Source organism: Lachnospiraceae bacterium, from assembly GCA_025758065.1.
GTDB lineage: Bacteria > Bacillota > Clostridia > Lachnospirales > Lachnospiraceae > Enterocloster.
In genome coordinates this window covers 2,880,243-2,937,913 of record CP107199.1, presented here as the reverse complement: position 1 = coordinate 2,937,913, position 57,671 = coordinate 2,880,243, and the positions used below count along the sequence as shown (strand labels likewise).

Here is a 57,671-nt window from a genome sequence, read left to right as displayed (position 1 = left end):
AAAGCCGGCTGCATCATCACTTGCCAAAAACAGGGCTGCACCGATCAGCTCCTCCGGATTTCCAAAACGTCCCATAGGAGTTCCGGCAATGATATCTCCGGCTCTGTCTGTGTAGGAACCGTCTTTGTTAAATAACAGATCATGGTTCTGCTCTGCTGCATAAAATCCTGGTACAATGGCATTGCAGCGGATGCCGCTCTGTCCAAAATGGATGGCCAGCCACTGAGTCAGGCTCTGGACAGCGCTTTTTGCATTGGAATAAGCCATGACCTTGGAAAGAGGAAGGATGGAAGAAACAGAAGCGATATTGATAATGCTTCCCTTTCTCTTTTCAACCATGTCTCTGGTAAATACCTGGATAGGCAGTAAAGTTCCCATGTAATTCAGATCCATCACATTTCTGATATTTTCTTCCTTCAGATCCCAGAAAGAATAATCGTCCTCCTGTTTTTCCTTCTTTAACATCTTTACAGAAGCAATGGCTCCCGGCTGGTTGCCGCCTGCACCGTTGATCAGGATACCACAGCTTCCCAGCTCTGCCTTGATCTGTTCATAGGTCTTTACCAGTTCTTCCTTGTCCAGTACATTGCAGCTGTAGCCTTTTACTGTTACGTCTTTGCCATATTCGTTTTTGGCATTTTCTGTCAGTGTTTCAGACATTTTCGCCAGTTTTTCCTTATTGCGCCCGATAATGGCAACTTTCGCTCCATTTACAGCCAGGCCGTAAGCCATAGCAGAACAAAGCACGCCGCTTCCTCCTGTTACAATGGCAGTTTTTCCTGTAAGATCCACATTAAAAGGTACTTTCATAGCTTCTCCTCTTTCCGCACCCTTTAAGGCACTATTTTATTTACTGATACATGAAACTCATAAAAGAGTCATGTATGATCACAGCAAATCAAGTATACCGGTATACCGGTCTTATGTGTCAATATATAATACAAAATACGATTCCCGTCAACTGGTATCCTAAACTTTATTTTACCAAATATTTCCCTTCCTGGGCAATGCAAAAATCCTGGAAGCGGCCTGTATTTTTCAGACCATCTTCCGGGACCTTAATTTTATTATTTATTTAAAGTACTTCACACCAGATTCAAAGATCTTCATATCCTGCTCACCATAAATATTCATGGCAACAGCCTCTCCTCTTCTTTCGGAATGAGCCATCTTGCCAAGGATACGTCCATCCGGGCTTGTGATGCCTTCGATGGCCATATAAGAGCCATTTGGATTCCAGTATTCGTCCATGGTCACATTGCCCTTGTCGTCTACATACTGGGTAGCTACCTGACCATTTGCAATAAGTCTGTGGAGCCATGCTTCATCTGCTACGAAACGTCCTTCGCCGTGGGAAGCTGGGTTACAGTACACACCGCCCAGTTTTGCCTCTGCCAGCCATGGGGATTTGTTAGTCATGACCTTGGTATAGACCATCTTGGAAATATGACGTCCAATGGTGTTCATAGCCAATGTAGGAGAATCCGGCTTCTGCTCAGTGATCTTACCTTCCGGAACAAGGCCTAACTTGATCAGGGCCTGGAAGCCGTTGCATATACCAAGCATAAGTCCGTCACGTTCATTTAACAGCTTTTCTACCTCTTCTTTGATCACTGCATTGCGGAATACTGTTGCAAAGAATTTAGCAGAACCGTCCGGCTCATCACCGGCAGAGAAACCGCCTGGGAACATGATGATCTGTGCCTTTGCGATCTCTTTCTTATATTCTTCTACAGACTCACGGATGTCCTGGGCGCTTAAATTCTTAAATACCTTTGTTACTACCTTTGCGCCTGCACGCTCAAAGGCCTTTGTACTGTCATATTCGCAGTTGGTACCTGGGAATACAGGGATAAATACTTCCGGCTGTGCCAGCTTGTGATCGCAGATGTAAATAGTATCTGTATCGTAAAGCTTCTCTTCTACCCTTGCAGCTTCTCCTGTCTTTTCTTTGCCTGTAACAGTTGGGAATACATCCTCTAAGGTCTTTATCCAGCCTGCCAAGGCTTCATCCATTGTAATAACGGTATTTCCGTATTCAAATACGCCCTTGTCTGTTACTTCGCCAAGTACAGTATATGGAATAGAAAGTTCTCCCACTTTTCCTTCTGCTACTTCGCATACGATATTGCCCCAGCCTGCGCCAAAGAAATCTCTTGGATCTACATTATGCTCGATCTTAACACCCATCTTGTTGCCGAATGCCATCTTGCTCACAGCCTCAGCAGCACCTCTGCCTTCTACTGCATAAGCAGAAAGGATCTTTCCTGCTTTGATATCTTCAAACAGCTTGCCGTAGCCATCCATGATCTGGGCATAATCCGGCAGATCATAGTTATCACGGTTGATCTTGAATTCTACGATCTTACTTCCTGCTTTCTTAAATTCAGGAGTGATGATGTTCTTGCAGCTGTTTACATCTACTGCAAATGAAACCAGTGTAGGAGGTACATTGATCTCACCGTGTTCATCATCAAAGGTACCGGACATACTGTCCTTACCGCCGATAGAAGGAAGTCCAAAGCCCATCTGTGCATTGTAAGCACCAAGGAGTGCTGCAAACGGCTGGCTCCATCTGGTTGGATCACTGCTCATTCTGCGGAAGTATTCCTGGAAGGTAAAACGGATCTTTCTATAATCACCACCTGCTGCCACGATCTTTGCCACAGAAGAGATAACTGCGTAAACAGCACCATGGTATGGGCTCCAGCTGGAAAGATATGGATCAAAGCCATAGCTCATCATGGTAACAGTATCGGTATGTCCTTCCAATACAGGAAGCTTTGCTACCATGGACTGTGTTTCTGTCAGCTGATATTTACCGCCAAATGGCATAAATACAGAGCCTGCACCGATAGAACCGTCAAAACGCTCTACCAGCCCCTTCTGTGAGCATACATTTAAGTCAGACAGCATGTTCAGCCATTTTTCTTTTACATTTCCTACCTCTTTCTTATCAAAGAGATTTCCCTCATGCCCCGGAACCTCTAAGATAACATCTGCTTCCTGATGAGCGCCGTTTGTATCAAGGAAAGCACGGCTGATATCTACAATGGTCTTTCCTCTCCAGTTCATCACCAGTCTTGGATCTTCGGTCACAACTGCAACGGTAACTGCTTCCAGATTCTCTTCAGCTGCATAGCCTAAGAATTTCTCTACATCTGCCGGATCAACAACCACTGCCATACGTTCCTGTGACTCGGAAATCGCGATCTCAGTGCCGTCAAGTCCTGCATATTTTTTAGGCACCTTGTCAAGGTCGATCTGAAGACCTGCAGCCAGTTCGCCAATGGCAACAGATACACCGCCTGCACCAAAGTCATTACATTTTTTAATAATAGAGCTTACTTCCGGGCGGCGGAACATTCTCTGGATCTTACGCTCAGTAGGTGCATTTCCCTTCTGTACCTCTGCACCACACACCTCAATAGAAGCCGTGGTGTGTACCTTGGAAGAGCCGGTAGCACCGCCGATACCATCACGACCGGTACGTCCGCCTAAAAGGATAATGATATCTCCCGGATCAGAGGTTAAGCGCTTTACGTATTTTCTTGGAGCAGCGCCCATAACAGCACCGATCTCCATTCTCTTAGCCACATAACCTGGATGATATAATTCTTTTACATAACCGGTTGCCAGACCGATCTGGTTTCCATAAGAAGAATATCCGGCAGCTGCGCTGGTAACGATCTTTCTCTGAGGCAATTTACCCTTTAATGTCTCATTTAATGGCTTTGTAGGATCATCTGCACCGGTAATACGCATTGCCTGGTATACATAAGTACGACCGGATAACGGGTCGCGGATCGCACCGCCAAGACAGGTAGCTGCACCACCGAAAGGCTCGATCTCAGTTGGATGGTTGTGGGTCTCATTTTTAAAGTTTACCAGCCACTCTTCTGTTTTTCCGTCGATTTCTACAGGAACTACGATGCTGCAGGCATTGATCTCATCAGACTCTTCCTGATCTTCCAGTTTGCCTTCGCTGCGCAGCTTTTTCATTGCCATAAGAGCCAGATCCATAAGGCATACATATTTATCCTTGCGGTCCTTATAGATCACTGCACGGTCAGCCAGATATTTTTTATAAGTATCTTCAATGGGCTTTCTGTATTCGCCTTCTGTGAAAGCCACATTTTTAAGCTCTGTAGAGAAGGTGGTGTGACGGCAGTGGTCAGACCAGTAAGTATCCAGCACGCGGATCTCTGTTACAGTTGGATCTCTGTGTTCTTCTCCTGCATAATACTGCTGTATATATAGGAAGTCTTTGAATGTCATTGCAAGATTTAAGGTGTCATATAATGCCTTTAATTCTTCTTCTGAAGCCTTTGCAAAGCCTTCAAAGCTCTTAATATCTTCCGGAACATCAAATTCAGTCACCAGAGTCTTTGGCTTGTCTTCTTCTGCCTGACGGCTGTCTACCGGGTTGATACAGAAATGACGGATAGCGTCCTCCTGTGCCAGAGTCAGCGGTGCTGTGATCACATAGGTGGTTGCTGTGCGGATCACCGGCTCCTCATCTTCTTTTAAAAGCTTTACACACTGCATGGCAGAATCAGCTCTCTGGTCAAACTGTCCCGGAAGATACTCAACAGAGAACACCAGATCTCCCGGATTCTTTGGAAATTCTTCCTCATAGACTTCATCTACAGGCGGCTCTGAGAAAATGGTTCCCAGTGCCTTCGTATAGGTATCTTCTGAAAGATTTTCAATATCATAACGGATCAGTACCCGTACACTCTTCACTCCGGTAATACCAAGATAACTTACTAATTCTTCTCTTAACTCTCCTGCTTTTACCGCATAATCAGGCTTTTTCTCTACAAAAATTCGTCTTACGCTCATTACAGACCTCCTGTGATTTATAGCTTTTAGCTTCTTCTGTGCAGGCCACCTTGTAAATGGCCTTATTTGCCTGTTTAACTTTAACTTTTGCCTTTATAATAGCACATGTTATATAAATTAGTAAAATTAATATATTTAATTATTATTATATTTGTTTCTTATAAGTATGTTGTGAATGTCTATGGCTCCCCTTGGACAGACACGCATTCTCCATAACCGCCTGTCAACACTTTCATAGTAAAAGTTCTGGTATGGAATGTAAAATTATGATATACTAAAACAAATGCGCAAACGTACGTGTTTAAATAAGAGAAATCATAGCAGGAGATACAAGAACATGAAAATCGGATTCGACAATGACAAATACCTTTCCATGCAGTCAGAGCATATTAAAGAGCGGATCGGACAATTCGGTGACAAACTGTATCTGGAGTTCGGCGGCAAACTTTTTGACGATTACCATGCCTCCAGAGTCCTTCCCGGATTTGCACCAGATAGTAAGCTGCGTATGCTGCTTCAGTTAGCTGACCAGGCCGAAGTAGTCATCGTTATCAGCGCTGCTGATATTGAAAAAAGCAAGGTGCGCCACGACCTTGGCATCACCTACGACGTAGATGTACTCCGCCTGATCCAGGAATTTCAGGGAAAAGGCCTTTATGTAGGAAGTGTAGTTATTACCCAGTACAGCGGTCAAAGCGGCGCTGACCAGTTTAAGATGAAGCTGGAGCACATGGGCATCCGTGTATACCGCCACTACTGTATTGAAGGATATCCAAGTAATATCCCGCTGATCGTAAGCGATGAAGGTTACGGCAAAAATGACTATATTGAAACCTCCAGACCATTAGTTGTCATTACAGCTCCCGGACCGGGAAGCGGCAAAATGGCTACCTGCTTATCCCAGCTTTACCATGAAAACAAACGTGGAATCAAAGCCGGATATGCAAAATTTGAGACCTTCCCTATCTGGAACCTTCCTTTAAAGCATCCGGTAAACCTGGCTTACGAGGCTGCTACTGCTGACTTAAATGACGTAAATATGATCGACCCGTTCCACCTGGAAGCTTATGGAAAGACTACTGTCAACTACAACCGTGATGTGGATATTTTTCCTGTATTAAATGCTATTTTTGAAGGCATCTATGGATCCAGCCCTTACAAGTCTCCTACTGACATGGGCGTAAATATGGCCGGTTTCTGTATCTGTGATGATGAGGTATGCTGCGAGGCTTCCAAGCAGGAGATCATCCGCCGCTACTATCAGGCATTAAACCGCCTTGCAAAAGAAGATGACAACTCTGATGAAGTTTACAAGTTAAAGCTGTTAATGAACCAGGCAAAGATCACTCCTGAAATGAGAAAAGTGGTTGGACCATGTTTAAAGCGTGCAGAAGAGCTCTCCTGTCCTGCAGCTGCCATGGAATTAGAAGATGGAAGGATCGTCACCGGAAAAACCAGCGACCTGTTAGGCGCTTCTGCTGCTGTTCTTTTAAATGCCATCAAGGTCTTAGGAGATATTCCTGATGATGCACACCTGATCGCACCTTCTGCTATCGAACCGATCCAGGTATTAAAAACCGGTTATCTTGGCAGCAAGAACCCTCGTCTTCATACAGATGAAGTCCTAATCGCCCTGTCCATGAGTGCTGCTACAGACGAGACTGCAAAGAAAGCTCTTGCCCAGCTTCCAAAACTGCGTGGCTGCCAGGTACATACTTCCGTTATGCTTTCTAATGTAGATATCAAGATTTTTAAGAAACTGGGTGTTCAGCTGACAAGCGAGCCGGTTTATGAGCACAAAAAACTTTATTATTAAAATAACCAGGAACCCGACATCAAAAGCCCCGGTGGGTACTGCCTCTGGGGTTTTTGTGTTCTTTATAATGAGCTGCTTTAGCTGAAAAAAAAGATCCAGGAACTGAACAATAAAAACAGTACATTTGATATTGGCGTAATGATGTTTGATCTAAACGGATTAAAGCATGTAAATAACACCTTTGGCCATGAAAAGGGCGATGAATTTATCCAGTCTTTTGCTTATTGTCTGACCCGCATTTTAGATGACAACTGTTTTTTAGCCCGTTACGGAGGTGAGGAATTTATCATCATCAAGGAACATACTGATCCAGATGACATGAAGCAGATGAACGAACGGTTGAAATGTCTGGTACAAGACTACAATAACCGGTCCTCCCTTCCATTAAGCTATGCAGCAGGTTATGAGGTCAGCTACCGGAATCATTATTTTATGATAAATGATCTGATACAGGCAGCTGATAAAAACATGTACCAGGACAAATTCTACAAGAAAATGTGTATCTCAAAAAGTAAACTCCCTGCTTCTTCCCAGCCGGCTTCTGTGATTCCTTAAATATTTCACCGATCCATTTTGAACAGCCTCAGGTGTTTATCCAGAAAGTATGGGAACTGATCAATACCTATCATATATCCCCTTCTCTTCTTACCTTTGAAATCACAGAATCTGCCTACATAAATAACCGTGAAGCTGTTAATCAAGTCATTCGCAGTTTTAAACAGCATCAGATACAGATTTCTATGGACGATTTTGGTTCTGGCTATTCTTCTTTAAACATATTAAAAGATCTGCTTTTTGATGAAGTAAAAATCGACAGGAAATTCTTAGGCGACTCCCTGATAGAAAGTACCCAGATCGTGTTGCAGGAGATCTTTCATATGTTAAAAAGGATGAATAAACTGATCGTATGCGAAGGTGTGGAAACAAAAGAAATTGCAGATTTTCTGAAAGAAGAAGGCTGCTCCGAGATACAGGGATTTCTGTACTACCGGCCTATGTGCTGTGATGATTTTGAAAAACTGATACAACAAAGTTTTTCAGTGTAACCGGCGCTGCAAAGTCAGGCAAAAACCTTCCCCACAAATAAAAATGTACTTTTCTTCACACGCAAAAATCCCCTGCCATCTGGCGGAGGATTTTTGCTATGCGTAACTGAAATGCCCACTAACGCAGCTTCAGCTTTTACACTCTTACTTCTTCTCTATATCTGTGTAATACAAATGTCTTGGAAGTCCATCTGTCATGATCGGGGTTAATTCTGCCTGGATCAGCGGACGGATATAATTTACAAATTCTTCTGTTACATAATCTCCTGCTTCATTGATCCAGTTTCTTGGAACTTTCTTCTCTACATTTGCGATCTTGTGTACATCGTAAATATCAGTAACGCAGATATATGGATCATCAGAAACTCTCTTTAAGATGATCATCTTGCCTGTTTCACCTTCAAATGCTTCCTTTACAGCAGCTCCACCTACCTGATAAGCCTCTGTAATATCCACTCTGGATACAATATGGGAAGCACATCTTTGAAGAGAGTTAAATTCGATCGCTCTGGTCTTGCAGCCAACTTCACGATTTATCTTTTCAGCCAGGAAACGGGCAGTTCCTGTCAACTGCTTATGACCAAATGCATCTACAAAATCAATACCATCAGTCAGTTCGCATACATATCTGCCATCAGCTGTTTTTACCCCCTCTGATACTGCCACTACTACAGATTTTTTCTTCTTATGCAGCTCTGCTACCTTCTTCATAAACTCATCTACATCGAAAGTAACCTCTGGCAAGAAGATCATATCAGGTCCTTCACAGTCTTCGCATTTTGCCAAAGCTGCTGCACCGGTGAGCCAGCCTGCATTTCGTCCCATGATCTCTAAGATGGTCACATTCTGCTGGTCATATACCAGACCATCCCGGATCACTTCTTTTGTAATAGAGCCAATATATTTTGCGGCACTTCCATAACCAGGTGTATGGTCTGTAGCTGCCAGGTCATTATCAATGGTCTTTGGTACACCCATGAAACGGATATCGCTTCCGTTTAACAGGGAATAATCGGAAAGTTTTTTAATGGTATCCATAGAGTCATTTCCTCCAATATAGAAGAAATACTTGATCTCCATTTTATTTAAAATATCAAATATCTTGTCGTAGATCTCTCTGTCCTTTGAAATATCCGGCAGCTTAAAACGGCAGGAACCTAAGTAAGCAGAAGGTGTTCTCTTTAAAAGCTCAATGTCCAGGTCGTTTTTAATATGGTCATCTAAGTCCACATATCGCTCCTGCAAAAGCCCCTGGATACCGTGAAGCATGCCATATACCTTATTTGCACCTCTGTCCTTTGCTGTTTTAAATACACCCGCAAGACTTGAATTGATCACTGCTGTAGGGCCGCCGGACTGTCCTACGATCACATTTCCTCTTATACCATTCATAGTATAAAATACCTCCCATGTTTTAATAGGTTCTCTCGGAATCTTTTGTGACTGATTTTGCGGCCAATTTAACGAGAGTATGATTGTAAGCGCTTACACCTATATTTTTAATTGTAATACAGGAGCAGGCAATTAGCAAGTAATTTTTATTTACAAATTTTTTTAGGTTTTTGCAATTTTTTTGTTGATAATTTTTGCTATATTTGTTACAATATTTTCAGGTTAATAACTACATTTTTAACAAACGTATGTGTATTAGGAGGGTATTATGAAAGAACTATTATTTTTAGTCCCGGTAGTAGGACTGGCAGGTTTACTGTTTGCCATTTTCCTGAAATCTTATGTGATCAAACAGGATCCGGGAAATGACAAAATGCGTGAGATCGCAGACGCTATCGCAGAAGGAGCAAGAGCATTTCTGGCTTCCGAATACCGTATTCTGGTTATTTTTATTGCTGTATTATTTGTTGTCATCGGTGTTGGTACACACAACTGGGTAACAGCTGTATGTTTTCTTACCGGAAGCATCTTCTCTACCGCTGCCGGATATCTTGGAATGAGCGCTGCTATCCGCGCAAACTGCCGTACCGCCAATGCAGCCCGCACCCAGGGTATGAAACATGCTCTGGCACTGGCATTTTCCGGCGGAAGTGTTATGGGTATGGCAGTTGTTGGTCTTGGGCTTTTAGGTGTAGGAGCCCTTTATCTTATCACCGGTGATGTTTCTGTTCTGTCCGGTTTCAGCTTAGGCGCTTCTTCTATCGCATTGTTTGCCCGTGTAGGCGGCGGTATTTACACCAAGGCTGCTGACGTTGGTGCTGACCTGGTTGGTAAAGTAGAAGCCGGCATCCCGGAAGATGATCCCCGCAACCCAGCTGTTATCGCAGATAATGTTGGTGATAACGTTGGTGACGTTGCAGGTATGGGGGCTGACCTGTTTGAGTCTTATGTTGGTTCCCTGATCTCCGCCCTGACTCTTGGTATTGTATTTTATCAGGAAGCAGGCGTCCTCTTTCCTCTTTTACTTTCCGCAGCAGGCATCATCGCTTCTATGATCGGCTCTGCTTTAGTAAAGGCCATTGGAAATGCAGATCCACACAAAGCTTTAAAAACCGGCGAATACAGTGCCACTGCCCTGGTCGTGATCAGTGCCCTGGTATTAAGCCGTACTTTCTTTGGCAACTTCCTAGCTGCCTTCACTGTGATCGCAGGACTTTTCGTAGGGGTTCTTATTGGTGCGATCACTGAAGTTTATACTTCCGGTGATTACCGTTTTGTAAAGAAGATCGCAAAGCAGTCTGAAACCGGTTCTGCTACTACTATTATCAGCGGTCTTGCAGTAGGTATGGAATCCACTGCTGTTCCGATTCTGTTAGTTTCCGCCGGTATTCTGATCGCCAACCATTTAATGGGACTTTACGGTATAGCCCTTGCAGCTGTTGGTATGCTTTCTACTACAGGCATCACAGTTGCTATTGACGCATATGGCCCAATCGCTGACAATGCAGGCGGTATCGCTGAAATGTCCGGTCTGGATGAATCTGTCCGTGAGATCACTGACAAATTAGACTCTGTGGGCAACACCACTGCTGCTATTGGCAAAGGATTTGCTATTGGTTCTGCTGCTTTAACTGCCCTGGCTCTCTTCGTATCCTATGCAGAAGCTGTTCAGTTAAAGACCATTGATATTTTAAATGCACATGTTATTGTAGGTTTATTTATTGGCGGTATGCTTACTTTCCTCTTCTCAGCCATGACCATGGAATCTGTATCCAAGGCAGCCCATGAGATGATCGAGGAGGTACGCCGTCAGTTCCACGAAGATGCCGGTATCTTAAAAGGCACTTCCCGTCCGGATTATGCTTCCTGTGTTTCCATTTCCACCAACGCAGCCTTAAAAGAAATGTTTCTTCCAGGACTTATGGCTGTCCTTGCTCCGATCACAGTAGGTCTTATCCTGGGTCCGGATGCTTTAGGCGGACTTTTGACCGGTGCTCTTTTAACCGGTGTACTCATGGCTATCTTCATGTCCAACTCCGGTGGCGCATGGGATAACGCAAAGAAGTATATCGAAGAAGGTAATCATGGCGGCAAGGGAAGTACAGCTCATAAAGCTGCTGTTGTAGGCGATACAGTAGGTGACCCGTTTAAGGATACCTCCGGTCCGTCTATTAACATCCTGATCAAGCTGATGACTATCGTATCTTTAGTTTTTGCTCCTCTCTTCCTTCAGTTTGGAGGACTGATCTAGTACATTGTTTCGTAAATAACTGTACTGATCGCGTAGGATGCGAATTTGAGTGTGCAGGTCTAAAAACGCAGGCGTAGCGGGCTACGCTGAGGCTTTTAGACCTGTGCAATCAGATTCGCAGACAAGTGAGTGGTATAGTTATTTCGAAAACGATGTACTAGTACATAAATTGATTGAAAATGTTTATAACAGCCAAACCCATTTTCGAAAAAAAGAACCCTGCAGCGTGATCACTGTGGGGTTCTTTTTCGGTATATACTATTGCTGCTTGCTTTGCACTCCCGCAATTCTAAAAACATGAGTAAAAAGGTCATAATAAATGCCTGTAATCATCAAATTCCACCAGCGTAAATCTTTCTGTTTCCGGCTCATATTCAATGGTTGTAATACTTGCATTGTGAGCTACGGTAGATGCAGCTACACTTTCACTGCCTAAAAGCTGCTCCATAAAATGAGCCAGCAAACCGCCATGGGCTACAATTGCTGCATCCCCTGTAAGCTGGGGCTTTATCTCTTTCCATGCCTTTTGGCAGCGCTCATTGACCTGGCTGATGCTTTCGCCTCCCGGAGGTGCTGTTTCTGCCGGGTGTGACCACCAGGCTTCATACAATGCCCTGTCCTCCTGTAAAAGCTCCTCTTCTGTTTTTCCTTCCCAGGAACCATAGTTGATCTCCATAAGATCTTTTACCGGGATCACCACAGAACCGGAAGACGAGGCCACTGCTTTGGCTGTTTCCATTGCCCGGATCTGAGGGCTGGTAAATACATCTGTAACAGGGCGGTTTTCCATTGCTTTTTTGAGACAGCCCGCCTGGTATCTTCCCCGTTCATTTAAGGGGATATCCTGTCTGCCCTGGATCTTTTTAGCTATATTCCAATCCGTCTGCCCATGGCGTATAATATATAATTTCATTTGTTTATTCTTCCTCTTTCTGTTCCCCTGATACTGCGCCTTCTCCGTTTACTGTAATCGCATCCAGAGCCAGCTTCATAATATCCTTTACTTCATCTTCGGTCATTTTCATCTTTTCAGCCAGTTCTGTCACCGTTGCCTCTCTCCCCAGCTCTTTTGCCATTACCTGGGATACTGTCTGGAGTACATTTACCCTGGCTGCCATATTCTCTTCTATTTCAGCCTCTGTTTTCTGTTCTTCTAAGGCTGCTTCTACTGCCTGACGGACCTCCTGCTCAAAAAAATCCTCCCACTTCTGGCTTCCGTCATAAGCAGCAGCCGCTGCTGTAAGGGCCACATTCGCCTCCTGGACTACGTCTGACATTGGAAGCTCTCTTCCTTCATATTCTTTTACCATCTGGGCTGCTTTTGCCAGATAACCTTCAACCAGGCGCTTTTTTGCCTCTTTATCTCCTTCTGCAGCAAGAGCCAGTACCTTTTTTTCTTCTTCTGCCTCTAATACAGGAATCAGGGCCATTTCTTCTAAATACATTTCGTAAAAATTTACTTCCATAATAATACTTCTCTCCTTTGTTCACTGTTATAAAGATAAGTCATTCCCCATTATTAGTCAAGTACAACAGCTCTTTACAAACTTAAGTCTCCCGTGATAAAATAAAGATAATTATAAGGAGGGCTTAATAATGGATATTAATTATGAATTATATAAGGTTTTTTATCATGTAGCAGTCACTCTCAGTTTCTCGGAAGCTTCCAAGCAGCTTTTTATTTCCCAGTCTGCAGTAAGCCAGTCAATTAAGGTACTTGAAAAGAAGCTGAACCAGCCACTGTTTATCCGCAGTACAAAAAAAGTACAGCTGACACCAGAGGGAGAAATCTTATTAAAACACATTGAGCCGGCTATGAACCTGATCCAGAAGGGCGAAAACCAGCTTTTAGAGGCCCATACCTTAAATGGCGGCCAGCTGCGCATCGGGGCCAGCGATACTATCTGCCGCTACTATCTGGTACCTTATTTAAACCGGTTCCACAAGGACTACCCCAACATTCATATTAAAGTTATAAACCACACTTCCATCGAATGTGCAAAAGCCCTGGAAAATGGCCAGACTGACTTTATCATCGCCAATTATCCAAACTCTGCATTGGTGGGAAACCTGCATACACGGGTCATCAATGACTTCCATGATGTATTCGTAGCCAGCCGTCAGGCCTTTGACTTAGAAGGAAAGGAACTGACTTTAGAAGAACTGTTAAAATACCCTATCATGATGCTGGACCGCAAAAGCACCACCAGTGAATTCCTGCACCAGATCTTCCAGAAAAGCCATTTAGACCTGGTACCGGAAATTGAACTTTCCAGTAATGATCTGCTCATTGACCTGGCCCGTATTGGTCTTGGCATTGCTTTTGTACCGGACTTCTGTATCCCTGCCAATGATAAAGACCTTTTTATCCTGGATCTTGCCGAAGAGCTTCCTACCCGCCAGATGGTAGTTGCCTATAACGAAAGTCTTCCTGTGTCCCAGGCTGCTAAACAATTTATGGATATGTTATAATTTTGGAGACAAAAGGTATTCTAAAAACATCCCTAATCCGCTCACAGCCAGATCACTATACAAATTGTTCCCAGAATCCATCCACTGCCTGTTTTACATTAAAGCGGTTCACTACTGTATAACTTTCCCATTCCCTTGGAAATAATGCCACATATTCAGGCAGCAGAAAACGGTCATCTAAAAGGGCGATCACCCCTTTATCCTTTACGGTACGGATGACCCGGCCTGCTGCCTGCATTACTTTATTCATTCCAGGATATTGGTAGGCATAGTTGAAGCCTCCCTCTCCTCTTTCATCAAAATATTCCTTTAAGATCTCCTGTTCCGGATTTACCTGAGGAAGTCCTGTTCCAATGATAATGGCTCCGATCAGCCGCTCCTCTTTCAGGTCTATCCCTTCTGAAAAAATACCACCCATAACGCACAGACCTGCAAAAGACTCTTTTGGTTCTTCTTCAAACCTTAAAAGAAATCTCTCCCGGTCTTCTTCACTCATATGAGAAGCCTGTGCCATAAAACGAAAGCCCAGTCCGCCTTCTGCCTGCCTTTTCTCAAGAATATCCTGCACAGCTTCCAGAAACTGATATGATGGAAAAAACAGGATATAATTCCCGGTTTTTCCCCTGATCACAGCCTCTATGTAATCGCTGATGCGCTCATACTGGTCTTTTCCCCGTCTGCTGTAGCGGCTGCTTACATCGGAAGCTGCCAGAACTAACCTGTTCTCCGCTTTAAAAGGAGATTTTGCGTAAACTGCATATTCCTCCTGGCTGCCGCTTAAAAGTTCTTTATAATAGCGGATGGGTAGCAGGGTAGCAGAAAAAAACACAGTGCCAACACCCTTTCCCAGACATTCCCTTAAACAAACTGACGGGTTAACGCACATAAGCTTTACCATAAAGGAACCATCTGGCAACAGGCGGCTGTATATCTTATAATTTTCATCCAGCCTGTCACTGACATAAAGAAAATCACGTATTTTAAAATACAGGTCAAGAACCATTTCCCTGTCTTCAAATTCATTATTTTCATTTAAAAAGATTTCCATTTCCCCAAAAAGGCTCATAAGCTCCAGTGAAAGTAATTTTACATCTGAAAGCATACGGTAGGATTCACCAAGTACACTGCGAAAACCGGCATCGTAAGCCAGTTCTTCTTTTTCCTCCAAAAGGGTATCCCAATCCCCTACCCGCTTGACATCTAACAGACGACGGTTGCATCTATCTAACAGACGGATCACGTTTCCAGCCTGAGGCACTGCTTTTAAGCTCTTCTTCACGTTCAGAAATTCTTCTTTTATAAGAGCTGCGCTGTACATCTCCCTGGCCCTTGATACAAGATTGTGTGCTTCATCTACCAGAAAAATATAATCCCCATTTTCCTCACCTTCTGCAAAGTACCGCTTCAGGCGTACATTAGGATCAAATACATAATTATAATCACAGATGATCCCATCCACCCAGCTGCTGATATCCAGACACAGTTCAAAAGGACATACCTGGTATTTATCTGCATATTCCAGTATCTTTTCCCTGGTGATTCCCTGTTCCTTCTGTATCACCTCATACACCGCGTCATTGACCCGGTCAAAATGGCCTTTGGCTCTCGGACAGCTTTCCGGGTTACAATCGGCTTTCTCTAATACGCACAGTTTTTCTTTTGCTGTAATGGTCACTGTACTAAAATACAGGTGTTCCCTCTCACGAAGCAGACTGAACGTTTCCTCTGCTACGCTTCGGGTAATAGTCTTAGCTGTAAGATAAAACAGTTTATCACCCAGACCTTCTCCTATAGCTTTTAAGCTGGGGAATATACAGGATAATGTCTTTCCTATCCCAGTAGGAGCCTGGATATAAAGATTTCTGCCCCTTGAAATGCTCTTGTATACAGATACAGCCAGTTCTTTCTGCCCCTCTCTGTATTCATAAGGAAATTCCAGTTCTTTTAAACATTCTGTTCTGCGCAGACTATGGTGATAAAGATACCGGGCCCATTTAATATATTCATGGATAAGCCCCTGAAACCAGTTTTCCAGATCTTCAAAGGATTTTACCTCTCTAAAACGGCGTATCTGCTCATTTTCTATATTACAATAGGTAAGCTGTATTCCTATATTGTCCAGGCCTCTGTCAAAAGCATAAATATATCCATAGCACATAGCCTGGGCCAGATGGACCGGATCCGGCCCTTCTAAGCGTTCTACATCCATATAGATACATTTGATCTCATCAATAGTAACTCCTGCGGCCTCAGTGATAATACCGTCTGCCCGGCCCTCTAAAAGGATGGAAAAAACATCTTCCTTTACCAGATGTTTTAAGGCTGCTTCTGCCCGGTAATCAGCTCCCATACGCTTTTGTATCTTTCTGTGCAGTCTGCTTCCCGCCTGCATTGCCTCTTTCTTCGCCCCCTGGCTCCTGCGGTTGTCCAGATTCCCGGACCGCATAACAAATTCCACCAGATTCCGGACAGAAATACGGATCGTTTCCAACTGTGCTTCCTCCTATTTACAGTGTCCCTTGTTTTTCCCTGCGCTCATCTTATACTCAGATCCTCGCACTGGCGTGCTTTACTACCTGCTTTCGCAGGCGGGATCCTCGTTAATAACCCTAGAAAAACAAATGTCTGCTGCGCAGCCGCTTGTTTTTCCCTGCGCTCATTATATCTTATACTCAGGTTCCCCGCGCATTCGCGCTCTACTGCCTGCTTTCGCAGGCGGAACCTTCGTTAATGGTCCAAGAAAAACAAATGCCACCTTCGGTGTCGCTTGTTTTTCTTTTGGACTCATTATAACATGAAAAAGGCAGATGAGCAAACTTATGTTCGCTTTTCTGCCTTTCTACCATTCTTCCTAAGAAGCTTTACATTTTAAGTTTACATTTTTCCTGTTAAGCTGCTGTTACAGCTCCAGCTGGCACTAAAGTATCCAGATATTCTTCAAATTCTGCATTATCGCCGTTCATCTGGACTGTCAGAACCCGTGCAAGGTCAAGGCTTAATACACCCAGGATAGATTTTGCATCAATGGTGACACGGTTATAGAATACGTCGATATCAAAGTCACACTTTGATGCCTCTGCTACAAAATGTTTTGCCTCCTCTGCAGATGGCAGCATGATCTTTTTTTCTTTCATTATTCAAAACTCCTTTTTTAAGGTTTTCCAGACTTGTTCAGCTGGATTTTTCCCGATTAAAATGCTTACCGTTCAGGTTTTTCTGAACGTTGAAATATATATATCACTATTATTTTTTAATGTCAAATTTTATTCCATAACCCTTATTATGCCCATTTTTCTGTTTTTTTATGTAAACTGCTGTGATTTGTTTCTGTAATATATCTGTTTTTGTGCATAAAAGAAAGGCGGTTTCCAGATTTTTGGAAAACCACCTAGATTGTTCTTGCTGCGGACAAGTATATTTTACTTTAATTTTGCACGATTTTATCGCAATTTTTTTCTTTATTTTCAGGCCTTTTCTTCCTGTTCTTCCTTTGTTTCCTTTTCAACCCACCTGTATCCGCCGGCTGTCTTCTGGGCTCCTGTAATAGCACAGGAAATACTTCTGCGGCTGATATTAAGGGTGCGGCTGGCATGCGCGATAGACAGATACTCTGCCACCACCTCACCGTCCAATGTCAGCTGGATCAACGGTCTCTTGTCATGATATCCGATCTTGCTGCTTAAGTCCACCTGAATCTGTTCCCATGGAAGATTTTCCGGGACTACTCTCCACAGATATCCCCCTCCTGTTTTCCGTTCACCATGAGCTGCTCTGGCAATAGAACCTAAAGAAACTCCCGTTGCTTCGTGGGCCAGTCTTGAACTTTTATAATCTGCGATCGGCATTCCGTCTTTAGAATACTGACGATATACATGCCCTGCTTTAATTGTCCGACTCATTTGTACTCTCTTCCTTCCACTCGTATGATTTTTTCTTCTAGTCAATGAAGTAGTCGCCATTATTTGTCCTGTTTTATTTTTCACAGAACATTATAGTCATTATAACAACTATTGGTAATTTTGTCCAGATTATATCCGAAACTTATGGAAGTTAATGTCCAAACTAACAAGGACTCCCCTGCTTCATGGCGATACATGTAAAAATGTTTCTTTTTATTACATGTCTTTCACAGAACAGATGCCTGTAGCTACCGGGCGGATCTCATCTGTATCATCTGCAGGCTTCTTTACTGGCTTTTCCTCTTCTCCCCAGGGAGTGCCTTCCTCCTGAACATCCCCGTTGTTTTTAACTTCCCCTTTTCTGTCTTTTAATGGCACAGGAAGCACAGAAATACCGTTGATCTCTACGTGTTCGTTAATCGCGATCACAAGACAGGGGCGGCCATCGATCATGCGGTTTTCCACCAGGTCAGTTTTATCAGGAGCCACCTTAATGATCACATCCGGAGTTTTGATTTCAAAGCTCCGGGTATTTACCACATTAGAAACTGTAAAACTGGTCTCAGGACCATCTTCTACGTCTGTGTAACGGCTGTCAAATTCCTGCAGCTTTTCCGGATCTGCTCCATTATTTTCCAGCAGCTGTTTTAGCTGTGTTTTATTTAATACAGGCTGAACCGGCTCGTCTTTTGTTTCTTCTGCCAGTTCACTTAAGTTTTCATGGATGCTTTTTATCGTCTCAAAATCACAGTTATCGCCCAGAGTCTCTTCTACTATAGCCTGGAAAGTCTCCTTCTGGCTCTTAGCAGACATAGGAGTATGGCAGCCCAGAACTTCATCGATCAGGGTATCTGGCAGCTGTTCTCCGTTTTTTGCGTAAAAAAGAAGGCTGTGAAGATCTGTATTACGGTCATTAAAAGCAGGAAATAAGAAGCTGGTCACAGGCGCCTCTACCAGCCAGTCACGGATCCTGTTTTCAATGGCATTTGTCATGGAATTATAGCACAGACCAGCCTTAGAAAGCTTTACAGGGCAGATAGTACACTGGATAAACTCATAAACATAGTCAGATGCATCAAACATCTCAGAACCATCTGTGGCTTTTGCAGGAATGTCATAGGCACAATGGATCAGGATAATATAATAATTCTCCCCATAATCAAAATTGGCGATGATGCGGTCATAAAATTCTTCAATCAGGCCATCGTCTTTTAACTCACTGTCACGCAGCTTTAAAAGGAAATTCTGGGTACCGCCCTCTTCCTCTGCATGAAGGGGAAACTCCATATTTAAAAGATTCTTTCCAATAGTACCGGAAAGCCCGTTTCTGAAAATAGTAAAATATTTAAAAGCCTCTTCCTCCGGAAGGGACAGAAACGCTTCTTTTAACTCTGTTTTTTTATTCTTTTCTGCATCCACATAGCAGCCACAGATCCGGCTGATGGCACAATTTGCCGGAGTGAAAAGTTTTTTTATCTCGTTACATTCTTTTTTGTTCATATGTGTATCTCCCTTGTGCAAGCTTGCGTCAGATTTTAGACCTTTGGTACATGTATCACACAAAAAGAAAAGCCCAAAAGCCATACGACTTCTGAACTTCTTTCGGGTTGGGCTATTCTTTCAAATAGTCAGCAGGGGAAGAGGGGCTCGAACCCCCATCTACGGTTTTGGAGACCGCTGCTCTACCATTGAACTATTCCCCTATGTTTTGTTTTTTCTTTCCTGTTCCCTCGAACAGATATTATAATATCACAACCTGCAATCAGTGTCAACAACTATTTTAATTTTTTTCAAAGTTTTTTCAAAAAAAGTAATTGTATGTTTTTTTCTGTTTTTTTATACAGTAATGACCCCTGAAAAACAAATCACTGCCTGTACATACTGCTCAAAAAAGAATGTGCCTTGGCACATTCTCGCGCCGAGCGCGGTCGCTTGCGACATGTTTCTTCTTCACGCGAGTGCGCATCATTGGCACGTTAGTGCCTTTTTGCGTAATAGGAAATTTCAAGGAATTTCCTATTACAAAAAAAACACCTGCACCGGATATCCTGACCCGGCGCAGGTATTTTTATCACAGCAGCCCAATAGCTTCCCGTACATTGGACACGCCGATCATGCGGATCCCATCTATGGGCTTTATCTTTTCCATATTTACTTTTGGCAGTACACAGGTAGTAAATCCTAGTTTAGCTGCTTCTGCTACTCTCTGGGCCGCCTGGGAGATCCCACGTACTTCCCCGGAAAGTCCTACCTCCCCGAAAATAAGCATGCCCGGATCCACCGGTCTGTCTTTGTAACTGGACATTAAAGCCATAACAATGGCAAGATCCAGCGCCGGTTCGCTCATGCGCATACCGCCGGTAATGTTTACATAGGCATCCAGACGGGACAGTTCATACCGGCACCTTTTTTCCAGCACTGCCATTAAAAGGTTTACACGGTTGTAATCTGTACCTGCAGCGGTTCTTCTTGGCATACCAAAACTGGTCTCTGCCACCAAAGCCTGCACTTCCAGCAATATAGGCCTGGTTCCTTCAAAGGAACAGGAAACCACTGCCCCTGAAGCTTCCTTTGGCCGGCCGTCTAACATATATTCCGAAGGATTTTCTACTTCTGCCAGTCCTTCTTCTCCCATTTCAAACACACCGATCTCATTGGTAGATCCAAAACGGTTTTTTACGCTGCGAAGGATACGATACACAGCATTTCTGTCCCCTTCAAAATAAAGGACTGTATCTACCATATGTTCCAGCACCCTTGGACCTGCTACAACTCCTTCTTTTGTCACATGTCCTACCACGAAAATAGCGATCCCCCGGCTTTTTGCGATCTGCATAAGAATACCGGTGGATTCACGCACCTGACTTACACTTCCCGGTGCAGAAGTAATCTCTTCCCGATACATGGTCTGGATAGAGTCGATCACTACGATCTGAGGCTTTTCCTGGTCGATCACAGCCTCAATGCGCTCTAAATTAGTCTCACTTAAAAAGCGCAGCTCTCCCGTCACAGTCCCGATACGGTTTGCACGCATTTTTATCTGCTTTAAGGATTCCTCACCAGAGATATAAAGCACTCTCTGACCTGCAGCTGCCAGATGGCGGCATACCTGCAGCAGCAGCGTAGATTTTCCAATACCCGGATCACCGCCTACTAGTACCAGGGATCCTGCTACAATGCCATCTCCCAGTACCCGGTCCAGTTCTTTAAAGCCAGTGCTGATCCTGTCTTCCTTTTCCAGACGTATCTCTGAAAGAAGAGCGGGTTTAGCCGCAGCCATACCCGCTCCTCTCTCAGCAGACATCCGTCCTTTTCCTGCAGCCGGTGCCATCTTTGCCACTGGTTCTTCCACCAGTGTATTCCAGGCCCGGCAGGCGGGACACTGTCCCAGCCATTTGGATGATTCATATCCGCATTCTTTACAGAAAAATGCAGTTGTCTTTGCTTTTGCCATAATTTATGCTCTCTTTACTGCTTTAACCTTTACGGAAGTTCCCTCTTCTAATTCTACGCTGACGCTTAACTTGCCGCTCATATTGGTCTTCATGCTTCCTACAGCAACATCGTCTACATATACCTCATAATCGGTATCATTTTCCAGCTGTACGGTGATCTGGGCATCCTTATCACCCTCTACTGCAAACTCTACGCTGTCATCTGTTACTTTAAAATGTTCAGCCACTGTGCCTGGAACAGACTCATAAACAAACATCTCATTGCGCTCCAGCTTTGTGATCTCATTGTAAGTCTTAACTTTATAGATATCGCCCTGATATTCAAAATCGGACTTCTTTGACTTCTGTCCTAACTTATAATCTCCAAAACTGATGGTGCCATCCTGCTCTGCGCGGATCAATTCTTCAACGACTGGCATCTTTTTATCCTCCTGCTTCTTATGTGTAAAATAAGGTATTTTTAATTATACAACAACTTCTGTAAAATAACCAGTGGATTTTATACCTTTGCACGACAAACGCACGAACAATCATCTGGCATCAATTCTGCTTTCTGTTATTTTTTAAGCTTCTAAAAGTTCTTCTAGATACTGAATTGGGCGTAAGCTAAGTACAAACCTTTTCTTTCGCATCGACAACTTATGTCTTGTTATTTGTGCCGGTTTCAAAATACTTAGGCTCCATTTCCTTATGATATTCAAATTTTGTGCCGCCAGCTTATCTATGGTTGTATTCGCATCTTCCCGGAATGTTACATCCAGATACCAGTGCATGCTTTCTATACTCCAGTGTCCTCTCACTGCACGGCTGACCTGTTCAATGTCTCCTTTTAAACTGCTGATGAAATAACGGTTCTCTATTCTTGTATTTCCTTCTTTCTTCAGCGTTTTCTTCTCCATTACTATACTGGACAGTCCTTTCCAGTTCTTTTTCTGGCTTAACCACTTTATATCCTCTGTCTGATAATACTCCCTTATCTCGATCTGACCATGTGCTTTTTCCTGGGTTTTTTTGTAATTACCTCTTTCACGGATCTCTTTTTGGAACTCTTCGTCTGAAAAGTATTCTTGTACATCTTCATACAGACTGTTTTGATTTCTCTTCAATGCCAGCACATAGTCTGCCCGTTTTTTCTTTATTTTCTCCGCTATTGCAGTCTGCGTTCCCATTGCATCGATTGTTACGATCTGGCCTTTTATCTGGATCTTGTCCAGCAATTCCGGGATTGCTACGATCTCATTGCTTTTTTCTTCAACTGCTTTTTGACCAAGGCAAAAACCATCCTCCTTACTCCATGCTGATACAATGTGGGCCGCCTTCCCATCTCCTCTTTTATTGGAACGCATGGTTTTTCCATCGATACAGATGATCTTCTTCAGCAGTTCCCCATCGTCCTGATTTAAACGATCCTGCTATTTTCCATAGAGCTGCTGCAGGATTTCTGGTGATATCATTCCCATTACGCGTCTTATTGTATCATGAGATGGTATTCCGTTTTTTAACTCTATATATTTGCGAAGATAATCCTGATAATTTTCTGCAAATAATACCATTTCTACCCAGTCATCTGCATTTGCTAATGTTGCAAACAACACAATAACAAGAATGTCCTTTAATGTATGACGAACTTTTCTTTGCTGGCGATCATCTTCAATATATTCCATCCAATCTAATAATTCTTGCATATACTAACACCCCTTTTCTTTTAATTTTAACAAAAAAGGGGCGTGTTCACAATTTATTTACTCATGCGTTTGTCGTGCTCCTGTATAGCTTCCGCTCTCCAGCAATGCTCCGGCGATTACCTCCAGGTCATTTTTTCTGGCCTGTGCATCCGTCTGCTGTTCCTCCAGCTCCTCATAAAACCGGTAACTGTTCTTACCATTCTGTTTGACATAATACAATGCCTTGTCCGCTCTTATATAATATTCTTCAAAGCTTCCTCCCTGCCTGCACATGCACAGACCGCAGGACAGGGATGCCGGTGAAGTCTCCGCCGTGACATTTTTTGCCGCACCAAAGCTATCAAACAGCTTTCTCATCCGCATGTTCATCTCTTCTTCTGATGCCTCCGGCAGATAGAACAGGAATTCATCTCCTCCCAGCCGACAAACCACTGCGTTCTCCATGCACTCTGTGAGCATTGCTCCTACCAGCCTGAGAGCACGATCCCCCGCTTTATGTCCATAAACATCGTTGATCTTCTTCAGATTATCCATATCGACAAATCCCAGACAGCCATCATGCTTCTGCATTTTCTCAAGCATCAGCTTTTCACCCTTATGACGCATAGGAAGACCAGTCAGATAATCCAGGCTTTCCCTTGCCTCTCTCTGCCTAGCCAGCTCCAGCTCGCGGATGCGGTCCATTGTCTGGATCAGCGTAACGACCAGCAGGACCACCAGTCCGGTTGCGATAAAGATCCCTGACAGTGACACCACTCGATACACCGCTATCACCTCCAGCATGACTGCAATCATGGCAGCTACCAGTCCGATCAGCGGAAGCTTGTAATGTTTCGCCGTTCCCTTAATGAGATCCCGGCAAATGGTGATAAATATTGTCAGGAACGTTCCTGCGATCACTAGGTGGGACAAGAACATTGTCGAGATAAAATCTGCGATATTCAGTAGCTGTAAGGCCGTGCATATCACAAAATTCACACAGGTGATACACTCTGCCACATGATATACCTTCCGGTACCTTCCCTGCTGCACACTGTCAATATAGAACATGATCGGAACCGGGCAGAGCATCACAACGAAGAAGCACATATTCGACAGAATAGAAGCATTGGAAACAAACAGCTGGCGCAGCTTCGATTCTCCCAGCATCCACACTGCTCCCAAGAGCATGCACCATCCCAGGTACTCCAGATCAAATCTCGTCTTATATATAATATCAAGCACCAGACTAATGATCAGCACGACCAGTCCGGCAAACAGCATGGCGCAGGCGATCAGAGTTACCATAAAATAGCGGTGGAACATATATGCCCAGATATCTGATTTATCCCCGCAATATACCTTGTTGACAACACCTGAATACTTTTTCGTAAAGCATTGCAGATCTATCCGCACTTCCTGTCCCGCATCCTCGCTGGATGTCTCGCAGAACACATACCCACTGGCAGAATTTTTCCCAAAAGGTCTGGTATTCTCCGTATCATACACCGTCCTCAGTTCCCCACTGATGTAAATGCGCACATTCTGTATGGAGGACCTGATGGCGATCGTATTTTCATGATAATCCTGTGGGAGCACTGACCGGATGACCAGAGACTCTCCGGCAGGCACATTATACCGACCCGGAATCCGAAGCTCTTCTTCCGTTCCGTCTGCCAGCACCCGGTAAAAGGTTCCGGTATAAGTAATGCTTTCCTCCGTGACCAGTTCCCTCTCACTTGGGTAAATATATTGTCCCAAAAGGAATGCCGCAAGCAACACACATATCACCACATAAAATAAAATTCTCTTATACTTTTGGATCGTATATTTTGCTTCTGTCAACTTTTCTACCTCATTAAATGATACCGGGGCTGCCCCCGCTTTTATTCCCTTATCGGGATTCTGTCCATGATCTTTCACACACTTATCAACAAGTTTATCACAAGTAGCAGGAAAAGCAACTATCCATTTCGCTCTGTAAAATGTTTATGGAAATTTCATTCGACAAATCATGCTTTCCGAAACTAAAATAGGAATGCGATACGATAATTTCATGATCCTATGAAAGGAGACAACATGATAAGAAGAATAAAAAATATTCCATCGTTTATAGCAGCTTAACAGGTAATGCCAAGGTGCTGGCTGATGCTATCCACGAGACATTACCTCAGGATGAATGTGAGTATTTCGATGTCCTTTAATGTATGACGAACTTTTCTTTGCTGGCGATCATCTTCAATATATTCCATCCAATCTAATAATTCTTGCATATACTAACACCCCTTTTCTTTTAATTTTAACAAAAAAGGGGCGTGTTCACAATTTATTTACTCATGCGTTTGTCGTGATACCTTTGCCAAAGCTTTTGGGGCTGCTGTTTTCCTTCTGGCAGCTGCTTTCTTTTTCACCGTAAAAACGAGTCTGCCATCTTCACAGCCTGCTTCCACACCGGCACTCTTTTTGATCTTTCCATCTAAAATCTCTTCTGCCATCTTGTCCTCTAACAGGCTCTGGATGGTGCGACGCAGTGGTCTTGCGCCATATTTTTCATCATAACCTTTATCAATGAGCAGTTCTTTTGCAGCCTCATTTACAGTAAGGGTAATGCCTAACTGCTCTTTGCATCTCTTTTCAATGCCCTTTAACATGATGTCAGCAATGCCCTTCATATGCTCCTTGGTCAGCTGGTGGAAGACGATGATCTCATCAATACGGTTTAAGAATTCCGGCTTAAACAGACGTTTTACCTCTTCCATCACACGGCCTTTCATAAATTCGTGGTCTGCCTTTGCATCTGTGGCAACCCCGAATCCCAGACGTTTTGGCGCAATGATATTTTCTGCACCTGCATTGGAGGTCATAATGATAATGGTATTCTTAAAATCGATCTTTCGTCCCTGGGCATCAGTGATATGGCCGTCATCTAACACCTGCAGAAGGATATTAAACACATCCGGATGAGCCTTTTCGATCTCATCAAAAAGGATCACACTATAAGGATTCCTGCGGACCTTTTCACTAAGCTGGCCGCCCTCTTCATAGCCAACATATCCTGGCGGAGAACCGATCATCTTGGAAACACTGTGTTTTTCCATATATTCTGACATATCCACCCGGATCAGGGAAGTTTCTGTGCCAAACATAGCCTCTGCAAGAGCCTTTGAAAGTTCTGTTTTTCCTACACCTGTAGGTCCTAAGAACAAAAAGGATCCAATAGGGCGTTTGGGATCTTTTAATCCGATGCGGCCTCTGCGGATCGCCTTGGATACAGCTGTAATAGCTTCCTCCTGGCCCACAACTCTCTCATGAAGGATATTTTCCAGATTTTTAAGCCGCTCTGATTCTTCCTCTGCCAGCTTTTTTACCGGTATCTTTGTCCATCCGGCTACTACATCTGCCACTTCATTTTCCCCTACTGTCAGTTTCCGGGTTTCTTTTTCTTTTTCCCATTTTTCCAGAGTCTGACGGATCTTTTCTTTTAACTTTTCCTGTTTTTTCTTAATATCCCCCGCCTTTTCATAGGCTTCTTCCCGGATGGCTGTCTCTTTTTCCTCTTCCAGCTCATCGATCTGTTCCTCGTAAGTCCTGACCTTAGCTGGTTTTGTATAATTTAACAGGCGCACCTTAGAAGATGCCTCATCAATCAGGTCAATAGCCTTATCTGGCAGAAAACGGTCATTGATATAGCGGGCAGAAAGCTTTACAGCTGCCTCTAAAGCATCATCTGTGATCTCTACCTTATGATGTTCCTCATAACGGCTGCGAAGTCCCTTTAAAATGGCAATGGATTCTTCTTCTGAAGGTTCATCTACAGTAACCGGCTGGAATCTCCGCTCTAAGGCTGCATCCTTTTCAATATACTTTCTGTACTCATCAATCGTAGTTGCACCGATCAGCTGCAGTTCCCCTCTTGCAAGGGATGGCTTTAAAATATTGGAAGCATCTAAGGCTCCTTCTGCACCGCCTGCCCCGATAATGGTGTGTATCTCATCAATAAACAGCAGCACATCTTTAGACTCTACTACTTCTGCAATGACTTTCTTAATACGTTCTTCAAATTCACCTCTGTACTTGGAACCTGCTACCATACCAGAAAGATCCAACGTCATAACCCTCTTATCAGCGATGGTATCCGGCACATCTCCTGCTGCAATACGCTGTGCCAGTCCCTCTACTACCGCTGTTTTTCCTACTCCCGGCTCACCAATAAGGCATGGATTATTTTTGGTACGCCGGCTTAAGATCTGGATCACTCTCTGGATCTCATGTTCTCTTCCGATCACAGGATCCAGCTTTCCATCTAATGCCATCTGGGTGAGATTGCGGCTGTAGCTGTCAAGAGCCGGTGTTGAACTGCCCCGCTTTCCATAGCTGCCCCGTTGCATCTCATCTTTGACGGACGGTGCATCTTCACCCATAGCTGCCAGAAGATCAATATAAAGCTTCTGGACACTGATGCCTATGGTATTTAACAGGCGGCTGGCTACACAGTCTCCTTCTCTTAAAATAGCAATAAGGATGTGCTCTGTGCCGATCTGGGCTGCTTTAAAACGCACTGCCTCTCTGTAACTGTTTTCTATAACACGGCGGGCTCTTGGGGTATAAGCAGCATTTTCTGCCATCTGCACAGAATTATCCGGAGTGATCAGCTGGCTGACCAACTCTACTACTTTTGCTTCTTCAACCCCGTTTTCCTCTAAAACCTTGGCTGCCACGCCGGTTCCTTCCTGTAAAAGGCCAATGAGCAGATGTTCTGTTCCCACGTAGCCATGGTTTAAGCTTTCTGCCATTTCCACTGCCAGGCTTAAGGCCTCCTTCGCCTGTGGTGTATATCGTTCCATTGTTGTCCTCCTTTATGTCTGTCAACCCCTAAGACCAGCTGCATATCTGTGGAAGATGTTCCCTGATATAAGCTGCTCTTACACAGTCCGTCTCATCTTTATCTAACGGCCTGCTGGCCCACAGATTTAAATTAGCCGGTTTTATGCCCACTAAAAGGCTGTATAGGCTGTTCTCCTTTTCAAAAGCAATAAGACCATCTGTTTCTCCTGCGATCAGCTGTCCGATAAAGACTCTGGCATCTTTTTCTGCCATTTTCCGGGCATATTTTAAAACTCCGTAGGATTTATAGGTTTCATCTTCTCGTTCCAGCCTTCTGGCATTTAAAGCCGCCTTTCTTACCTTAAATTCCTGGGCATTTAACTGGACTGCCGCTTTATTTACCAGCTCAATAATCTCTTTTTCGGAAAGACCTAAGGTTCTCTGGTTTGACAGCTCATACATGTTTCCGGCATTTTCACTGCCTTCTCCAAAAATCCCCCTTATAGAGGTTCCCAGTCTTCCCATATCCGCTACTATGCTCTGGAATTTCTTCAACTGGGACAGCATAGGCAGATGGACTACAGCACAGGCCTTAAGTCCCGTTCCCATATTGGTGGGAAATGTAGTCAGATAACCATATTTTTCATCATAAGCATAAGGAAAATGCTCATTGATGGCATCATCTATCTCATCTGCCTTCTGCCACAGCTTTTCCAGACAGAGCCCGGAAGACAGAAACTGCAGGCGGATATGGTCATCTGCCCCCAATAATATGCTTTCCGACTCATCTTCTGACAGATACAGGCCCTGGGCACAGGTCTTTTCCACTGCGCAGCGGTTTAAGATCCGGCGTTCCCGCAAAGCCTTCTTTTCTGCCTGTGCCATAGTCTCTAAAGGCCGGTAAAAAAGAGGCGTTCCTGTCTTTTCTCCTATATCCTTTAAACCGTCCCGCAGGCCATCTACCAGTTCCCTGCTTCCAGCCTCATCCAGACGGGAGGGAAATACATATTCATTCCAGTTTCTGGCAAGACGGATCCTGCTGTATATGATATTGGACGGCTCTTCTGATATAGCTTCATACCATTTACTCATGTACCTGACCGTCCTTTCCTGCTTTTAATGCCCTGATCTTATCTCTGCATACAGCTGCCATTTCATAATCTTCTGTTTTCAGGGCTTCTTTCAGCTGTTTTTCAAGGTCCGCAGCCTCTTTCCACCAGTCCGGTCTGGCTGTATCCATATCATTTACCGTTTTTTCTCCTGCTTCCAGCAAAACATCCTGAGGCACTTCTTTCCTGTTTCCAGCAGCACTTTTTTCTTTTCCTGCCATGATCTTAGGTATCTTGCCACGATGGCTCTCGCTTCCCTGAAGCTGTTTGATCTTATCGCTGATAAACAGATCAAACACACCATAGCAGTCCGGACAGCCGAAACGACTGTTCTGGACAAAATCATCAAAACTGGTACCGCAGGTAGGACAAACCACCCGGAAACGTTCATCGGTTTCCTCTTCATCTTCCTCCAATCCCAGAAGTCCGGACAAAAGCTTTCCTAAAGGAAATTCCCCGTCCAGCAAAGCTGTATACTGTCCAAAATCCATTTCTTTTGCACAGTGGGAACAGAGATTATGCTCTGTTTTCACTCCATTGATGATCTCAGTATATTTAATATTTGCTTCCCGAACCTTACATTTTTCACATAACATATTAATCCTCCCGGGTTTCTATATCACGCTTGGTATATCTGTCGTAGATCTCGTCAACCAGCTGATGCGCCTCGTCTCTTGAAACATCGCGGCAGATACCACAGGCCAGCACTACATCCAGATTCTGGCGCATCTCCTCAATAGCCTGGATCTTATCTATATCCAGAGAAACTACTGCACCTCTTCTCCGGTCCAGTTTTACAAAACCTTCCTGGCGGAGAACGGAATATGCCTTATTTACTGTATGCATGTTGATGCCGATATGGTCTGCCATCTGCCGTACAGAGGGAAGTGTATCTCCTTCCCGTATCATATCCGTTGCTATTCCCATAATGATCTGGTTTCGAAGCTGGATATAAATGGCTTCATCACTGTTAAAATCAATTTTTAGTACCATAAACACCCCAACTTTCAGGGGCTGCCGCTACAATAAAACCTTGTTTGCGGCAGCCCCATGTTCTTTTTATCTTTTAAGTTACATCTGTTCTACTGATAATATAACAGTATTTCTTCTCTCCGTCAAGAGTTTTTATATTTCCTCTTCTTTTGCCCAGCCATAAGCATATTTCACAGCCTTATTCCAGCCACGGATCCGCTTTTCTCTTTCTTCATCCCCAATCTGAGGCTTAAATATCTTATCGATTGCCCAGTTTTGGATCACTTCTTCCCTGCTGCCCCAGTAACCAACTGCCAGACCTGCAAGATAAGCTGCACCCATAGCGGTTGTCTCCACACATTCCGGGCGGTTCACCGGAGCATTGATAATATCTGCCTGTGTCTGCATCAGAAAATCATTGGCGCTTGCGCCGCCATCTACCTTTAAAGCTGCAAGTTTGATCCCCGAATCTGCTTTCATTGCTTCCAGGACATCGTTTACCTGATATGCAATGGATTCCAACGTGGCGCGGATGATATGGTATTTATTAACACCACGGGTGATTCCAACAATAGTCCCCCTTGCGTACTGATCCCAGTGAGGCGCCCCCAATCCTGTAAACGCAGGTACAACATAGCATCCATTGGTATTTTCTACCTTTTTAGCCATATATTCCGAATCCGGGGCTGAATCGATCAGCTTTAGCTCATCCCTGAGCCACTGGATGGCAGCCCCTGCAACGAAAATAGAGCCTTCCAGCGCATAATTGACCTTTCCATCCATTCCCCAGGCAATCGTAGTCACAAGGCCGTTTTCTGAAAAAATAGGCTTCTCTCCTGTATTCATCAGCAGAAAGCAGCCGGTTCCATATGTATTTTTCGCCTCCCCCGGTTTAAAACAGGTCTGTCCGAATAATGCTGACTGCTGATCACCTGCAGCACCTGCAATGGGAATGGGCCCACCAAGATAAGAAGGATCTGTTTCACCGTACACACAGCTGGATGGCTTCGGCTTCGGAAGGATACATTTTGGAATATCCAGTTCTGCCAGGATCTCATCATCCCACTGCAGTGTGTTAATATTAAAAAGCATGGTCCGAGATGCATTGGAGTAATCTGTTACATGGACTCTGCCTCTGGTAAGTTTCCAGATCAGCCACGTTTCCACCGTACCAAATAATAATTCCCCGTTTTCAGCTTTTTCTCTTGCTCCCGGCACATTATCAAGGATCCATTTTACCTTTGTTCCGGAAAAATAAGCATCGATCACAAGACCTGTCTTTTTCCTGAATATATCTGTCAGGCCTTTTTCTTTTAAAGTGTCACAATACTCTGATGTTCTGCGGCACTGCCATACAATAGCGTGATAAACAGGTTCTCCCGTATTCTTATCCCAGACAATGGTAGTTTCCCGCTGATTTGTGATCCCGATAGCTGTAATATCTGCCGCCACAGCACTGATCTTGTTCATTGCCTCTACTGCAACTCCCAGCATGCTGGCCCAGATCTCATCTGCGTCATGTTCCACCCAGCCTGGTTTTGGAAAATACTGGGTAAATTCCCTTTGTGCCGCACTGCACATTTCACCTTTTTCATTAAAGAGGATACAGCGGTTGCTGGTCGTCCCCGCGTCCAGTGCCATTATATACTTTGCCATATTATTTTTCCTCTTTCTTATCCTTCTTTATCAGCCTTGCAATGGCATCTACAGCTACTTTCACAGACTGCTCTGTATCATGGCACTGAATATCTTCCAGTCCTAAAGCCCGTCTGGTCTGATTTCCCAGAACTAAAAGCACAGTTCCAATACGGACTTTGCGCACTGCTGCCACAATATACAATGTAGCCGATTCCATTTCACTGGCAAGAGCGCCGCAGGCACACCAGGCATCCCATTTGCTTTTCAGTTCATCTTTTACAGGCATACTGTCCGGATCCAGCTGTCCATAAAATGAGTCTTTGCAATGGACTACACCTACATGGTACTTACAGCCATCTGCCCTTGCTGCTTCACAGAGGGCATTTATCACACCTGTGTCTGCTACTGCCGGAAACTCAATAGGAGCATACTGGAGTCCTGTTCCTTCCATGCGGATAGCCCCGTTTGCAATGACCAGATCACCGCCTAATACGTCCTTTCCCATGCCTCCGCAGGTTCCTGTACGCACAAAACACTCTGCACCACAGTGGATCAGCTCTTCCATGGCAATAGCTGCTGAAGGGCCGCCAATGCCGGTACTGCACACACTTACCATTTCTCCTTCCAGTTCCCCTGTATAAATGGTATATTCCCGGTTGGAAACAACAAAACGGGGATGATCCAGATATTTTGCGATCTTTTCACATCTTCCCGGATCTCCCGGCAGGATCACATAGCGGCCTACATCTCCCGGACGTATCTTTAAATGATATTCTTCATTTTCTGTACTATATGCAACTGGCATAAAATACCCCTTTCTTTTTTTATGTTCTCTCAGATTCTTTCTGTAATACCCTATTTTCTGTCTTTATTGTACCATATCCCCATATCGTCCGTCAAAACATAAGTAAAAAGCTATTTTTTGGAAGGGCCAGAACAGTCTCCAGAATCTCGTCCAGATCATTAAAATCATATACCGGGCAGTCTGCAAGACTTTCTTTTTCAAATCCCGGTATTTCTCCCGGTAAAAAGTCTGTTACATAGGCCTTTACAGTCTCTTTTTTGCACACACTTCTTTTAGATACCTCCCGGCGCATAACTTCAATTTTAGGATAAGCAGAATCTTTCATCCCTTCAAGAAGGATAAGGTCTGCATCATTAAAATACCCAAAAAAATCTGCTGCCTGATGCCCTGTTTCCTCTTTTACAAGGCAGAACCGTTTTTCTGAATACACCACTGTTCCATAAGCCCCAGCCGCTTTGTGACGGTAACTGTCCGTTCCCGGCACATCCGGGATAAAATCATGGCCATCGTGTTTGATCACTGCCACCGCCAGCCCCCGGTGGGACAATTCCCTTACCAGTGTTTGGGTCAATGTAGTTTTTCCTGTATTTTTCTTTCCGCTGACTGCAAATACAGGTGGTCTTTTATCTGCAAGTTCACTTAAAGCCATAGGTGTGTTTACATTGGTAAACCATGTATCGGGTACATGTTCCTTTTCTGTTTCCAGGATCTTTACCCGCAGTTTTCCTAACAGATCCCTTACTCTTCCATTTTTTTCCAGAAGCTGCTTTTCAAGGACAGGTATACACCCCGATGAATACCAGCCGCACACAGGATGGATCCTGCCGTCCCTTGTTTTCCAGATCACCGCATCCACATCTATATTCTTTTCTGCTTCTTCCAATGCCCGTTTCCCAAGATAAAAATGAAATAATGGCATATCACAGGAAACAAAAAACAGACCTGCCATCCCCACCTGTTTCAGACAGGAATAAATCCCCCCTAATGGCCCTGCATCAGGGATCAGATCTGGTATTACCTGGGGATCCCCGCTTTTTTGGGCCTCTGACAAAAAAAGGGGCAGATCTGACTGCTCCAGTTCTTTTCTGATCCTCTCTTTAAAACTTATTCCCCTGTAAAGAAGCTCTGCTTTGTCATTGCCGCCCATGCGGCTGGATCTGCCCCCTTTAAGCAGGACACAGCCAAATTTCTTCATATCCAACACTTTCTCCCTATAGCCCCTTTCTGATGCACTGCAACGCAAAAAGAGCCATGAACGGCTCTTTTTTGCGGATCATATGATCATTCAGGATCATAAAGAAGCTGCGATGGCATCTGCCAGTGCTTCTAACTGTGGATCCTGTTCATCCTTTAAAGCAGATTTTACAGTGACAGTCTGCTCTAAAATATTCATGTTCTTCATTCCGGAAAGTATCTCTTTCATCTGCTTTCCTGCTACAACACCCCAGGTACCATTTTCAATTACTGCTACGGTACGGTTCTGCAGTCCATGTGCCTTTAAATCATTTAAAACATGTTCCATATTAGTAAAGATCCCGCCGTTATAGGTAGCTGCTGCAAATACCAGATGGCTGCAGCGGAAGGATTCACTTACGATCTGGGATGGATGAGTTGCTGATACATCATAAACAGCAATGTTTTTTACTCCCTTGTCAGCCAGCTTGCATGCCAGGATATTGGCTGCATTTTCTGTATTTCCATAAATAGAACCATATGCGATCATAACTGACTTTTCTTCTGGTACGTAGCTGCTCCAGGTAAGATATTTATTTACGTACCAGCTGATGTTCTCACGCCATACTGGTCCGTGAAGCGGGCAGATGGTTGCAATTTCCAGACCTGCTGCTTTCTTCAGGAGAGTCTGTACAGAAGCGCCGTACTTGCCTACGATATTAGTATAATATCTTCTCGCATCATCTAACCAGTCACGTTCAAAATTCACTTCGTCTGCAAACAGGTTGCCGTTCATAGCGCCAAAGGTGCCAAAAGCATCTGCGGAAAATAATGTCTTATCTGTGGTATCATAAGTAACCATAACCTCTGGCCAATGGACCATAGGCGCCATTACAAAAGTAAGGTTATGCTTTCCTGTACTTAATGTATCTCCTTCTTTTACGATCACTGCCCTGGAATCAATATCAAAATCAAAGAACTGTTTGATGATGCCCACAGTCTTTGCATTGCATACTATCTTTGCTTCTGGATACTTTTCTGCAACCTGGCCTAAAGTTGCTGCATGGTCTGGTTCCATATGGTCTACTACGATATAGTCCAGAGAGCGGTCTCCTAATACCTTTGCCAGATTCTCATACAGCTGTCCTGCTACTGCCCAGTCTACAGTATCAAAAAGAACGGTCTTTTCGTCTAACAGCACATAGGCATTATAGGAAACACCTCTTGGGATCGGATAAGCATTCTCAAACATGGCCAGACGTCTGTCTGTACCTCCTACCCAGAATAAATCTTCTTTCACTTTCTTTACACAATACATAGCTCTTCTTCCTTTCTGCACATTGTAAGTCTCATTTTCAGGTTATTTTAAAGGTCAAATATCTCAAAGTCATCGTCTTTGTCTTTGTCCTCTGAGGTCTCTTCTGGTACTGCCGGCTCCTCATATACTACATTATCGTCCATTTCACCATTTTCATCCACATCTGCTTCCTCATCCAGATCTTCAAACTCTATTTCTTCGATGTCATCCTTTGCTTCTTCATCTGATACAGCTTCTGTCTCTTCTGGTTCTGCAGTTTCCGGCTCTTCCTGTACAGCTTCTGGTTCTTCCTCGTCTGCAGCTTCAGATCCGTCCTCAGACTCGTCTAAATCTTCAAGATCAAGATCCTCATATTCTTCTGTATCGTCATCATCCTCATCTATCAGGTCATCTTCCTGCTCTTCTGCTTCGTCTTCATAAAGCTCTTCTTTCGCTTCATCATTCTCTTTTACAGACTTCTTTCCAGAACGGGATGTCTTTCTTTTTTCTGTTTTCTGCTTCTTGCCTGCAACAGATACCACCAGAAGCACCATAAAGATAAGAGCTACAACAATAGCCGCGATCAGCAGCGTCCTGAACAGGCTGTAATCCTTTCTCAGGGAATCATATTGGTCTGCCAGCTGTGTATAAACATCTTCACTTACTGCTCCCTGTGCATTTGGATCTTCAAAGTAACGCTGGATGGTACGCTCATTGTTATTTAAGTCATAGCGGTAGAAGTTCTTCTCACCGGCTTCATTCATAGCATAAATGACACAATACTGATGCTCTGTCTCATTGCCCCATACCCAGCCTTTAACAGCATGTCCATCAATGGTGATCTTTGTTTCTGTCAGTCCTTCCGGTATCTGTACAGAAGCATCTGGTTCCATTACAGTAAAGCTGCGCCTGGATACAGTCATCTGGAACTGTTCAAAGCTTCCTTCTCCATCCACATTCTGTGTACCCTCATTTGGACCGCCTTCCTGTTTGGTAACAACGATCACATATTCCCTGGTAGTTTCCCCATCCTGGGCAGTAACCTTTAAAGTCACCCTGTTTTCACCCATCTGCAGGTTTTCATTGCCGCTTACTACCTTAGAAGCACCTTCGTCTGTAGTATCCGCGCTGATGATCAGTTTATCTACGTCTGTTCCTACTGTCACTGCATAGGAATCTACATCAGAAGAAAACTCCGGTGTCAGGCTTCCCGGTGATACCTGCAGGGACTTTAAGGTTGCATCCTTGGAAGCACTTGCCAGTGCGCTGACCGTTACCTGGGATTCTCCCTGCTTCTCAACTGTTACGATCTTGGAAGAAGAATCATAGATCTCCTGGCTTGTAACCGTGATCTTGCTGGTACCTGCTGCTGATGCCTTAAATTTCAGGTCATAAGCAAGGGTCGTTGTATTTCCGGCACCGCCGTCACCATGGACACGGACTGCCCCGTTTCCGCCTTCTGCATTAGTACCTTCTATAAATTCAAGACTGTTTGCATCATATGCCAGCATGATATCTGCTGTAGAAAGATTATCACTGCTGGTGATCTTCATTTTTACATTGATCTCACTGCCTACAGAAGCGGTTGGATCTGAAAATGCGATCCTTGCTGTCGCTGCATAGGCAGTTATCCCATAAAATGGCAAAAATACGTTTATAAGACAGATGGCAGCAACTGCCGCTGCCCACTGTCTGATCTGTTTTAATGTCATGTTCATTCCTGCTTTCCTAAACTATTTCGGTCTCATTACTGCACGTTTACAATGGTAACATTGCTTCCGCCGGGAGTATTGCCATTTCCCGTTTCTCCATGTCCTCCTGTATTTCCAGGTGAACTGGAAGAGCTGCCAGAACCTGCCGGTGATGCAGTGGTATTCTGGCCGGAAGGGGTTGCTCCGCCAGCCTGACGCACTACATGTATGGTGTAAGTCCTTGTACTGCCATTCTGCGCTGTAACGGTTACTGCAATATCACTTGAATTGCCGGTAAGTTCTATATTTCCAGTACCTGCAACAGAAGCATTGCCATCTGCAGTAGATGCACTGATCTGGATACTTGTAACTGATGTATCTACGATCAGATTGTAGCTTAATGTATCCTTTCCAAAGGAAGGTGTCAGGCTGAATCCATCTGCATTTAAGCCAGAAAGCTTATTATTCGGGCTTCCGTTTCCTGTAGGTGCAGCACATGCCTGCTCCGGCATATTGTTAAATACCGGTATATAAAATTCCAATGCAGAGTTCTTTAAGGAACTGTATGCCTTAGAAAGACGCTCTGCCTCAGAAGCTGCGCCCTGCACATTGCTCATATACTGGTGTTTATATGGATTCGAGCCTTGTACATTAAACTTCTTTAAATAGAATGTATTCTGTCCTGCTTTTACATAATTATCGCCATAATTCTGGGCGCCGCCTAAAATGGATTTTTCCACCGTATTCCATGGTCTTCCATAACTACCGGACTGGCTTGCATACCGGAGTCCCATCTGGGTAGCTGACATAGAACCGGACTGATATGCTTCTACGTTAAAGAAGTTGTAATAACCGGAATATCCGGAATAATTTCCTGAGATCAGAGGTGTTCCACCGTTTACGCCCTGCTCCTGAAGGATCATGGCAGCTAAAACATAAGGGCTCACACTAGATTTCGTAGCTGCATCCATTAAAATATCCACATAGGATTTACTTGTGGAAACAGATACAGAAGATCCGGTCTGATCCGAAGTACCTGTTGTGGTATCTGCAGCCGTTCCCGGCTGGGAAGACACATTTCCAGGCTGGGAGATACTGGTACTGTTATCTGTACTGCTTCCATCGGACTGTCCCGGAGCTACCAGGCTCACATTGGAAGTTACCAGATTATGCTCCTTTGGTGTAATAGAAGCATGTGGCGATTCCAGACTAACATTTCCGTTTCCTGTACTGCTGCTCTCTGTGGCACTGCTGCTTCCCGGTGCCTGTGTACTTACAGCTGCACTACCTGATGTACTCTGGCTGGCAGATGAACTGCCACCTGATACGCCCGGACCATGGTTGGAATCATCTGTCATGTTTTTTCTTCCCCCAGGGCCTTCTTTTGAAACACTTCCAGATGAACTGCCTGATGAATTACCTGATGAACTGCCTCCCGGACCGGAAGAACTGCCGGAAGAAGAACTGCCTCCCGGACCGGAAGAACTGCCGGAAGAAGAACTGCCTCCGGTTCCTGTGGAATCTGTGGTCCCTGAAAGGAAGGAACCGGCAACCATTCCTGTAAGTCCCTCTTTTGTCTGGCTGTTTCCATCGTATTCATGGGACAGGAACTGGAACACATAGGTATCATCTAAAAAGTTTCGCGGATCCATATAATAACGGATGATATCCCGGGATGCTGCCACCCAGTTGCTTCCGTCAAAACCGGTCCAGCTGCTGTTATCCCAGTTATAAGCGCCGCTTTCTACAGATTTCCAGGAAGAAATACTTCCTGTTGCCACCAGATTACGGCCAAGAACTGACTCATTTTCAACAGCTGTATTCCAGTCAATCCCTGTATTCTTTGCCCTGAATACCCAGTTTGGATACTGGGCATGAAGCTGCCTTAAACCATCTTTATAGCTTTCCGGAAATCCCTGGGAAGTCAGATAAGCTTCAAAATTTGCATCTGCGGAATACGAAACCGGGATGCGTATGTAGGAAGAAGAAACATAGCCTGTGCCGGTTTGTCCGCTGCTTCCCGTGTACTGGATCTGGTACCAGGTCTTTCCGTCTGTTCCTGTCTTCTCTCCTGTAATGCGTACGCTGGCACCTGCTGCCAGACGGGCAACTGCACTGTAGCCGGTTCCTGCATCACTTCTTACGTTTAAAGAGGACGCCTTTACAGTAGCCGTCCCCGTATAAGCATAGGAATCTAACATATGAAATGGCAATGGTCTGCTTAATGGAACATTTGCAGCCAATGTCAGGCCTAACAGAACTGCAAGGCCTTTTTTGTATATTTTTCCCTTCATCTGCTGTATTATCTCCTGAATTCTCTGATTCAATGATATGATGATACCAGGGTCAAAAGGTCATAAATCCGATGCAAGCTTGCTTGCAGGAGGATTTTTGAACTTGGGACCCGCCAAAAACATGAGTAAGAAGCCATTTTTTGAAGAAAAATGAGCGGATTACGAATGTTTTTAGAATTGCGGGAGTGCAAAGCACGTAGCAATTCGGTATCAGAGGGGTCAAAATACCTTTTGACCCCAACATCATCATGATATGTGTTCCCACTTAAAAAGTTTAAAAGTCCTCTTTCAAACAATCCTATCCCAGACATTTCACCTTTGAACACTCGGTATCATTATAATGATAATTGCCGCCTCATGTCAACTGCAACAAAAAATGTTCACACAAATCAAACTAATTCGTAAGAAAACTTTAACACTTACCAGGCAGAAATCTTTCTTTTAAATTCTCCACAGAGATAAAACATGACCCAAAGCCGTCAAAATATCCATTTTTTTTACTGACCTGTCACTATATAATGAAAGTTCTCCCATAAGCATATCTTCTATATAATATCGTACACTTCCAATCTTCTCTCCCTCTCTTACAGGAGCATCTAACTTCCGGGGAAGGATTACTTTCTTTCTGGTTTTCTCACCCTCTTTTATCAGGGCAGAAAGCTCTATTTGCGAAAGTTCTATTTCCCTTTCTTTTGCTAAAACAAAGCTTTTTTCTTCCTCTCCCCAGCAGATGCCGCCTTCTACCTTCACAGGCACTGGCTCTGTTTTTCCCAGATGCTTATACAGATCTGTTTTATTGTAATTTTTCAGTCCATAAGAAAACAGGATTCCTGCATCTGACCATTTTCGTGTCTTATAAGGCGGCCAGCTGCAGCCTAATAAGGCAATAACAAATAATTTACCATCTTTTTTTAACGCTCCTACATAAGAATAACCGGCTCCCCCTGTAAAACCGGTCTTTCCTGTCAGCGCCCCATCCATCATAGTTAAAAAAGCATTGTGGTTCCTGCACTGGATCTGATGTTTATTTTCCGAATCATAAAAGGTGCGATCCTGGGTCTGGGTTATTTTTAAAAATTCTTCCTTCTTCGGGGATTGTTGTATACAATATACCATTATCCTTGCCAAGTCCTCTGCAGTAGTAGAATGGATCCGTTCTTTTCCTGTTTCATCCGTTTCTTTTGCATCCAGACCATTTGGTGTGATAAACCAGGTATCCCTGCAGCCTAAATCTTCTGCCTTTTTATTCATCAGCCTGGCAAAATCTTTTCCTGTCCCTCCAATATGCTCTGCGATCATTACTGCTGCATCATTATAAGATTCCAGCATCAGACCGTAAAGCAGATCTTTTAACAGATATTTCTCTCCCTTTTTCACTCCCATATGTACCTTTGGCTGGGAAGCTGCACAAGAAGAAGCTGTGACCAGATCGTCTAAATCTCCCATTTCCAGTGCCAGGATACAGGTCATGATCTTAGTGGTGCTTGCCATGGGCCGCACCTGTTTTTCATTTTTTCCATAAAGAACGCGGCCGCTGTACCCATCCATCAAAACAGCGGACTGGGAATAAAGCTTCAGTCCGTCTTTTTCCTCTGCCAGACTTTGCAGATTACAAAAAAGGAACAAATAAACAAGTACAAAAACCAGGACCAAACAACGGAATTTCCACCGCATCCCTCTGTTTAAAGCATTTCTTTTCTCATTCACCTTAAGGGCTTCTCCCCAAAGGGTTCTTTTTCTTATCCTATTCCATCTGATTTACAGATATGCTGAAATTGACTATATCTGCTGCCTGTGTTATGATTTTTACAGAACATGTATTCTCCCTTTCAGGAGCACATTCATTTTTCAGGAGAGCACTATGAATATACCGAAACAGCGCGTTATTTTTCATATTGATGTAAATTCTGCTTTTTTAAGCTGGGAATCTGTATACCGCCTTGAGAAAAATCCCCAGGATACAGATCTGCGCACCATTGCCTGTGCAGTAGGCGGTGATTCAAGCACCCGTCACGGTATCATTCTGGCAAAATCCACTCTGGCAAAGAAACAGGGGGTTACCACCGGGGAACCTATCTCCCAAGCGTTACGAAAATGTCCTGATCTGGTGATCGTACCTTCTCGTTTTGATTTCTATATCCAGTGTTCCAGAAAAATGATGACTCTTTTAGAGGAATACACGCCGGACCATGAAAAATTTAGTATCGACGAGACTTTTCTGGATATGACAGATACCATTCACCTGTTCGGTCCTCCTTTAAGCACTGCCAATATAATACGGAACCGGATCCGGGACCAGCTTGGCTTTACTGTTAATATTGGTATTTCTTCAAACAAGCTTTTGGCAAAAATGGCCTCTGATTTTGAAAAGCCGGACAAATGCCATACACTTTTTCCTAATGAGATAGCAGAAAAAATGTGGCCTCTGCCCATCCGTGACTTATTCTGCGTAGGACAGTCTGCCCAGAAAAAGCTGGAAAACCTGGGTATTCGCACCATTGGCCAGCTGGCTCGCTGGGACTTAAATCTGTTAAAAATACATCTGGGTGAAAAATACGCAGTGATGATCCACCAATATGCCAACGGCATTGACAATGACCCTGTAGCAGAAAAAGAGCCTGTTAATAAAGGATACGGAAACAGCATTACCTTATCCAGGGATATTTCCGATTATGAAACAGGCTGTCAGGTACTCCTCTCCCTGTGCGAGACCGTGGGTGCCAGACTGCGGGCAGACCATGTACTCTGCAGCAGTGTATGTGTGGAACTTCGGGACTGGTCCTTTAAAAACCAGTCCCATCAGATGACCTTAAATGAACCTACAGATTCTACATCACAGCTTTTTGAATGTGCCTGCAGACTTTTAAAAGAAGCCTGGGATATGACTCCCCTGCGGCTTATGGGACTGCGTGTGGGAAAAATATCTGATGACAGCTTCTGCCAGATGAGCCTGTTTGAAGAGCCTCACGCCAGAAAAAAAAAGGAATTTGAAAAAACCGTAGATTCTATCCGCAGCCGTTTTGGCATCGACAGCATCAAACGTGCCAGTTTTCTGCAAAAAGATGCCATCGTAGACCATGCTGCAAGCAAAAAGAAAACCTTTAAAACAGGATCTGCAAAAAACGGATCTGGAGAGGAACTTTAAATATACATGATAAAAAAGACATTACAATACAAGATCACCGAAGAAGACCAGGGAAAGACCATAGAACAGTTTTTAAGGAGCAAAGGCTATTCCCACCGTCTGGTAGTTAAACTGAGAAATTCTCCCACCGGCCTTACTATCGGCGGGAAGCTTGCTTATACCATCCACCGTCTGCAGGCAGGTGAAATACTGACCGCTGCATTAGAAGAGGAAAACTCCCAGAACATTGTTCCTGTTAGGCTTCCTTTAAATATCATCTATGAGGATGAGGATATTTTAGTGATAAATAAAGATGCCGGTGTGCCTATCCACCCTTCCCAAGGCCATTTTGACCACACATTAGCAAACGCCGTTGCCTGGTATTACCAGAGCAAAGGCCAGACTCTGGTCTACCGGGCCATTAACCGCTTAGACCGGGATACCACCGGTCTTTTAGTCATTGCCAAGCATCTTCTTGCAGGCTGTATCTTATCTGACCAGATGCTCCACAGGCAGATCCACAGACAATACCGTGCTATTGTCTGTGGAAAGACAGAAAAAGAGGGCATCATTGATGCCCCAATAGGACGAGCAGAAGACTCTACTGTCCTGCGCCGTATTGACTTTGAAAATGGTGAGACAGCCAGAACCCATTACCGTCTTCTCTCCTATGATGAAGAAAAGGATCTTTCTTATATCAGTCTGAAGCTGGATACCGGCCGGACTCATCAGATCCGGGTCCATATGGGCTATATCGGTCATCCTCTTCCCGGTGATTTTCTCTATAATCCGGACTACCGCTATATCAGTCGCCAGCCACTCCACTCTTATGGACTGGAATTTATCCATCCACTGACAAAAACACCTTTAAGCTTTACAGCTCCACTCCCGAAAGACATGGCAGCTTTAGTAAAGGAATAACAAAAACCTTATCCCAGACCAGTACATCGTTTCGAAAATAACTGTACTAATCACGTAGGATGCGGAGTTGAGTGTGCAGGTCTAAAAACGCAGGCGTAGCGGGCTACGCTGAGGCTTTTAGGCCTGTGCAATCAGATTCGCAGACAAGTGAGTGGTATAGTTATTTCGAAAACGATGTACTAGTGTACCGACAAATTGATTTCTAAAGCAATATATTTCCAAGTCTAATCCATTTTTATGAGTCAAACTTTGAATTTAGTTCAATAGGGTCCGAAAGGGCTCCTCCATGTATAAACGCATTCACGGCAATTTTGTCCATTTTGCTCCGCCACCGATTAGGTAGGTCTCCGGCAAACTCGCTCACTGCGTTCGCTCAAACAGTGCCTCCAACCTACCAGCTATGCTCACAAAATGGACAAAATTACCTACCGAATGCTTATTATACATGGGTGAGCCCTTTCTACTGTATTGGATATGTCACATAAAAAATGCCGTACTTAAATACAATCCCCCACCTACATGAAAACTGCTTACTGGTTTGCTCCTACATTTTTTATTGCCAATAACGTAGAAAGCCGCCGGTACACATGACAGAATAAGCATTTGTTTGAAAATCCGTGAGTGGGCGCGCATAGCGTCAGAACGGAGAACCACTGTTTGAGCATGCAAAGCGTGCGAGTTTGGTTCGCAGTTCTGACAATAGGCGACGCAAGCCCACAAACAAAGGATTTTCTCCCAAATGCGCATCTGTCATGTGTACCGGTGGCTTTCGGACCTTAGTCAACAATATCCGAATTCGTTTTATTATCCAAAGCCAAAAGAATCAAAACGCTCTTGGAAACACGTGCTGAAAGTTTATTGTCTTTGCTCATAGCTAAAAGTTTTTCTTTCTCTTCCTGACTGAGAAAAACAGAATATTGAGTTGGATAATTATATGATATCACGTATTGATTTAGAAATCAATTTGTTAGTACACTAGTACATCCATCTCAACCCCTTTGGATAATGGTTTTTAATGATCCCGGCTGCCATTTTTCCCCAGCCAAGGCTTAGATTTCCTGTACATATCAATACCCAGCCTTTTTCACAGGACACAGACATATCCGTGGCTGCGTTCAGTGTCTCTCCTTTTAAATATTTAACAGCATCTACACTGTCCGGTGCCAGTTCTTTCCATACTTTTACCTGTTCCGGTCTCAGCCAGAGAGCAAAAGCATGGGATGGCTCCAGACGGTTTTTCTTTACAGTTCCTATATGCAATCCCGGGCGAAGCACTTTTAATCCTTTTAAACTGACCATCTGAGGTGGAAGAAGATAAAGCTGATCTCCAAATCGAAGATACTCTTCCCGCTTTTTTAAGAGTTCCGGCTCAATAAGTGTTTTGTCCAGAAAACGATGCAGCTCTTCCATCACTTCTTTTTCCTTTTTCGGATCTATATAAGAAGGCTGGCTGCGTTTACCGGTGAATTCCCCACTGTCCTCTCTCCGACGAAGAACCGCCATAAAATGACCTTCTCCCTCTGTTTTATGAGGCATAATACGGAAAGCCCGTTCCAGATGGAATTGTTCTATGGCTGTAAAAATTTCTTCTGTTTCTTCTGTTTTTTCATGTCCGTAAAAGGCCCATTTGGGCACTGCATTCATCAACCCCTCTGGACATTCTCTTTCTTCCAGATAAAAATCCTCATGTTCTTGTAAAAAAGAAAGGATAGTACCTTCATTTTCCTCTGGTGCAAAGGTGCAGGTAGAATATACCATGGTGCCCCCTGGTTTTAGCATAGACGCAGCATCTTCTAATATTTCTTTCTGCCTGGCTGCACACATTTTTACATGGTCCTCACTCCACTGCTTTACCGCCTCTTCTTCCTTGCGGAACATCCCTTCTCCGGAGCAGGGGGCATCTACAGCGATCCGGTCAAAAAACTGCACAAAAAACTTTGCCAGACTTCCTGCATCCTCATTTGTGACAACACAATTTCCCACACCCATACGTTCCATGTTCTGGGAAAGGATCTTTGCCCGGCCCGGATGGATCTCATTAGATAGAAGGAAGCCTTCTCCCTTTAACCTGGAAGCAATGTGGCTGGACTTTCCACCGGGAGCTGCACACAGATCCAGTATGTTTTCACCTGGCTTCGGATCTAAAAGTTCCACTACGGCCATAGCACTTGGTTCCTGGATATAATAAAGACCTGCTTCGTGGAAAGGATGTTTTCCTGGTCTTGCCTCCAATGGATAATAATACCCTTCTTTTACCCATGAGACCGGTGTCAGTTCCATCTGTAAGACCTGGGATGTCTTTTCTGCCAGAGACTTTACTCCCTTTTCTTCCCAGTCATCTTCTCTTCCCTCTTTTGTCTTTAAACTGTTAAAACGCAATCCCTGTACCTTTTCCTGCTCATAACTGGCTTCAAATGCACTGTATTCTTCTCCCAGCAGTTCTTTCATACGCTCTTTAAAGCGCTGTGGCAGTGTTATCATCCTATTTTCCTTTCTTTCCTCATGATACATGACAGCAAAAAGGCTGGCAGGTTCATCCGCCCCACCAGCCTTTTTCCTGATCACTTTATTAAATCCGATTACAGTATTACCTTGAAGTCATCAGATGCTTCACCGTTTACTACGTAGTAAGCAGCACCTTCTTCTGCAACTATATACAGTTCAACTTCTTTGATCTCTGCATCCTTGTGTGTGTTCTTGTATGCTTCTACAGCTTTGTCTAATACGCTCTTTGCAAGAACATCCTTACCAGCGAACTGGAAGTGCACTTCCATCTTTGGCTCAGCTGCCTTCTTTGCAGATGCTCTTTTAGTAGCAGGCTTCTTTGCAGGTGCCTTCTTAACAGCCTCTTTTGCTTCTGCTGCAACTGCCTTTACAGTAGCTGCTGCTCCCTTTACAGTTTCCTTCACTACCGGAGCAGCCTCTTTTACAGTTTCCTTTACAGTTTCTTTCACTGTAGATGTTTTAACTGCCTTCTTAGCCATTGTCATAATTCATTCCTCCCTGTTTGATCTGGGATATCCGGAGGCCCGGCTCCGAAATCCGTCTATATTTCGTTCTATTAAGGTCTCTTTATTGTGTCACAACGCATTATAGAATGGTTTTGGGGATTTGTCAATGTTTTCCAGCATCACACACCTGGACCGATCTCGTCTGCAGGGGCTTTTGTGGCAAATGCAGGGCCCACTTCTTGTGTGGCATTTTCCGCAGAAGCGGTAGTTTCAACAGGCTGTACAACAGCAGATTCGGAAGGTGCCTGGGTCGGTGCAGCTGTTTCCTGTGCCTTTGTGGTCTCTCCAGGTCCTGCAGGGCTTACTGTTGGCACCGGTGTTTGTGCTGGCTGTGTCTCAGCCGGTGTTTGTGCCGGTGTCTGTGTGGGCTGTTCTGCCGGTGTGGTCTGTACAGGTACTGCTGTTTCAGCTTTTCCGGAAGCCTTGGTAGCCTGGGAATTTTCTGTACCTGCCAGATTATAGCAAATGACCGGTATTCCTGCATACACATTTTCAAATAAAGTCTTCGCAGCTGCATAAGGCATATTAATGCAGCCATGAGAACCGCTCTTTTTATAAATAGTGCCGCCAAATGTATTTCGCCAGCTGGCATCATGGAAACCAATACCGCCGTTAAAAGGCATCCAGAATTTTACCGGACTTGCATATCCCTGTCCCTTTAAAGTGGCATCTCTCTGCTTATAGGTAAGACCAAATAGTCCAGGAGGAGTTGTATATCCCTTAGATACATTTCCTGATACAAAATCAGATTCCAAAATTTTCTGTCCTTCTTTATACATGAACAGATGCTGGGCAGTCAAATTCACTTCCACATAGGTATTTCCATAGTCATTGCCGTCATGGCTGGCTGCCTTCTGGGCATAGGCAGGTTCTTTTGTAACATTCTTTCCTTCTGCCAGAGCCTCCTTTAAAGCAGCTGCCTCTGCCTGCTGATCGATCCTCCATCCATAAAAACCGCTTACTTCTACTTGCGGACCATAACTGGTCTTAAATGTGCGCTTGCTGTAAGCTGTGTTGTATTTAGAAGCCAGGGATTTTACATATTCAGAGATTTTACTTTCATCTATGCTTACCTGTCCACCTGCATAAGAAAGCCAGGTATGGATCTTTTCTCCATCCAGGATCTCCTTTTTGCTTCCCATGGTATAGGTAATAGTCATATTGGCATAACGGTTCAGGCTTTCTGCCAGTGCAATAAGGCTTTCATCATCTGAACGCACTGCCGGTTCTTCATAACAGCCCAGCTCATCCAGATCGATCTCTTCTTTCAGATCGTTAATAGCCGCCTTTACCTCTTCCTTTACTTTTTCAGGTTTTAACTGGTCTCCTTCTGTCTCAGGAATAACAGAATAGCCTTCTCCTTTTATATAATCTGATAAATGAGCATCCACCGGTGCAGTCACATAAGCTGGATCCATGGCATTTAAGCTGTCTACTGCCTGATCAAGAGCCTCATCCTCATAAGCCAGCATAGTCTCGATCTCATAGTTTTCCCCTTTTATCATATGAATGGGCCAGGTATAAGGATTTTGCTGCTTAAGAATGTTTTCAAGACTTCCATCAAATACAGTATTAAGCCCGATGGCACTTCCCTCTATGTTCTCAGAAGCATCATTTCTTAACACCAGGCGCAGGGAATAATCGCCTGCCTCCTTTGCCATAGCTTCTTCTACTGCTTTAGAACTCATTCCTGCTACGTTCATTCCGTTAATGCGGGTACCTGGAAGGTATGTATTCTGGTATTTCATAGACATACCTACATATCCGGCTGCACCGGTTATTACCACACCTGCCAGTATTCCCGCTGCAAGCTTCCAGGAAAATGGCTTTTTCTCTGTTTCCTTTGTTTCATTTTCCTCTGCCTGGTTTTCTTCCCTGACAGCTTTGGTCTTTTCTCTTTCCGCTTTTTCTTTTTCTTTTCTTTCCTGCTCCCTTTCTTTAAAAGCCGACCTGCTGCGGCTTACAGGAATCTTTTTTTCTTTTTTTTCCATATTTTTTATATAAAAAACCTTTCTGACATTATCATTTTTCATTCATGAAGGCTTTCAGGATATCTGCCAGCTCTTTTAGGCTGTCCGTGATATTTCTGAAGGCTCCATAATTATACAGGCTCACAAAAAACATACCACAGGGCACTGCCAGGATCATTCCTGCAATACCTTTTAATTTAAAACCTAAATACAGGAACAGCAGGGTCAATATGGGGTTTAATCCCAGACTGTCTCCTACTAACTTAGGCTGTACTACCTGGCGGATCACCTGGGTAAGTACATAAATAAGTAAAAGCCCTGCTGCAAAGGCATATTCTCCTCCCAGCAGCTTAATTATCCCCCATGGAAGCAGAGCTGTTCCTGCTCCAAACACCGGCAGAAAATCCAAAAATGCAATGAGGAATCCCCATAACAGGCTGTATTTTACTCCAAGTATGAAAAATCCCACTGTTAATATTATCCATACCACTGCCATGATCTTAAACTGGGCAGTAAAATAGCATTCGATCAGACGACGGGCCTCTGTCCTTATATACTTGCTGTATTTTTTTGCCCAGTCAGGCATATGGCTTCTTACAAAAGCCAGGATCCGGTCTCTGTCTGCAATAAAAAAATAAGCTGACAGAATAGTAACAACAGAGTATACCATAAGAGAGGGGATCATTTTCGCCACTGCCCCTGCTGCCTCTACTGTAGGCGGGGCAATGGAGCCTGCCAGCTTTCCTACCAGTTCCCCCAGATTATTTCCCAGTTTTTCCCAGCCGGTCCTGATGCCTGCAGGTGCATAGGTAAACAGGTTTTCCAAATGGGTCAGGCTTTCCTGAACTTCCGCTTCGATCCCTGCATATAAGTCAGGCAGATCTTTCATAAAAGACCACAAAAGCCTGGCACCATTTGACACAGCCAGATAAATAAGGCCAATGACCAGAGCCAGGACTCCGGCTACAATGACCATGGAACTGTGTTTTCGCACCAGGCATAGCTTTCTCTCAAGAAAACGCACCAGCGGATTGGCCAGCATGGAGATCAGCCAGCCGATCACAAAGGGCATAAAAAATTTCAAACACCTGGGTCCGAAAAAGCATAAAAGAAGCCATCCGGACGCAGGCAGCAGGATCTTTAGCATCAGACGCAGGATATGTTTATCCATTCAATCATCTTCCTTTCAGGCATTGGGTAAATATGCTTCCAAAAAGCGGAATAATGTATCCATTTCTTCATCTGTTCCTATAGAAATACGAAGACTGTTGTCCAGGCCAGGTGTTTTAAAATAGCGCACATAGATCTGTTCTTTCTTCAATGCCTCAAAGATCTTTTCTGCCGGAACAGACTCATGAGAAGCAAAGATAAAATTAGACCTGGAATCCGGGAACGTAAATCCCAGTTCTGCAAGACGTTTCTTTGAACGTTCTCTGGTAGCCACGATCTTTGCCAGGGTGCTTTCAAAATATGCCTTATCTTTTACTGCTTCCACACCTGCAAGTAAAGATGGCAGATTCATCGTATACGAATTATAAGAATATTTTACGTTATTTAAGGCCCTGATCAGATCCGGATGCCCCATTGCAAAACCAATACGCATACCTGCCATGGAGTGAGACTTGCTGAAAGTCTGGACTACCAGGAGATTTTCGTACTTTTCTAACAGCTCCAGGGCAGAAGGTCCTGCAAAATCCACATAAGCCTCATCTACAATGACCACTACATCCTGATTTGCTATTAATATCTCCTCAATCTGGTCTAAAGGCATATACACGCCGGTAGGTGCGTTTGGATTAGGGAAGATCACGCCACCGTTTTCTTTTGCATAATTCTTTATATCAATGGTAAAATCTTCTTTTAAAGCAGGCGTCTCAAAAGGCACTTTAAACAGATCAGCCCATACTTTATAAAAAGAATAAGTCACATCCGGAAAAAGCACCGGTTTATCTGAATTAAAGAAAGTAAGAAAACTCATCGCAAGAACATCATCAGAGCCTACTCCTACAAAAACCTGATCCTCACCCAGACCATAATAAGCAGCCAGTTCCTTTACAAGAACAGTCGCTGCAGGATCCGGATATTTGCGCAGCCGGTCTGTATCCAGTTCTTCCAAAACCTTCTTCACTCCCGGAGCCGGCGGATATGGATTTTCATTTGTATTTAATTTTACGATCTTGTCTCCCGCAGGCTGTTCTCCCGGTACATAAGGAACCACCTGACGGATGTTCTTTTCCCAAAGTCTCATGACTTATCTCCTCTCTTTCAGACATGGACATATTTCCGTACAGCATCGATAAAATAACCAGCATAGTACTTCCCTTGATTTTATCCTTGAAGTCCATGATTGTCAATATAGAAGAATCGTTGTTTTTTCTTACATTTTAATGTATACTTTTACTAATAGTTTTAACAAAAACCATAGTAAAGAAGGTATACCTATGAATGTATTTGATATACTCGGTCCTGTTATGATCGGTCCTTCCAGCTCTCACACAGCAGGTGCCGCAAGGATCGGCCGTATTACAAGGACTCTTCTTGGAGCGCCTGCTGTAAAGGCGGACATCCTCCTTCATGGATCCTTTGCAAAAACATATAAGGGACATGGTACAGATAAAGCTCTTATTGCCGGGATCATGGGAATGGCTACCGATGACGTACGCATCCGTCAGGCACCTGAACTTGCAAAAGCAGCAGGGCTTAAGGTCCATATTTCCACAGGTGACATTGACGGTGCCCATCCAAATACAGCACGGGTCACTTTAACAGATGCAAATGGCCGCCAGGTATCTCTCCTGGGTTCCAGTATTGGCGGAGGAAACATTCTTGTAACAGAGGTCAACGGCATGGAAGTTTCTCTTACCGGCCAGTATACCACTCTCATCGTCCTTCACAAAGATACCCCCGGCATCATTGCTGCTGTAACAGAGGTCATGGCTGAAGAAGGCATTAATATCTGCAATTTCCGTCTTTCCAGACAGAAGAAAGGCGGCGAAGCGGTAATGACCATTGAACTGGATGGAAAGCCCAGTCCTGAGATCAACAAAAAGATCAACACCCTTCCAAATATCTATTCCAGCACCATGCTGCAGCCTATTTAATAAGTGTAAATACAAATATGCTCTCGGAATCTTTCTGTGCTTGATTTTGTGAGAAGATTTTTTGTCAGTTGTACCCAAATTTCTGAAGCGTTGGCGTTGCGTCCGCCTCTGAAATTTGAGTGCGACTGGCGGAAAACCGGCCACAAAAGCAAGTGCAGGAAAGACTCCAAGAGGACATCAAAGTCTTAAGGAGGTTTTCCTGACATCATGAATACTGATTTTAACTACTCTTCTGTTGCCTCCATTATCCAGGCTGCAGAAAAAAACAGTCTTCCCGTTTCAGCCCTGGTGCTGAGCCAGCAGGCACAGCAGATGGAACTGGAGGAAAAGACTGTATATGAAAAAATGGCTTCAAATTTTCAGGTTATGAAGGAGTGTATTGAACCTGGCTGTGATGAACACTTAAAAAGTACCAGCGGTCTCACAGGAGGCGATGCCTATAAGCTGCGCCGCTACAGTGAAGAGGGCAAAAGCCTGACAGGATCCTTTCTTTCAGGTGCCCTATACCGGGCACTGGCTGTTTCTGAATTAAACGCTTCCATGGGCCGTATCGTAGCTGCCCCGACTGCCGGAAGCTGCGGCATCCTTCCTGCTGCACTTATTACCATGCAGGTGGAAAAAGGATGTTCTGACCATGACTGCGTAATGGCTCTTTTTACAGCCTCTGCTATTGGTATGGTCATTGCAAACAATGCCTCTTTAGCAGGCGCCCAGGGCGGATGCCAGGCAGAGTGCGGTTCTGCCGCTGCCATGGCTGCCGCCGCTATTACAGAGCTGGCAGGCGGAACCCCCCATATGGTCTCCCAGGCAGTTGCAATTGCCTTAAAAAATATCCTGGGACTTGTATGCGATCCGGTAGCCGGTCTGGTAGAGATCCCCTGTATCAAACGCAATGCCTCCGGTGTAGCAGGCGCCTTTGTGGCAGCAGAAATGGCTCTTGCAGGCATTGACAGTGCCATCCCCGCAGATGAAGTCATCTGGTCCATGAAACGGATAGGCGATATTATGTCACCTACCTTAAAAGAAACTGCAGAAGGCGGACTGGCCGCCACACCAACCGGAAGAAAGCTTCACGACCAGGTATTTGGTCCTGGTGAAGTCTTAGGCGGATGCAGCGGCTGTGCCGGCTGTCATTCATAAACGATACTTTTATTTAAAAACCACAGGAATTCCTGTAAATAACTTTTTTCCCGCAGAAGTCAGTTTTTCAAGGTCCAGGTTGACCCTGAACTGGCTTCTGTTTTTCATCGTCACATAAACAAACAGATCTTCTCCCCCGTCAAAGCTGCTGCAAAGTCCATTGTTTTCTGCCAGAGAGCTTTCCTGGCAGGCACCTGTGAGTAAAGCGATATCAGCAGGATCTGTAATATATAAATGTCCCTGATTGGAATAATGAGGATTCTCTGCTTTCAGCTTTTCTAATCCATCTCCCTGGTGAAGCCTTACTACACCGTTTTCATCTGTATACAGGTTTTGCAGGTCGATCCGTATGCTCTGGATATTTTCAGCTGTCATATAGCTTCCCGGCTCAACAGACTGTTTCTTTAGCACTTCTATTGTATTTCTAAAAGAAGGATACACCGGCCAGGAAACGCAGTAATCTTCCGTTATATCATAGGCCGGATCACTGTCATAATAATAATTGGGATCAAACCCACCTGCCATATCATTTACAGACATATCATTTGCTGGCATCTCCATAACCATGTTCCAATAACCCTGCTGTTGTAAATAAGCAGACATATTGTGGTCTATAAATAACAGGCTTCCTACAGGATCCTCCTGTCTTCTATCTGCCACTGTCTGTGCCAGAAGATCTGCCTGGTATGCTTTTAACACTTCTTCTGCTACTGCACTTTCCTTTGTCTGATACCATATTCCCCCTGCTTCTTTGTATATTACCCCCGAAAGGTTTTCTGTTTTTTCTTCAAAAACAGGATACAGTCCCTTTTTGTATTCTTCAGAAGCATACAGAGTATCATATTCACCCATAATGCTGTTTAAAGATACACTGTAACGCCTTCCCACCTGTTTTCCATTTTTTAAGTTATAAAATACATTAACATAAATTTGAATATCTTTCTCTAAATTATCATCTTCTCCAGAGCCCACTTTACCTGCAACGAAGATGGATGTAGGGCCATCCGCTCCACCGATCACAGAAATAGCATCAGCTGGCGCAGTTTCGGCGACCATAAGTTCAGCCTCTCTTGCCGCAGATATTCCATAAGACCGGGAAAAACGTTCTTTACGGTCTTTTTCCGCCTCTTTTACGCCTTCCCTTGCCACAGCAAGTACAGTATCCATATCTGTCAGCTGCATATGCTCCTTTACAAAATCATAAGTACTGGTAGTATATTCGACACACCATTTTCCATCTTCTTCTACTGCATGTGCATAGCCCTTCAGAAAATTTTCATCTATGGAAAAATCCAGTCCTGCAGATGCTATTTTTTCCTCTTCCGGGATAAAACGGTCATAGCCATACCAGTCATAATGAAAAGACAGGAAAAACAGGACACCTGCTGCTACGCAGCCCAACAACTGTAATTTATGGGAAAACAGTTTCTTAAAATCAGCCTGGTAAATGATCTCAATGATACAATGGGCTAAAAGGACACCAGCTACCATTCCAAACAGTCCCCAGCGCAGACGGCTCTGCAGTGTCCAGAAGAACATGGAAGCCCCCATACCAGCTGCAAGAACAATGAGGATACGGATAGGCGCCATGGTCTTTTTAAAGGCCATAGCCTTTCCTGCTGCCTCCATAGGACGTTTTCTGTAAAGCTCCATTCCAAGGATACCGCCTGCAAAGATTGTAATCAAAAGCCCCAGGATCTGGGCTGCTGCCACTGTCTTTCCGTCAGAAATATCTGCCAGGGACATAACGTACGCACCTACAGGAGATAAATGTCCCAACGTGTCAAAGAGTGCTTCATTTGGGATCTGATCCGCTGTAATGAAAAATATATCTTCAAAGCCTTCGATCAGTGCGCCTACTGCCGGGAAGAAACTGAAAAATACAGCTGTAGCTAAAAGTCCTACAATGATCTTTCCCGTCATCATCATAGCCACAATGACCGTCTCATAAGTCACTATGTAATACAGCAGGTTCATGAAAAAGCCAAAAAGCATAGGACCTGCAAACTTTGCCGGGCTTACTCCGTATGCAGCTGCTGCCGCCATAAGCACTAAAAGATGGATAAAATAGGTGACTGTTAGTATCAGGATACCATCCACATGATATACCAGATACAGCATTTCCCTTCTTACAGGAATACTGTGATAAAAATCCACCTTCTTCTGATTATGAAGATAAGCAAAACCGGCTGCACCGATGACTACTGCTGCTGTTACCATTAAAAATAAGGGCATAACATTTCCATAGGAAACCAGGTTCACTACAGCCTTTGTCTTATACTCCAGCACTTTTGCCAAATATTCCGGTGTTCCGGTATTTACTAAAGGCGTATAGCCGTTATACATGGCAAACTGGCTGTTTGCTGCATTTTCCATAGTCAATGCCAGATTTACAGGATAGGCAAAGAAAAATCCCAGAAACAGCAGGGCAACGACCCAGATCCTGCGCTTTAGATCTTCTTTTTGCAATTTAAAAAATAAGCTTGCGGATGTCATAACCTGCCACCTCCGTTTCACTGATGAATATTTCCTCTAAGGACAGAGGAATGCACTCAAAAAATACAGGCTCATGCTGGTTCATAATGCTTTCTGCTTCCTGTCTTGTTCCTCTTACTGTAAGAGTGAGAAGCCGTCCTCTCCCTTCCTGGGAAAGGATCTGAAGGCCCTTTAAATCATCTGCTGTCATTCCTTCCTTTAATACACACTGGATCTTATGGATATTTAACTTCATATCATCTAAGTCCTTTGAAAGAAGGATGCCTCCTTTATGGAGCAGTCCCACATGGTCACAGATATCTTCTAACTCCCTCAGATTGTGGGATGCGATCACAGGTGTCATATTACGGTCTTCGATCTCAGCTGCGAAAATGCTCTTTACTGCCTGACGCATAACCGGATCAAGACCATCAAATGTCTCATCACAAAAAAGATAATCTGTATTGGAGCAAATGCCTAAGATCACTGACACCTGTTTTTTCATTCCCTTGGAAAAAGTATGGAGCTTGCGTTTTTCATCCAGACCAAAGTTACCCATTAATTTATGAAAACGATCCTTATCAAAATGCTCATAAACAACACTGTAATATTCCATCATATCAAGAGGAGACGCATTACTGAAAAAATGAGCATCGTCAGGTATATAGAAAAACTTTTTCTTTGCTTTTATGTTTTCAAATACCTCTTCTCCATCTATGGTCACATGGCCTCCATCTGCCTTAAGGATCCCTGCGGCCAGACGGAGAAAAGTGGATTTACCGGCTCCGTTTGTTCCGATCAGACCAAATACAGAGCCACTTTTGATTTCTGCATTAATGTGATCTACTGCCACCAGATCATCAAATTTCTTTGTCAGATTCATTGCCTTGATCATCTGCCTTACCCCCTTCCTTTTCTTCTAACATCTTTATCATATCCCGGCAGCTTACACCAATGCGCAATCCCTCTTCTATAGCTGTGTTAAACTGCTCTTCCCAATCCTTTCGTATTCCGGCCTGAAGCCGCCTTCCATCTGCCACAAAACTTCCTTTTCCCTGAACAGAGTAAATATAACCCTGACGTTCCAGCTCTGCATAGGCTCTCTGAATAGTATTGGGATTAATGGAAAGCTCCGTTGCCATACTGCGAACCGACGGCAAACGACTGTCCGGCGGTAATACACCAGAAAACATCAGCTCTTCTAGTTTTTCCGTCACCTGTTCATACAGCGGACGCCGGTCCCTGTAATCCAGCACGATCATGTAGCCTCTCTCCTTCCTTTCTGTCTGTCCATCTGTAACATGTCTGGCCCCATAAGCTGTTACAGTCCAGCTATGACTATAAATTGTACCAACTGTACTAATCATATTAATACAGTTGTGATACACTTAAGATATCATTATCCTATGATTTATACAAGGGTATTTTTTCTTAAGAATATATTACGATGTTGATCGCTACGTGCTTTGCGTGCTCGCAATCCAAAAAAAATATCGCCTGCACAGTCCACTTTTCATGGCCCTGTACAGACGATATTTTCCGTAAACTTATTTTATTTCATTTACATTTCCCAGAGTTACCCGTCAATCATACGATCAATTCAATTCTTTGACCTATTAATCTTCTTTAATCTTAACGATAACTTTCTTAATAGGTGCCGGAGCGCCGTTAGCTGCCTTCGGCTTATGTGCATCCCATGGATTGAAGATGAGATACTGACCAGCTTTTACAACTACCTGCAGCCCCTCTGTGGTATTCTCGAAGAATACTACGTCCTTATCTGGATTGTAAGGAGTCTTTACAGTCATTTCATGTGCAGGAGCATAGGTCATAACCTCACTTCCCTCGATCACGTACTGGATGTCGGTATAATGCTCATGTGCCTCATACTTAGCCTCTTCCCACGGAATAGTGGTGTATGCGGTAACATTTGCATATACATCTTTTCCATCGATCTCATATTTTCCAGGCTCTAATGCTGCAAGGTCGGTATTCTTTAAGAAGTCTACTGCTTTTGCGTATCTTCCTTCAATACCTAAGTTTCTGTAAAAGTCCAAATTCTGTTTTTCATCAAAAATCATGGTCTTTTCTCCTTTGAATGGTTATTGACAGTGTTATTGATATTTTTCTATCAGTTTCCTGTCTGTATCAGTATACACCCAAAGCAGTCTGAAACTCAATCCCTTTCTTACAGCTATTTGAAAAAACTAATTACAGTCCAGCCATAACATCTTCTTGTTTCCATATTCCTGGAAACAAGAAGCCTTGTGGTTCCACCATATGCTAGCCCATAGCTGAACTATTTAAAAAATTCGTGACCTCCGTGTGCAAAAAGGTAGGTTAACCTTGAATCAAACCAACCTGCTTTTCTGCCGGAAGCTTTTCTGTTCATAAAATATAATGCACCGTTTGAATAATCTTCCCCATCCAGCGCACGGTCTACACACCGGATAGTTTCAGCTGTTACTTTCACGGAATTGATCCTGCCGTTAGATACCGGCTGGAACTGGGATGTCTGGTATACGACTCCCTTTACGTTTCCAGGGAACTTTCCAGAAAGAACGCGGTTGATGATCACATCAGCTACTAATATCTTGCCTTTCTCATCACATACACCAGCTTCTGCCTGAACGATCCGGAGCAAAACCTGATAATCTTCATCAGATACCTTGATCCTTCTGGCAGCTCTTCTTTCTTCCTCTGCTTTCCGTCTTGCTTCAGCTTCTTCTTTTTCTTTTAGTATCTGTTTTTGAAGCGCTTCTATTTCTATCTGCGCATCTGCCTGTCTGCGCTGTCTGTTGCGGACATCTCTCTCCAACAGCGCACCGGCCAGATGCTGGCCTTCACTGCCTGTGTTCAAAAGTCCGAATTGTATTTTTGCTTCTGTAACAAAACTGCTTCCTTCAAGGAGTGCCTCTGTCTCCGGTTCTTCATCTGCTTCCAGAGATTCCACGGTCCTTGGCGCTGCCATTGCGTTCTTACCGCCTCCGCCAAATCCATTGGCTGAAAAGGCAACTACTGCAATAACAACAGCTCCTGACATAAGGACAGAAGACGAACGATAATGTTTTTTTGTCAGCTTAACAGAAATAGAACGGACAAAAAACATCACCGACTGAAGGAATGAATGCCATGTAAGCATACATACTCCTCATATTCTTTCCCGAAGCGTACTGCCTCGTAAATCCATTTCAGAGCGGTAAACTGCATCCGCTCCCAAGTGCCATTGTGGAGAGTTTTCCCCACTTTATGCCTGTTTTTCTGGGATGTATCGGTAATTATATGG

General features: G+C 44.0%; 44 protein-coding genes, 1 tRNA gene and 1 pseudogene (1 of these 46 only partly in view). 10 read left to right on the top strand and 36 right to left on the bottom strand.

What is annotated here, in order from left to right:
* Together OGM16_13630 and OGM16_13625 are read right to left on the bottom strand one after the other, a co-directional pair.
* A protein-coding gene (locus tag OGM16_13630; protein UYJ45834.1) for an SDR family oxidoreductase crosses the window boundary here: on the bottom strand, positions 1-810 show its 5' portion. The gene continues 57 nt to the left of window position 1, outside the view; the window shows 810 of its 867 coding nt (coding positions 1-810); the start codon lies at positions 808-810; the stop codon falls past the left edge of the window.
* Positions 811-1,071: 261 nt separating this feature from the next.
* Entirely contained in the window at positions 1,072-4,845 is a 3,774-nt protein-coding gene (locus tag OGM16_13625) for a phosphoribosylformylglycinamidine synthase (GenBank protein UYJ45833.1), read from the bottom strand.
* 337 nt (positions 4,846-5,182) lie between these two features.
* Here OGM16_13625 and OGM16_13620 point away from each other — a divergent pair, with 337 nt between their 5' ends.
* The 3 genes from OGM16_13620 to OGM16_13610 all read left to right on the top strand — a co-directional run bounded on the left by OGM16_13620 (position 5,183) and on the right by OGM16_13610 (position 7,707).
* Positions 5,183-6,661: a DUF1846 domain-containing protein gene (locus OGM16_13620; GenBank protein ID UYJ45832.1), complete on the top strand. Its 1,479-nt coding sequence runs from the start codon at positions 5,183-5,185 to the stop codon at positions 6,659-6,661.
* 102 nt (positions 6,662-6,763) lie between these two features.
* Complete coding sequence (locus tag OGM16_13615; GenBank protein ID UYJ48469.1) at positions 6,764-7,216, top strand: GGDEF domain-containing protein; 453 nt, start codon at positions 6,764-6,766, stop codon at positions 7,214-7,216.
* A gap of 32 nt (positions 7,217-7,248) precedes the next feature.
* On the top strand, positions 7,249-7,707 hold the full coding sequence (locus OGM16_13610; protein ID UYJ45831.1) for an EAL domain-containing protein: 459 nt from the start codon (positions 7,249-7,251) through the stop codon (positions 7,705-7,707).
* Between the two features lie 144 nt (positions 7,708-7,851).
* On the opposite strand, the gene OGM16_13605 is transcribed toward OGM16_13610, so the two are convergent.
* Positions 7,852-9,099 carry a 6-phosphofructokinase gene (locus tag OGM16_13605; protein UYJ45830.1) on the bottom strand — a complete coding sequence of 416 codons (1,248 nt, stop codon included), beginning with the start codon at positions 9,097-9,099 and terminating at the stop codon, positions 7,852-7,854.
* A gap of 268 nt (positions 9,100-9,367) precedes the next feature.
* On the opposite strand from OGM16_13605, the gene OGM16_13600 reads away from it, so the two are divergent.
* A complete protein-coding gene (locus OGM16_13600) occupies positions 9,368-11,350 on the top strand; it encodes a sodium-translocating pyrophosphatase (protein ID UYJ45829.1) in 1,983 nt (660 codons plus the stop codon).
* 310 nt (positions 11,351-11,660) lie between these two features.
* Here OGM16_13600 and OGM16_13595 read toward each other — a convergent pair whose 3' ends face one another.
* Complete coding sequence (locus OGM16_13595; protein UYJ45828.1) at positions 11,661-12,263, bottom strand: histidine phosphatase family protein; 603 nt, start codon at positions 12,261-12,263, stop codon at positions 11,661-11,663.
* Positions 12,264-12,267: 4 nt separating this feature from the next.
* Positions 12,268-12,816, bottom strand: a complete 549-nt coding sequence (locus OGM16_13590; protein UYJ45827.1) for an RNA polymerase subunit sigma-70 — start codon at positions 12,814-12,816, stop codon at positions 12,268-12,270.
* A gap of 130 nt (positions 12,817-12,946) precedes the next feature.
* Between OGM16_13590 and OGM16_13585 the strand changes: the two genes are divergently transcribed.
* On the top strand, positions 12,947-13,822 hold the full coding sequence (locus OGM16_13585) for a LysR family transcriptional regulator (GenBank protein ID UYJ45826.1): 876 nt from the start codon (positions 12,947-12,949) through the stop codon (positions 13,820-13,822).
* A 55-nt stretch (positions 13,823-13,877) separates the two neighbouring features.
* Here the strand turns inward: OGM16_13585 and OGM16_13580 are convergent, their stop codons facing one another.
* From OGM16_13580 to OGM16_13535, 10 genes are all read right to left on the bottom strand, one after another.
* Positions 13,878-16,268, bottom strand: a complete 2,391-nt coding sequence (locus OGM16_13580) for an ATP-dependent DNA helicase (protein ID UYJ48468.1) — start codon at positions 16,266-16,268, stop codon at positions 13,878-13,880.
* Between the two features lie 442 nt (positions 16,269-16,710).
* Entirely contained in the window at positions 16,711-16,956 is a 246-nt protein-coding gene (locus tag OGM16_13575; GenBank protein UYJ45825.1) for an HPr family phosphocarrier protein, read from the bottom strand.
* A 330-nt stretch (positions 16,957-17,286) separates the two neighbouring features.
* Positions 17,287-17,721 carry a hypothetical protein gene (locus tag OGM16_13570; protein ID UYJ45824.1) on the bottom strand — a complete coding sequence of 145 codons (435 nt, stop codon included), beginning with the start codon at positions 17,719-17,721 and terminating at the stop codon, positions 17,287-17,289.
* Positions 17,722-17,937: 216 nt separating this feature from the next.
* Positions 17,938-19,221 (bottom strand): DUF4317 domain-containing protein, encoded by a 1,284-nt coding sequence (locus OGM16_13565; GenBank protein ID UYJ45823.1) that lies wholly within the window; start codon positions 19,219-19,221, stop codon positions 17,938-17,940.
* 132 nt (positions 19,222-19,353) lie between these two features.
* Positions 19,354-19,424, bottom strand: a tRNA-Trp gene (locus OGM16_13560).
* Positions 19,425-19,792: 368 nt separating this feature from the next.
* On the bottom strand, positions 19,793-21,175 hold the full coding sequence (radA, locus tag OGM16_13555) for a DNA repair protein RadA (GenBank protein UYJ45822.1): 1,383 nt from the start codon (positions 21,173-21,175) through the stop codon (positions 19,793-19,795).
* Between the two features lie 3 nt (positions 21,176-21,178).
* Positions 21,179-21,595 carry an endosialidase gene (locus tag OGM16_13550; protein UYJ45821.1) on the bottom strand — a complete coding sequence of 139 codons (417 nt, stop codon included), beginning with the start codon at positions 21,593-21,595 and terminating at the stop codon, positions 21,179-21,181.
* A gap of 144 nt (positions 21,596-21,739) precedes the next feature.
* The gene (locus OGM16_13545; GenBank protein ID UYJ45820.1) at positions 21,740-22,522 is read right to left on the bottom strand and encodes an ISAs1 family transposase; all 783 of its coding nucleotides are present in this window, start codon (positions 22,520-22,522) and stop codon (positions 21,740-21,742) included.
* A 66-nt stretch (positions 22,523-22,588) separates the two neighbouring features.
* Complete coding sequence (locus OGM16_13540; protein UYJ45819.1) at positions 22,589-22,861, bottom strand: transposase family protein; 273 nt, start codon at positions 22,859-22,861, stop codon at positions 22,589-22,591.
* A 57-nt stretch (positions 22,862-22,918) separates the two neighbouring features.
* Positions 22,919-24,685, bottom strand: a complete 1,767-nt coding sequence (locus OGM16_13535; GenBank protein UYJ45818.1) for a GGDEF domain-containing protein — start codon at positions 24,683-24,685, stop codon at positions 22,919-22,921.
* 260 nt (positions 24,686-24,945) lie between these two features.
* On the opposite strand from OGM16_13535, the pseudogene OGM16_13530 reads away from it, so the two are divergent.
* Positions 24,946-25,038 (top strand): annotated as a pseudogene (locus tag OGM16_13530) (flavodoxin family protein).
* 132 nt (positions 25,039-25,170) lie between these two features.
* Here the strand turns inward: OGM16_13530 and OGM16_13525 are convergent.
* From OGM16_13525 to OGM16_13475, 11 genes are all read right to left on the bottom strand, one after another.
* Positions 25,171-27,684, bottom strand: coding sequence for an ATP-dependent Clp protease ATP-binding subunit (locus OGM16_13525; GenBank protein UYJ45817.1), 2,514 nt, complete (start codon positions 27,682-27,684; stop codon positions 25,171-25,173).
* A gap of 28 nt (positions 27,685-27,712) precedes the next feature.
* Positions 27,713-28,756, bottom strand: coding sequence for an ATP--guanido phosphotransferase (locus OGM16_13520; protein ID UYJ45816.1), 1,044 nt, complete (start codon positions 28,754-28,756; stop codon positions 27,713-27,715).
* The gene (locus OGM16_13515) at positions 28,749-29,369 is read right to left on the bottom strand and encodes a UvrB/UvrC motif-containing protein (protein UYJ45815.1); all 621 of its coding nucleotides are present in this window, start codon (positions 29,367-29,369) and stop codon (positions 28,749-28,751) included. The genes OGM16_13520 and OGM16_13515 overlap by 8 nt, the downstream gene beginning before the upstream one ends.
* Before the next feature lies 1 nt (position 29,370).
* Entirely contained in the window at positions 29,371-29,766 is a 396-nt protein-coding gene (locus OGM16_13510) for a GntR family transcriptional regulator (protein UYJ45814.1), read from the bottom strand.
* A 132-nt stretch (positions 29,767-29,898) separates the two neighbouring features.
* Entirely contained in the window at positions 29,899-31,401 is a 1,503-nt protein-coding gene (gene glpK / locus OGM16_13505; protein UYJ45813.1) for a glycerol kinase GlpK, read from the bottom strand.
* A gap of 1 nt (position 31,402) precedes the next feature.
* Entirely contained in the window at positions 31,403-32,188 is a 786-nt protein-coding gene (gene udp, locus OGM16_13500) for a uridine phosphorylase (protein UYJ45812.1), read from the bottom strand.
* A 91-nt stretch (positions 32,189-32,279) separates the two neighbouring features.
* Positions 32,280-33,383 carry a molybdopterin-guanine dinucleotide biosynthesis protein B gene (mobB, locus tag OGM16_13495; protein UYJ45811.1) on the bottom strand — a complete coding sequence of 368 codons (1,104 nt, stop codon included), beginning with the start codon at positions 33,381-33,383 and terminating at the stop codon, positions 32,280-32,282.
* A 96-nt stretch (positions 33,384-33,479) separates the two neighbouring features.
* On the bottom strand, positions 33,480-34,679 hold the full coding sequence (locus OGM16_13490; GenBank protein ID UYJ45810.1) for an FprA family A-type flavoprotein: 1,200 nt from the start codon (positions 34,677-34,679) through the stop codon (positions 33,480-33,482).
* 47 nt (positions 34,680-34,726) lie between these two features.
* On the bottom strand, positions 34,727-36,370 hold the full coding sequence (locus OGM16_13485) for a cadherin-like beta sandwich domain-containing protein (GenBank protein UYJ45809.1): 1,644 nt from the start codon (positions 36,368-36,370) through the stop codon (positions 34,727-34,729).
* Positions 36,371-36,405: 35 nt separating this feature from the next.
* A complete protein-coding gene (locus OGM16_13480) occupies positions 36,406-38,643 on the bottom strand; it encodes an SH3 domain-containing protein (protein UYJ45808.1) in 2,238 nt (745 codons plus the stop codon).
* Positions 38,644-39,084: 441 nt separating this feature from the next.
* On the bottom strand, positions 39,085-40,350 hold the full coding sequence (locus OGM16_13475; protein UYJ45807.1) for a D-alanyl-D-alanine carboxypeptidase: 1,266 nt from the start codon (positions 40,348-40,350) through the stop codon (positions 39,085-39,087).
* Positions 40,351-40,504: 154 nt separating this feature from the next.
* Between OGM16_13475 and OGM16_13470 the strand changes: the two genes are divergently transcribed.
* Together OGM16_13470 and OGM16_13465 are read left to right on the top strand one after the other, a co-directional pair.
* Positions 40,505-41,788, top strand: coding sequence for a DNA polymerase IV (locus tag OGM16_13470; protein ID UYJ45806.1), 1,284 nt, complete (start codon positions 40,505-40,507; stop codon positions 41,786-41,788).
* Between the two features lie 6 nt (positions 41,789-41,794).
* Entirely contained in the window at positions 41,795-42,688 is an 894-nt protein-coding gene (locus tag OGM16_13465) for an RluA family pseudouridine synthase (GenBank protein UYJ45805.1), read from the top strand.
* 975 nt (positions 42,689-43,663) lie between these two features.
* Here OGM16_13465 and OGM16_13460 read toward each other — a convergent pair.
* From OGM16_13460 to hisC, 5 genes are all read right to left on the bottom strand, one after another.
* A complete protein-coding gene (locus OGM16_13460; GenBank protein ID UYJ45804.1) occupies positions 43,664-45,169 on the bottom strand; it encodes an RsmB/NOP family class I SAM-dependent RNA methyltransferase in 1,506 nt (501 codons plus the stop codon).
* A 98-nt stretch (positions 45,170-45,267) separates the two neighbouring features.
* Positions 45,268-45,678: a DUF6465 family protein gene (locus OGM16_13455; GenBank protein UYJ45803.1), complete on the bottom strand. Its 411-nt coding sequence runs from the start codon at positions 45,676-45,678 to the stop codon at positions 45,268-45,270.
* Between the two features lie 140 nt (positions 45,679-45,818).
* On the bottom strand, positions 45,819-47,690 hold the full coding sequence (locus OGM16_13450; GenBank protein ID UYJ45802.1) for a L,D-transpeptidase family protein: 1,872 nt from the start codon (positions 47,688-47,690) through the stop codon (positions 45,819-45,821).
* A 31-nt stretch (positions 47,691-47,721) separates the two neighbouring features.
* Positions 47,722-48,840, bottom strand: coding sequence for a sporulation integral membrane protein YtvI (ytvI, locus tag OGM16_13445; GenBank protein ID UYJ45801.1), 1,119 nt, complete (start codon positions 48,838-48,840; stop codon positions 47,722-47,724).
* A 15-nt stretch (positions 48,841-48,855) separates the two neighbouring features.
* Complete coding sequence (gene hisC / locus OGM16_13440; protein ID UYJ45800.1) at positions 48,856-49,917, bottom strand: histidinol-phosphate transaminase; 1,062 nt, start codon at positions 49,915-49,917, stop codon at positions 48,856-48,858.
* 193 nt (positions 49,918-50,110) lie between these two features.
* Between hisC and sdaAB the strand changes: the two genes are divergently transcribed.
* Positions 50,111-50,770, top strand: coding sequence for an L-serine ammonia-lyase, iron-sulfur-dependent subunit beta (gene sdaAB / locus OGM16_13435; protein UYJ45799.1), 660 nt, complete (start codon positions 50,111-50,113; stop codon positions 50,768-50,770).
* Between the two features lie 207 nt (positions 50,771-50,977).
* Positions 50,978-51,910 carry an L-serine ammonia-lyase, iron-sulfur-dependent, subunit alpha gene (gene sdaAA / locus OGM16_13430; GenBank protein UYJ45798.1) on the top strand — a complete coding sequence of 311 codons (933 nt, stop codon included), beginning with the start codon at positions 50,978-50,980 and terminating at the stop codon, positions 51,908-51,910.
* A 9-nt stretch (positions 51,911-51,919) separates the two neighbouring features.
* On the opposite strand, the gene OGM16_13425 is transcribed toward sdaAA, so the two are convergent.
* From OGM16_13425 to OGM16_13405, 5 genes are all read right to left on the bottom strand, one after another.
* Positions 51,920-54,406 (bottom strand): sodium ion-translocating decarboxylase subunit beta, encoded by a 2,487-nt coding sequence (locus OGM16_13425; GenBank protein ID UYJ45797.1) that lies wholly within the window; start codon positions 54,404-54,406, stop codon positions 51,920-51,922.
* On the bottom strand, positions 54,381-55,280 hold the full coding sequence (locus OGM16_13420; protein UYJ45796.1) for an ABC transporter ATP-binding protein: 900 nt from the start codon (positions 55,278-55,280) through the stop codon (positions 54,381-54,383). The genes OGM16_13425 and OGM16_13420 overlap by 26 nt, the downstream gene beginning before the upstream one ends.
* On the bottom strand, positions 55,246-55,647 hold the full coding sequence (locus OGM16_13415; GenBank protein UYJ45795.1) for a GntR family transcriptional regulator: 402 nt from the start codon (positions 55,645-55,647) through the stop codon (positions 55,246-55,248). The genes OGM16_13420 and OGM16_13415 overlap by 35 nt, the downstream gene beginning before the upstream one ends.
* Positions 55,648-56,001: 354 nt before the next feature.
* Positions 56,002-56,466, bottom strand: a complete 465-nt coding sequence (locus tag OGM16_13410; protein ID UYJ45794.1) for a YhcH/YjgK/YiaL family protein — start codon at positions 56,464-56,466, stop codon at positions 56,002-56,004.
* Positions 56,467-56,684: 218 nt separating this feature from the next.
* Positions 56,685-57,527 carry a cell wall hydrolase gene (locus OGM16_13405; protein ID UYJ45793.1) on the bottom strand — a complete coding sequence of 281 codons (843 nt, stop codon included), beginning with the start codon at positions 57,525-57,527 and terminating at the stop codon, positions 56,685-56,687.
* Positions 57,528-57,671 lie beyond the last annotated feature (144 nt).

What these genes read in the sequence shown, in the direction of transcription:
- OGM16_13595 (UYJ45828.1), bottom strand. Translation starts at nt 12,263, where the DNA reads ATGAAATTATATATTATACGCCATGGGCAGACGGATTGGAATATAGCT.
- mobB (UYJ45811.1), bottom strand. Translation starts at nt 33,383, where the DNA reads ATGAAGAAATTTGGCTGTGTCCTGCTTAAAGGGGGCAGATCCAGCCGC.
- OGM16_13590 (UYJ45827.1), bottom strand. Translation starts at nt 12,816, where the DNA reads ATGGAAGTAAATTTTTACGAAATGTATTTAGAAGAAATGGCCCTGATT.
- OGM16_13455 (UYJ45803.1), bottom strand. Translation starts at nt 45,678, where the DNA reads ATGACAATGGCTAAGAAGGCAGTTAAAACATCTACAGTGAAAGAAACT.
- hisC (UYJ45800.1), bottom strand. Translation starts at nt 49,917, where the DNA reads ATGAGACTTTGGGAAAAGAACATCCGTCAGGTGGTTCCTTATGTACCG.
- OGM16_13515 (UYJ45815.1), bottom strand. Translation starts at nt 29,369, where the DNA reads ATGTTATGTGAAAAATGTAAGGTTCGGGAAGCAAATATTAAATATACT.
- OGM16_13405 (UYJ45793.1), bottom strand. Translation starts at nt 57,527, where the DNA reads ATGCTTACATGGCATTCATTCCTTCAGTCGGTGATGTTTTTTGTCCGT.
- OGM16_13425 (UYJ45797.1), bottom strand. Translation starts at nt 54,406, where the DNA reads ATGACATCCGCAAGCTTATTTTTTAAATTGCAAAAAGAAGATCTAAAG.
- OGM16_13605 (UYJ45830.1), bottom strand. Translation starts at nt 9,099, where the DNA reads ATGAATGGTATAAGAGGAAATGTGATCGTAGGACAGTCCGGCGGCCCT.
- sdaAA (UYJ45798.1), top strand. Translation starts at nt 50,978, where the DNA reads ATGAATACTGATTTTAACTACTCTTCTGTTGCCTCCATTATCCAGGCT.
- udp (UYJ45812.1), bottom strand. Translation starts at nt 32,188, where the DNA reads ATGCCAGTTGCATATAGTACAGAAAATGAAGAATATCATTTAAAGATA.
- OGM16_13465 (UYJ45805.1), top strand. Translation starts at nt 41,795, where the DNA reads ATGATAAAAAAGACATTACAATACAAGATCACCGAAGAAGACCAGGGA.
- OGM16_13620 (UYJ45832.1), top strand. Translation starts at nt 5,183, where the DNA reads ATGAAAATCGGATTCGACAATGACAAATACCTTTCCATGCAGTCAGAG.
- OGM16_13450 (UYJ45802.1), bottom strand. Translation starts at nt 47,690, where the DNA reads ATGGAAAAAAAAGAAAAAAAGATTCCTGTAAGCCGCAGCAGGTCGGCT.
- OGM16_13625 (UYJ45833.1), bottom strand. Translation starts at nt 4,845, where the DNA reads ATGAGCGTAAGACGAATTTTTGTAGAGAAAAAGCCTGATTATGCGGTA.
- sdaAB (UYJ45799.1), top strand. Translation starts at nt 50,111, where the DNA reads ATGAATGTATTTGATATACTCGGTCCTGTTATGATCGGTCCTTCCAGC.
- OGM16_13410 (UYJ45794.1), bottom strand. Translation starts at nt 56,466, where the DNA reads ATGATTTTTGATGAAAAACAGAATTTGGACTTTTACAGAAACTTAGGT.
- OGM16_13485 (UYJ45809.1), bottom strand. Translation starts at nt 36,370, where the DNA reads ATGACATTAAAACAGATCAGACAGTGGGCAGCGGCAGTTGCTGCCATC.
- OGM16_13550 (UYJ45821.1), bottom strand. Translation starts at nt 21,595, where the DNA reads ATGCCAGTCGTTGAAGAATTGATCCGCGCAGAGCAGGATGGCACCATC.
- OGM16_13545 (UYJ45820.1), bottom strand. Translation starts at nt 22,522, where the DNA reads ATGCGTTCCAATAAAAGAGGAGATGGGAAGGCGGCCCACATTGTATCA.
- glpK (UYJ45813.1), bottom strand. Translation starts at nt 31,401, where the DNA reads ATGGCAAAGTATATAATGGCACTGGACGCGGGGACGACCAGCAACCGC.
- OGM16_13470 (UYJ45806.1), top strand. Translation starts at nt 40,505, where the DNA reads ATGAATATACCGAAACAGCGCGTTATTTTTCATATTGATGTAAATTCT.
- radA (UYJ45822.1), bottom strand. Translation starts at nt 21,175, where the DNA reads ATGGCAAAAGCAAAGACAACTGCATTTTTCTGTAAAGAATGCGGATAT.
- OGM16_13490 (UYJ45810.1), bottom strand. Translation starts at nt 34,679, where the DNA reads ATGTATTGTGTAAAGAAAGTGAAAGAAGATTTATTCTGGGTAGGAGGT.
- OGM16_13525 (UYJ45817.1), bottom strand. Translation starts at nt 27,684, where the DNA reads ATGGAACGATATACACCACAGGCGAAGGAGGCCTTAAGCCTGGCAGTG.
- OGM16_13600 (UYJ45829.1), top strand. Translation starts at nt 9,368, where the DNA reads ATGAAAGAACTATTATTTTTAGTCCCGGTAGTAGGACTGGCAGGTTTA.
- OGM16_13520 (UYJ45816.1), bottom strand. Translation starts at nt 28,756, where the DNA reads ATGAGTAAATGGTATGAAGCTATATCAGAAGAGCCGTCCAATATCATA.
- OGM16_13585 (UYJ45826.1), top strand. Translation starts at nt 12,947, where the DNA reads ATGGATATTAATTATGAATTATATAAGGTTTTTTATCATGTAGCAGTC.
- OGM16_13565 (UYJ45823.1), bottom strand. Translation starts at nt 19,221, where the DNA reads ATGAACAAAAAAGAATGTAACGAGATAAAAAAACTTTTCACTCCGGCA.
- OGM16_13570 (UYJ45824.1), bottom strand. Translation starts at nt 17,721, where the DNA reads ATGAGTCGGACAATTAAAGCAGGGCATGTATATCGTCAGTATTCTAAA.
- OGM16_13420 (UYJ45796.1), bottom strand. Translation starts at nt 55,280, where the DNA reads ATGATCAAGGCAATGAATCTGACAAAGAAATTTGATGATCTGGTGGCA.
- OGM16_13460 (UYJ45804.1), bottom strand. Translation starts at nt 45,169, where the DNA reads ATGATAACACTGCCACAGCGCTTTAAAGAGCGTATGAAAGAACTGCTG.
- OGM16_13480 (UYJ45808.1), bottom strand. Translation starts at nt 38,643, where the DNA reads ATGAAGGGAAAAATATACAAAAAAGGCCTTGCAGTTCTGTTAGGCCTG.
- OGM16_13540 (UYJ45819.1), bottom strand. Translation starts at nt 22,861, where the DNA reads ATGCAAGAATTATTAGATTGGATGGAATATATTGAAGATGATCGCCAG.
- ytvI (UYJ45801.1), bottom strand. Translation starts at nt 48,840, where the DNA reads ATGGATAAACATATCCTGCGTCTGATGCTAAAGATCCTGCTGCCTGCG.
- OGM16_13575 (UYJ45825.1), bottom strand. Translation starts at nt 16,956, where the DNA reads ATGAAAGAAAAAAAGATCATGCTGCCATCTGCAGAGGAGGCAAAACAT.
- OGM16_13415 (UYJ45795.1), bottom strand. Translation starts at nt 55,647, where the DNA reads ATGATCGTGCTGGATTACAGGGACCGGCGTCCGCTGTATGAACAGGTG.
- OGM16_13580 (UYJ48468.1), bottom strand. Translation starts at nt 16,268, where the DNA reads ATGCGGTCCGGGAATCTGGACAACCGCAGGAGCCAGGGGGCGAAGAAA.
- OGM16_13510 (UYJ45814.1), bottom strand. Translation starts at nt 29,766, where the DNA reads ATGGTACTAAAAATTGATTTTAACAGTGATGAAGCCATTTATATCCAG.